This window comes from Paenibacillus sp. N3.4 (genome assembly GCF_008017805.1).
Taxonomy (GTDB): domain Bacteria; phylum Bacillota; class Bacilli; order Paenibacillales; family NBRC-103111; genus Paenibacillus_E.
In genome coordinates this window covers 1-43710 of the sequence record NZ_VRTT01000062.1, presented here as the reverse complement: position 1 = coordinate 43710, position 43710 = coordinate 1, and the positions used below count along the sequence as shown (strand labels likewise).

50 protein-coding genes, 1 pseudogene, 1 riboswitch and 1 other annotated feature are annotated in these 43710 nt (G+C 44.3%); of the genes and pseudogenes, 4 read left to right on the top strand and 47 right to left on the bottom strand.

Features of this window, described 5'->3' with window-relative positions:
• From FU659_RS25515 to FU659_RS25420, 22 genes are all read right to left on the bottom strand, one after another.
• Positions 1-483, bottom strand: a 483-nt coding sequence (locus FU659_RS25515) for a nucleotidyltransferase family protein (protein ID WP_147950141.1), incomplete at its 3' end; no start/stop codon positions are given.
• A gap of 25 nt (positions 484-508) precedes the next feature.
• The gene (locus FU659_RS25510) at positions 509-802 is read right to left on the bottom strand and encodes a 2Fe-2S iron-sulfur cluster-binding protein (RefSeq protein WP_147950140.1); all 294 of its coding nucleotides are present in this window, start codon (positions 800-802) and stop codon (positions 509-511) included.
• Between the two features lie 23 nt (positions 803-825).
• A complete protein-coding gene (locus tag FU659_RS25505; RefSeq protein WP_147950139.1) occupies positions 826-1005 on the bottom strand; it encodes a DUF2768 family protein in 180 nt (59 codons plus the stop codon).
• Between the two features lie 103 nt (positions 1006-1108).
• Entirely contained in the window at positions 1109-1390 is a 282-nt protein-coding gene (locus FU659_RS25500) for a stage VI sporulation protein F (RefSeq protein ID WP_147950138.1), read from the bottom strand.
• 80 nt (positions 1391-1470) lie between these two features.
• Complete coding sequence (locus FU659_RS25495; RefSeq protein WP_147950137.1) at positions 1471-2514, bottom strand: NAD(P)H-dependent glycerol-3-phosphate dehydrogenase; 1044 nt, start codon at positions 2512-2514, stop codon at positions 1471-1473.
• 167 nt (positions 2515-2681) lie between these two features.
• Positions 2682-3272, bottom strand: a complete 591-nt coding sequence (gene plsY / locus FU659_RS25490) for a glycerol-3-phosphate 1-O-acyltransferase PlsY (protein WP_147950145.1) — start codon at positions 3270-3272, stop codon at positions 2682-2684.
• 22 nt (positions 3273-3294) lie between these two features.
• Positions 3295-4620 (bottom strand): ribosome biogenesis GTPase Der, encoded by a 1326-nt coding sequence (gene der, locus FU659_RS25485; RefSeq protein WP_147950136.1) that lies wholly within the window; start codon positions 4618-4620, stop codon positions 3295-3297.
• 129 nt (positions 4621-4749) lie between these two features.
• Positions 4750-4881: a capping complex subunit for YIEGIA gene (locus FU659_RS39005; protein ID WP_397356522.1), complete on the bottom strand. Its 132-nt coding sequence runs from the start codon at positions 4879-4881 to the stop codon at positions 4750-4752.
• Positions 4882-4934: 53 nt separating this feature from the next.
• Entirely contained in the window at positions 4935-5840 is a 906-nt protein-coding gene (locus FU659_RS25480) for a YIEGIA family protein (RefSeq protein WP_147950135.1), read from the bottom strand.
• Positions 5840-6466 (bottom strand): YphA family membrane protein, encoded by a 627-nt coding sequence (locus FU659_RS25475; RefSeq protein ID WP_147950134.1) that lies wholly within the window; start codon positions 6464-6466, stop codon positions 5840-5842. Before FU659_RS25475 ends, FU659_RS25480 begins: the two co-directional genes overlap by 1 nt.
• Before the next feature lie 124 nt (positions 6467-6590).
• Positions 6591-7649 carry a type 2 isopentenyl-diphosphate Delta-isomerase gene (gene fni, locus FU659_RS25470; RefSeq protein ID WP_147950133.1) on the bottom strand — a complete coding sequence of 353 codons (1059 nt, stop codon included), beginning with the start codon at positions 7647-7649 and terminating at the stop codon, positions 6591-6593.
• Between the two features lie 85 nt (positions 7650-7734).
• Positions 7735-9048, bottom strand: coding sequence for a 30S ribosomal protein S1 (gene rpsA, locus FU659_RS25465; protein ID WP_147950132.1), 1314 nt, complete (start codon positions 9046-9048; stop codon positions 7735-7737).
• A 144-nt stretch (positions 9049-9192) separates the two neighbouring features.
• Positions 9193-9774, bottom strand: coding sequence for a lysophospholipid acyltransferase family protein (locus FU659_RS25460; protein WP_147950131.1), 582 nt, complete (start codon positions 9772-9774; stop codon positions 9193-9195).
• Positions 9775-9776: 2 nt separating this feature from the next.
• Positions 9777-10460: a (d)CMP kinase gene (gene cmk / locus FU659_RS25455; RefSeq protein WP_147950130.1), complete on the bottom strand. Its 684-nt coding sequence runs from the start codon at positions 10458-10460 to the stop codon at positions 9777-9779.
• Between the two features lie 138 nt (positions 10461-10598).
• The gene (locus FU659_RS25450) at positions 10599-10823 is read right to left on the bottom strand and encodes a hypothetical protein (protein ID WP_147950129.1); all 225 of its coding nucleotides are present in this window, start codon (positions 10821-10823) and stop codon (positions 10599-10601) included.
• 68 nt (positions 10824-10891) lie between these two features.
• On the bottom strand, positions 10892-11575 hold the full coding sequence (locus FU659_RS25445; RefSeq protein WP_147950128.1) for a flagellar brake protein: 684 nt from the start codon (positions 11573-11575) through the stop codon (positions 10892-10894).
• A 72-nt stretch (positions 11576-11647) separates the two neighbouring features.
• Positions 11648-13012, bottom strand: a complete 1365-nt coding sequence (gene ypeB / locus FU659_RS25440; RefSeq protein WP_147950127.1) for a germination protein YpeB — start codon at positions 13010-13012, stop codon at positions 11648-11650.
• 202 nt (positions 13013-13214) lie between these two features.
• Complete coding sequence (locus FU659_RS35800; RefSeq protein WP_187274390.1) at positions 13215-13370, bottom strand: hypothetical protein; 156 nt, start codon at positions 13368-13370, stop codon at positions 13215-13217.
• Positions 13371-13439: 69 nt separating this feature from the next.
• Positions 13440-14135, bottom strand: a complete 696-nt coding sequence (prsW, locus tag FU659_RS25435; RefSeq protein WP_147950126.1) for a glutamic-type intramembrane protease PrsW — start codon at positions 14133-14135, stop codon at positions 13440-13442.
• Between the two features lie 102 nt (positions 14136-14237).
• Positions 14238-15740: a DnaB-like helicase C-terminal domain-containing protein gene (locus tag FU659_RS25430; RefSeq protein WP_147950125.1), complete on the bottom strand. Its 1503-nt coding sequence runs from the start codon at positions 15738-15740 to the stop codon at positions 14238-14240.
• A 98-nt stretch (positions 15741-15838) separates the two neighbouring features.
• Positions 15839-16444, bottom strand: a complete 606-nt coding sequence (locus FU659_RS25425; protein WP_147950124.1) for a genetic competence negative regulator — start codon at positions 16442-16444, stop codon at positions 15839-15841.
• Between the two features lie 246 nt (positions 16445-16690).
• Positions 16691-17002 carry a hypothetical protein gene (locus FU659_RS25420; RefSeq protein ID WP_147950123.1) on the bottom strand — a complete coding sequence of 104 codons (312 nt, stop codon included), beginning with the start codon at positions 17000-17002 and terminating at the stop codon, positions 16691-16693.
• Between the two features lie 164 nt (positions 17003-17166).
• On the opposite strand from FU659_RS25420, the gene FU659_RS25415 reads away from it, so the two are divergent.
• Positions 17167-18012 carry a polysaccharide deacetylase family protein gene (locus FU659_RS25415; RefSeq protein ID WP_147950122.1) on the top strand — a complete coding sequence of 282 codons (846 nt, stop codon included), beginning with the start codon at positions 17167-17169 and terminating at the stop codon, positions 18010-18012.
• 143 nt (positions 18013-18155) lie between these two features.
• Here FU659_RS25415 and FU659_RS39000 read toward each other — a convergent pair whose 3' ends face one another.
• The 5 genes from FU659_RS39000 to FU659_RS25390 form a co-directional block, all read right to left on the bottom strand.
• On the bottom strand, positions 18156-18242 hold the full coding sequence (locus tag FU659_RS39000) for a stalk domain-containing protein (protein WP_147950144.1): 87 nt from the start codon (positions 18240-18242) through the stop codon (positions 18156-18158).
• Positions 18243-18256: 14 nt separating this feature from the next.
• Positions 18257-18865 carry a stalk domain-containing protein gene (locus tag FU659_RS25405; RefSeq protein ID WP_147950121.1) on the bottom strand — a complete coding sequence of 203 codons (609 nt, stop codon included), beginning with the start codon at positions 18863-18865 and terminating at the stop codon, positions 18257-18259.
• A gap of 11 nt (positions 18866-18876) precedes the next feature.
• The gene (locus FU659_RS25400; protein ID WP_147950120.1) at positions 18877-19803 is read right to left on the bottom strand and encodes a CAP domain-containing protein; all 927 of its coding nucleotides are present in this window, start codon (positions 19801-19803) and stop codon (positions 18877-18879) included.
• A gap of 67 nt (positions 19804-19870) precedes the next feature.
• Complete coding sequence (locus tag FU659_RS25395) at positions 19871-20077, bottom strand: hypothetical protein (RefSeq protein WP_147950119.1); 207 nt, start codon at positions 20075-20077, stop codon at positions 19871-19873.
• Positions 20074-20682 carry a type II CAAX endopeptidase family protein gene (locus FU659_RS25390; RefSeq protein WP_147950118.1) on the bottom strand — a complete coding sequence of 203 codons (609 nt, stop codon included), beginning with the start codon at positions 20680-20682 and terminating at the stop codon, positions 20074-20076. The genes FU659_RS25395 and FU659_RS25390 overlap by 4 nt, the downstream gene beginning before the upstream one ends.
• Before the next feature lie 90 nt (positions 20683-20772).
• On the opposite strand from FU659_RS25390, the gene FU659_RS25385 reads away from it, so the two are divergent.
• Positions 20773-21693 carry a hypothetical protein gene (locus FU659_RS25385; protein ID WP_147950117.1) on the top strand — a complete coding sequence of 307 codons (921 nt, stop codon included), beginning with the start codon at positions 20773-20775 and terminating at the stop codon, positions 21691-21693.
• 35 nt (positions 21694-21728) lie between these two features.
• On the opposite strand, the gene FU659_RS25380 is transcribed toward FU659_RS25385, so the two are convergent.
• Positions 21729-22052 carry a rhodanese-like domain-containing protein gene (locus tag FU659_RS25380; RefSeq protein WP_147950116.1) on the bottom strand — a complete coding sequence of 108 codons (324 nt, stop codon included), beginning with the start codon at positions 22050-22052 and terminating at the stop codon, positions 21729-21731.
• Between the two features lie 238 nt (positions 22053-22290).
• Positions 22291-22522: a binding site (T-box leader), on the top strand.
• A gap of 73 nt (positions 22523-22595) precedes the next feature.
• Between FU659_RS25380 and serA the strand changes: the two genes are divergently transcribed.
• Entirely contained in the window at positions 22596-24176 is a 1581-nt protein-coding gene (serA, locus tag FU659_RS25375; protein ID WP_147950115.1) for a phosphoglycerate dehydrogenase, read from the top strand.
• 121 nt (positions 24177-24297) lie between these two features.
• Here serA and FU659_RS38410 read toward each other — a convergent pair whose 3' ends face one another.
• The 10 genes from FU659_RS38410 to FU659_RS25325 form a co-directional block, all read right to left on the bottom strand.
• Complete coding sequence (locus FU659_RS38410; RefSeq protein ID WP_315971355.1) at positions 24298-25200, bottom strand: sensor histidine kinase; 903 nt, start codon at positions 25198-25200, stop codon at positions 24298-24300.
• 14 nt (positions 25201-25214) lie between these two features.
• On the bottom strand, positions 25215-26186 hold the full coding sequence (locus FU659_RS38405; RefSeq protein ID WP_147950114.1) for a HAMP domain-containing protein: 972 nt from the start codon (positions 26184-26186) through the stop codon (positions 25215-25217).
• Position 26187: 1 nt separating this feature from the next.
• The gene (locus FU659_RS25360) at positions 26188-26901 is read right to left on the bottom strand and encodes a response regulator transcription factor (protein WP_147950113.1); all 714 of its coding nucleotides are present in this window, start codon (positions 26899-26901) and stop codon (positions 26188-26190) included.
• A gap of 39 nt (positions 26902-26940) precedes the next feature.
• Positions 26941-28200 carry a cytochrome c biogenesis protein CcsA gene (gene ccsA / locus FU659_RS25355; RefSeq protein ID WP_147950112.1) on the bottom strand — a complete coding sequence of 420 codons (1260 nt, stop codon included), beginning with the start codon at positions 28198-28200 and terminating at the stop codon, positions 26941-26943.
• Positions 28197-29858, bottom strand: coding sequence for a cytochrome c biogenesis protein ResB (gene resB, locus FU659_RS25350; RefSeq protein ID WP_147950111.1), 1662 nt, complete (start codon positions 29856-29858; stop codon positions 28197-28199). Before resB ends, ccsA begins: the two co-directional genes overlap by 4 nt.
• 23 nt (positions 29859-29881) lie before the next feature.
• Positions 29882-30412 (bottom strand): thiol-disulfide oxidoreductase ResA, encoded by a 531-nt coding sequence (gene resA / locus FU659_RS25345; RefSeq protein ID WP_147950110.1) that lies wholly within the window; start codon positions 30410-30412, stop codon positions 29882-29884.
• Between the two features lie 84 nt (positions 30413-30496).
• A complete protein-coding gene (locus FU659_RS25340; protein ID WP_147950109.1) occupies positions 30497-31243 on the bottom strand; it encodes a pseudouridine synthase in 747 nt (248 codons plus the stop codon).
• A 61-nt stretch (positions 31244-31304) separates the two neighbouring features.
• Positions 31305-31838: a spore maturation protein gene (locus FU659_RS25335; RefSeq protein WP_147950108.1), complete on the bottom strand. Its 534-nt coding sequence runs from the start codon at positions 31836-31838 to the stop codon at positions 31305-31307.
• Between the two features lie 6 nt (positions 31839-31844).
• Entirely contained in the window at positions 31845-32444 is a 600-nt protein-coding gene (locus FU659_RS25330; protein WP_147950107.1) for a nucleoside recognition domain-containing protein, read from the bottom strand.
• 12 nt (positions 32445-32456) lie between these two features.
• Complete coding sequence (locus tag FU659_RS25325) at positions 32457-33653, bottom strand: D-alanyl-D-alanine carboxypeptidase family protein (RefSeq protein ID WP_147950106.1); 1197 nt, start codon at positions 33651-33653, stop codon at positions 32457-32459.
• 245 nt (positions 33654-33898) lie between these two features.
• Between FU659_RS25325 and FU659_RS25320 the strand changes: the two genes are divergently transcribed.
• The gene (locus tag FU659_RS25320) at positions 33899-35194 is read left to right on the top strand and encodes an ArsB/NhaD family transporter (RefSeq protein ID WP_147950105.1); all 1296 of its coding nucleotides are present in this window, start codon (positions 33899-33901) and stop codon (positions 35192-35194) included.
• A gap of 449 nt (positions 35195-35643) precedes the next feature.
• Here FU659_RS25320 and ytfJ read toward each other — a convergent pair whose 3' ends face one another.
• The 9 genes and pseudogenes from ytfJ to ribD all read right to left on the bottom strand — a co-directional run bounded on the left by ytfJ (position 35644) and on the right by ribD (position 42701).
• Positions 35644-36141: a GerW family sporulation protein gene (gene ytfJ / locus FU659_RS25315; protein ID WP_147950104.1), complete on the bottom strand. Its 498-nt coding sequence runs from the start codon at positions 36139-36141 to the stop codon at positions 35644-35646.
• A gap of 116 nt (positions 36142-36257) precedes the next feature.
• Positions 36258-36956 (bottom strand): DUF2953 domain-containing protein, encoded by a 699-nt coding sequence (locus FU659_RS25310; protein WP_147950103.1) that lies wholly within the window; start codon positions 36954-36956, stop codon positions 36258-36260.
• Between the two features lie 116 nt (positions 36957-37072).
• Entirely contained in the window at positions 37073-37681 is a 609-nt protein-coding gene (scpB, locus tag FU659_RS25305; protein WP_147950142.1) for an SMC-Scp complex subunit ScpB, read from the bottom strand.
• Entirely contained in the window at positions 37665-38456 is a 792-nt protein-coding gene (locus tag FU659_RS25300) for a segregation and condensation protein A (protein ID WP_147950102.1), read from the bottom strand. The genes scpB and FU659_RS25300 overlap by 17 nt, the downstream gene beginning before the upstream one ends.
• Positions 38457-38471: 15 nt before the next feature.
• Positions 38472-39113: a site-2 protease family protein gene (locus tag FU659_RS25295; protein ID WP_187274388.1), complete on the bottom strand. Its 642-nt coding sequence runs from the start codon at positions 39111-39113 to the stop codon at positions 38472-38474.
• Positions 39113-39583, bottom strand: coding sequence for a 6,7-dimethyl-8-ribityllumazine synthase (gene ribH / locus FU659_RS25290; protein ID WP_147950100.1), 471 nt, complete (start codon positions 39581-39583; stop codon positions 39113-39115). Before ribH ends, FU659_RS25295 begins: the two co-directional genes overlap by 1 nt.
• A gap of 54 nt (positions 39584-39637) precedes the next feature.
• Positions 39638-40864: a bifunctional 3,4-dihydroxy-2-butanone-4-phosphate synthase/GTP cyclohydrolase II gene (locus FU659_RS25285; RefSeq protein WP_147950099.1), complete on the bottom strand. Its 1227-nt coding sequence runs from the start codon at positions 40862-40864 to the stop codon at positions 39638-39640.
• A 40-nt stretch (positions 40865-40904) separates the two neighbouring features.
• A complete protein-coding gene (gene ribE / locus FU659_RS25280; protein WP_147950098.1) occupies positions 40905-41576 on the bottom strand; it encodes a riboflavin synthase in 672 nt (223 codons plus the stop codon).
• 16 nt (positions 41577-41592) lie between these two features.
• Positions 41593-42701 (bottom strand): annotated as a pseudogene (gene ribD, locus FU659_RS25275) (bifunctional diaminohydroxyphosphoribosylaminopyrimidine deaminase/5-amino-6-(5-phosphoribosylamino)uracil reductase RibD).
• Positions 42702-42936: 235 nt separating this feature from the next.
• Positions 42937-43118: riboswitch (FMN riboswitch) on the bottom strand.
• Positions 43119-43710 lie beyond the last annotated feature (592 nt).

Genomic DNA, 43710 nt, shown 5'->3' with positions numbered 1-43710 from the left:
GGAAAGCATTGTAAACGCAATGGCTTCGTAGCGATCTGAGCGGCCCCGGAGCAGATTAAAAATGAGTTCATGAGCAAGTGGCATCACTTTAACTTCGTGCTTTCCAATCTTATACGTATGGCAATGACTTTCCCACAAATAGGCAATTTCAACCTGATAGTTCGAGCTAATCGCTTCAATATGAAAATCCCCAACGAGTTCAATCGGTATCCCATTCAACAGATAATGACTCAGAATAGAAGAATAAATCGGTGTTTGACTAAAAACCGGTGAATCCACGGCATATTCCTGCAATGCGGTATGTACGGGAGCGACATCATTATTATCCACATAGATATCAAGATCCCTTGGACTACGTCCAATTTCTACGTGGTGCATCAGTAGTCCACAGCTTCCGCCGATCAGCCATCGCGCTCCCGGAGCCTTTAATAAATGTGTATGTAGGGATGTAATCGCTGGCAGTAACGGCTGGAGCCATATCATGATGCACACACCTTTCGCCTTTATTTCAGAAATAAGGTTTATGGATGACGGAGATGTCACCTACTTGCTTGATCATACATTGACAAGCCAATCGATAGCCTTGCTCAAGCTCTTCAGGCTCCAAACGATTCTCTTCTTCGTCGGAGGGCATGGACAAAAACTCCCTGCCTGACGCTACGTAACAGCGGCATCTGGCGCAAGAACCGCGCGCGCACGAAAATCCCCAATCCAAATCTTCTTTAAGCGCATGATCCAAAATGGATAATCCCGTTTGCGGCTCTATTGATTTTTGTGTTTTGCGTGTTTTTAATTCTAACATAGGTTTTTTTTACCTCCATGTTGTTAAAACAATGATAGCAGCATGTACAATAAAATAGGAATAAATAAAATGAAAGCAATAAAGGAAAGCACGATGCGAAGCGCACCTTGTGTTCGTGTTCTGGCATAAGAAATCAATAGTGACGCTACGACCATAAGGCCTATGGCAACGAAGGAAGCCCACATTTTGTCCAAACCTGACATATTCATAACCCCTTAATCTATTCAGCAATTAAAATTAAGACAGAATAAAGTATAGCATAGGACAAGAAAAAAAGCATAAAGGGGAGTAATCCCCTTCATGCTTTTATTTCTTGCCGAGCATCATGCTCATTAATTGCTGCATGTTGTTTGTATCCAAATTACTGCTTTTTACCGCTTGGATAATGTCATTAATGGTCTCTTCAGACACTTTCACGTTCACCAAACCAGACACTTGCTTGATGAGTTGCCGAAGCTGAGTTTCGCTCTGCATCGTTGAAGGTTTTACACCGCTGGCAATCTTTTGTATATCTTTTGGTGTTACGGATTTACCTGTTTTCTTCTTTACAATGCTTAATACATCCTTCGACATATCTTTACCTGGCATATGTGCCGCCTCCCTATACCTCTTAGTTACTACTAGAGCTTATAAGGTATAGTATGAAAGCATGAAGGATGTGGTGTAGGCTATGCCAACCAATTTGTAGCTGAGCCATTGGCTATTTCTTCAATCTCATGGGTCCTAACTCTTCCCATCAAATCCTGTGCGGCTAACTGAGGCGATTTACCCTCAAAGAGAACATTGTGAAGCTCGTCTGTAATAGGCATGACAACGTCATAGGTGCGAGACAGCTCATAAGCAGCTTTGGTTGTCTTCACGCCTTCTACGACCATCCCCATCTCTTTGAGCACTGCGTCTAGCGGTATTCCCTTAGCCAGCTTGTTGCCAGCCCGCCAATTCCTGCTATGCTGGCTCGTACAAGTCACAATTAAATCACCAATCCCCGCTAAACCGGCAAACGTCAACGGATTAGCCCCCATTGCTGCACCTAACCGAGCTATCTCGGCTAAGCCCCGCGTAAGAAGGGCCGCCTTTGCATTATCTCCAAAGCCCAAGCCATCCGTTAAGCCTGCGCCAAGGGCAATAATATTTTTGAGCGCCCCTCCCACTTCAACACCGGCAACATCAGGGTTGGTATAGACGCGGAAATAAGAATTGATCAGAAGATCCTGTGCCGCTTCAGCTGCATCCAGCTCTTGCGCGGCGACTACGACGGTCGTCGGACACTTGCGAATAACTTCTTCGGCATGGCTTGGCCCCGACAGCACAACAAGTCTTTTGGGGTCTACCTCTGGCAATTCATCAGACAGAACTTCTGTCATACGCTTCAGTGAGCCCGTTTCGAACCCTTTGGTAGCATGAATCAACAAGACATTTTTTTTCAAAAAAGGACGTATATACGAAGCGACCTCTCGCATACCGGAAGAAGGGACAACCAAGATAATGGCATCAGTCTCCTCCACAGCTTCCTGCAGTGAGTTCGTGGCCACAATCAAAGGAGACAGTTCGATATCCGGAAGAAACCGACTATTTATGTGGCTCTCATTAATCTCTTTAACCTGATCCTCATTGCGAGACCATAATAAGACTTCTTTACCGTTATCAGCCAAAACCGAGGCAAGTGCCGTTCCCCAACTTCCAGCTACAAGAACCGATACTTTATTCGACAAGATCGCATTCCTCCTAAAAGTTTTCCATTGGAAAATTTTCTTCGTAGATAAGAAAGTATAAATTGTATACTTTTGCTCCGCATCTACCTTGACAAACGCGGTCGTCCTAGAAGGACGAAGGAGTCATTTATCCTTGGTATGCAATAGCTATTCACACGGATAAACAACTAGGCTCTCTTTTGTCCTAGCTTGTTTTCTTTGCCTTGAATCAGCTTCACAATATTGGTGCGATGTCGGATAAAGGCGAATATACAGAGCACAATGCTAATCCACAGAATCGGTAAAGGTCGGTCCATTCCCCATAGAAGAAAAGGTAAAAGTGCAGTAAGAATGAGGGAACCCAGCGATACGAATCTGGTAATCGCAATGATGACGATTGCTGTCAAGCCTGCAATTAATGTGGGAATAAAGCAAAGAGTAGCCATAACCCCGATGGTAGTGGCAATCCCTTTCCCTCCGCGAAAGCCAAAATATATGGGCCAATTATGTCCAACGATAGCCGCTAAACCGCATAATACACGAACCCATATTTCATCGGTTCCGGGAGCGACCCAGCTGCCGATCCAGACAGCAGCAACACCTTTAAAGCCATCGAGCAGCAAGACAAGGATGGCTGGGCCTTTGCCTAGTACGCGAAGTGTATTCGTTGCTCCGGCATTGCCACTGCCGTGTTTGCGAATATCGATGCCTTTGAACCATTTTCCAAATAAATAACTAAAGCTTATGGAACCCAATAAATAACCAACGACAATCGTCACCCATGACAATCTGCAACAACTCCTATTCTTTATCCGATGACTTTCTACGGCTTAAGATACGAATCGGTGTTCCTTCAAAGCCGAAAGCAGCCCGAATTTTGTTATCCAGATACCGTTCATATGAAAAGTGCATGAGTTCAGGCTCATTCACAAAGAGTACGAACACAGGAGGTTTAACAGCAACTTGCGTCACATAATTGATACGCAAGCGTTTCCCCTTGTCAGTTGGAGGCGGATTATAAGCTACCGCATCGGAAACTACATCGTTCAACGTATGTGTTTGCACACGAAGAGCATGATTCTCGGCAACTTGGACGATAACAGGAAGCAGCTTGTGCAGACGCTGTGTTGTTTTGGCAGATACGAAAACAATAGGCGCATAGCTTAGAAACAAGAAATGATCGCGAATGGTTTGGGTAAAATGCTGCATCGTCTTATCGTCTTTTTCGACAATATCCCATTTGTTGACAACGATGACGATCGCTTTGCCTGCTTCATGGGCATAACCGGCGATATGCTTGTCTTGATCGATAATGCCTTCTTGCCCATCGATGACAACGAGCACAACATCGGCGCGCTCAATCGCTTTCATCGCGCGCATAACACTGTATTTCTCGGTATTCTCGTACACTTTGCCTCTTTTGCGCATGCCGGCCGTGTCGATGATGACGTACTTCTGATCATCCCGTTCAAACGGAGTATCAATCGCATCGCGCGTAGTGCCTGCAACGTCACTAACAATGACTCGTTCTTCACCGAGGATCGCGTTCGTCAAGGACGATTTGCCGACATTTGGGCGGCCGATCAAGGCGAATTTAATGACCTCTTCGCCATATTCGTCGTCTTTCTTATCTGGGAACAAGTTGCATACGACTTCAAGCAAGTCACCGATCCCGATCCCATGGGAGCCTGAAATGCCGACAGGATCGCCAAAGCCTAAAGAATAAAATTCATAGATATCATCTTGGCGCGCCAAGTTATCTACTTTGTTAACCGCAAGCACGATTGGCTTCTTGGAACGGAACAACAACTGCGCGACTTCTTCATCGGAAGAGGTTACGCCCGCTTTGGCATCTACCATGAAAACGATAACGTCTGCTTCCTCAATCGCCAGCTCCGCTTGAATCCGCACCGATTTGAGAATCGCATCTTCGCCGTCAATCTCAATACCACCTGTGTCAATGACGCTGAACGACGTATTCAGCCATTCCCCTATCCCATATAAGCGATCACGCGTTACACCCGGTTTATCTTCTACAATCGCAAGGCGATCGCCTACGATTCGATTGAAAATGGTGGACTTGCCGACATTCGGTCGGCCAACAATTGCAAGAACAGGTCTAGCCACTTCTCATTCACTCCTTCGAATTCCATGATCAGCCATGGAAAAATACGCAACTTACATCATATCAAAAAAGACACGGCTTGGCTAATCCCTTTTGAGATTCCGCTCCTTAAAGCGTGCTCACTGACAAGTTCAGTGATGCTTAACCAAGATCAGTGTGCCATTTTTCAAATCATGAGCGTTCGCGTCCAAAATTTTTTCCAGGGAGAAAGCTACTTTCTGCAGCTCATCCGGTCGGTCAACAATAAATATCGGGCCCCCCACCTACCCGTTCCTTGTCCAAAGTAACAACTGCAAGGATTTGCGACATCTTAGATTCATGCCTCCTTCCGTTTATTTACGCCGGCCTCGGATGGCTTCCGTACTGCGCTTTCAAGAATAGGTACGCGATGCAAGGCAATAAACGTTTTCTCCGCATTCTTTTCTTGTGGAAGCAGCAGTAACCCCAATGTGCCTGTATTCATATCCAGTTTTGCCATAGGCAGGAGAGATGGCTCTCCTTCATCCCTGTACACGCCGAACAGTGTAGATATATCGTGAAGAATCGCCTGTCTTTGACCCAGATTAGCTAAAGTGACACGGTCATTCCGACTTTTCGGCTTAACGAGAAACCCAAGCCCATGCTCTTGAATTTTTTGACGGCTATCCTCTAACCCGACGTTCATAATAAAGATAGAACCGACGAATAAATCGGGACCGTCCAAGCGAATGGGCACTTGCTCAATATCGGCAATCGTTTCCAAGTTTTTTCCTGACTTGAAATAATTCGCGATCCAGATTGAAAATAAAGCTGCAACGATTCCCCAGTACCAAGCAAACCAAATGCTGAATAAGGAGGCTAAGAACGAGGTGAAAATAACGAGATAATTACGTCCTTCGAACACCATTGCGATGCCTTCAATGTAGGCAGCACCTCTGGGGACTAGTTCAAGTTCATCAATCTTTGATAAGCTTTGTCTTTCCATGTTGCGAACATCACGAAACTGTTGGGCTGCGAGCGACAAAAAGGTAACAGCCGTATAATTCTTGTCGAGCAATGCAGGAACAACAACTGCGCCTAATCCTGCTGCGATAACGCCAAGTGAAATATGAATAATTTTACCATGAGGATAGGTTGGATATTGTCTGTAATCCGTTCGCAGCATGTTCATACGAGCTAATACGCCAAAAGTGACACCAACTACAATGCCTATGGTATAGCGATGTGTATCGAACCAATCCATTACTTCCTCCAGCCTCCCCTTCGATCTAACCAGCTTCTTATAACCACTCTGAAACTGTTGAACACAGCAAGGAGAATAATTGTCAAAGTTCTAGCGGCAAAGACGGATAACCACCATTGATCCTGAAAGTAAGCACTCCCTAGAAAATGATAGCCATTCGTACGATGTATCCCTTCCTGATACAGATCACCAATTAAGTAACCAATTGAAAGAGCTGCAATTTGCGCCAATTCATTACGCTGCAGCACGACCATAACAACTGCTAGCACCAGCGCTGTATCCATTTTGGCATCGCCGACAATCAGGATCGGGTCCATGGCGAGCAGCTGCTGTAATAATAAGTGAAGAGAACCTAGTAAAAGACCGATAGACAGGAGATGAAGCTTTTGGATAAACCCATTGGTCACATGCAGAATCCATAAGCTGATTAACACAACTAATAAGTAGACAAGTTGAATACGCACGTGAAATACGGTGATGGTAAATGGAGAAAAAACGAGCCACGAGACAAAAAAAAGAAGCATGCCCTTATGCGATATACTTCTGACATACAACTCCTTCCACCCGCTAGCGAACAAAATAAGCGTAATCGAAAGAAGAATGATAGACAAATAACCCGAGTTCATAATCAGACCACCCTAGAAGGTTAGGCGCTCAGGTGACATTGTCACTGACCAGCCTGTGAATCATCAGGCTCCCCGATTCAATCATGGGCAGCACTGTATGATCCTTAGTATGGCAATTTTTTGATTATTTACTCCGGTTACCTCTATCTGCATATGAAGTTAGTACGATTCCTCTGGTTTGGCACCATTCTGCTGTTTCACCCGTAATGACGACCGAGTGGCGCCACAGCTGTTCAATCGTATTTGTCCCTAGGGCTGTCATAATAAGAATAAGTCCTTGATGAAGTTCATCCGCAAAACGGTGTAGAGCATCAACACCTTCATTACGAAGCACCTTCAGGAACGCCCCTGCCATTCCTACTGCAGATGCGCCTACTGTCAACGCTTTTACGGCTTCCAAAGCGTTTGTAATACCGCCTGAAGCGATAACAGCACCTTGAGGGTAAACAGACAAGGCTTCCAATAAAGAGATGCTTGTCGGGGTTCCCCAATCGTTAAGCCATTCTATTGCTGCAGGGCGTCTTGCATTCTCAATAGCAGCGAAATTAGTACCTCCGGAACCGCCAACGTCAAGAAAACGCACACCGATATCCTGCAGGGCTCTGGCATTGTCCTTCAGGATGCCAAATCCGACTTCCTTCACAATGATCGGCACCTTTACATACCGGACAATATCCTCGATACGCCGAAGCATACCGACAAAGCTGCGATCCCCTTCTGGCATAATGAGTTCCTGCATCACATTCAAATGAATTTGCAGCGCATTAGCTTCGATCATATCAACAGCTCGTTCAGCTTGATCAACCGTCGCTTCGCTACCTAAATTTGCAAATACGATGCCATTCGGATTTTCACGGCGTACGACTTGATAGCTGGCAGCTACCTCGCTATTTTTGATGGCCGACATCTGAGAACCTACCGCCATGACAAATCCCTTTTCCCTTGCCAAAATCGCAAATTCACGATTGATGCTTTCTGTCTCCTGAGCTCCGCCTGTCATCGCATTAATTAAAATCGGCGAACTCATAATGAGATCGCCGATTTGGGTTTTTAATACGATTTGATCGGTCGAAGTTTCAGGAAGACAGTTATGCACAAGCTTGAAATCAGACAGCCCTTGCTGCCGTGATTGTCCAAGCTCCAGCGCGTAATGGACATGCTCCATTTTGCGTGAGATGCGCATCCTTATAGTCCTCCTAAACACAACCTGCAAGCGGTCTTAGACCAATTGCAGGTTGGTATCTTCTGAAATTAAACCGATATTTAACTTATTTTAATTTGGAAAGTTTATCGCCAAAGCGCTCTGCGAGCGTAAAGGAAAGACCTTGATTGCTAAGTGACACGTTTTCATTGCCAGCAATCTCTTTTTGGTGACTTGCGCTGTTTCCGCGGTCACGGTCGCCTCTTGGTTGTCTTTCTCTGTCTGGTTTTGCAGAAGCCGCAGCCGCACCTGCCGGAGCTTCAGGAGCATCCTCGGTGTCTTTAATGCTTAAGCTAACGCGTTTTTCATTCGTGTTGATTTCCAAGATTTTCACTTGAACTTCTTGTCCTTCTTTCAACACTTCATGCGGAGTACCGATGTGACGGTGTGCAATTTGGGAAATGTGCACAAGACCTTCAACACCAGCTGCGATTTCAACGAAAGCGCCGAATGCTGCAAGACGTTTAACCGTACCTGTAACGATATCGCCTGCTTTGAATTCACTCTCTACTTTGGACCAAGGACCATCTTGCGTTGCTTTAATGCTTAGGCTGATTTTGTCGTTAGAAGGATCAAGTTTCAAGATTTGAACTTTCACTTGATCGCCTTCTTTGACAACATCAGAAGCTTGTTCTACATGGTGCCAAGCCAGTTCGGAAATATGAACCAAACCATCAATACCACCGATATCAACGAATGCGCCAAATTGTGTTAAGCGTTGAACCGTACCGTCCAGCACTTGACCAACTTGAAGACCTTCAACGATTTTCTTTTTGCCCGCTTCGAACTCTTCGTCCAGAACATCTTTCTGGGACAGAATGACTTTGTTTTTCTCGCGATCGATTTCTTTCACGCGAAGACGCAAAGTGCGGCCTTTGTAAGATGAGAAATCTTCAACAAATTGACGCTCAACCATGGATGCCGGAACGAATCCGCGCACACCAATATCAACAACAAGACCGCCTTTTACAACTTCAGCTACAGTTGCTTCAAGAATCTCTTTGCTGTCTAGTTGCGCTTGAAGTGTTTCCCAAGCTTTTTCGCTGTCGATAACACGTTTGGACAGAACTAGCGTTTCTTTTGCATCGTTAATCGAAACGATTTTCAGTTCAACTTCTTGGCCCAATTGTACAGCTTGACCCGCATCTTCCAAAGTAACGGAAGAAAGCTCGCGTACCGGAATAACACCATCGTATTTGTAACCGATATCCACGAAGGCTTGATCTGCGTCTACCTTAACGATTTTGCCTTTAACGGTAGCGCCTTTCTTTAGCACAGCAACGTTGTTAAGAGCGTGCTCAGCTTCTGCTTGCGATACGGCTGTTTCTTGTGCTTCTTGAATTTCTTGGGTTTGATCTTCAACTTTTACTTCATCTGACATGGGGTTATCCTCCTCTAATTACAAACAACAATAAATAATTTATAAGTCACAAAGCAGTGATGTAGCTTCTACTCTGTTTCAAACAATAACTTCCATTCGCTATAAGGATAGTATAATTCCAAGCTTTCGATTCCATACATTTCTTTAGCCTTTACTATTAACCGTATGTAATCTGCGAATTTCTTTCATAATCATTTCAGTAGCCTGCTCTAAATCGTCGGAACTTGAACCCGCATATGCGCTTAGATCAACCGGCTTACCATAAACGATTGTCATGCGGCGAAACAGCGAATAGGTCCCGATAATTGCGACAGGCACGACAGCCGCACCTGATTTCAGTGCAAGACTGGCTGCGCCCTTTTTACCCATGCCTCCCGCGTTGCTGCGCGATCCCTCAGGGAATATCCCCATCATATTGCCGTCTTTCAACAAATGGATGGCCAGCCGGATCGATTCTTTGCTGACGCCTCCGCGTTTCACGGGAAAAGCGCCTACTTTAGATAAAATCGAACCAAATACAGGAATATCAAACAACTCTGCTTTGGCCATGAAATGAACTTTGCGTTTAAGCGGTGTCCCTAACAATGGTGGATCCAAAAGGCTGGTATGATTCCCGCATAACACAACGGCACCTTGGGTGGGCACATTCTCTGTCCCCATCGCTCGCAGACCGAAAAATACGGTGAAGAAAAAACGAAATAGCGCCCTACCGATGCGATACAGCATCTTTACTTGCCACCTCCGACTTTGTCTTTGCAAAGCCCAAGTATTTCGTCTACGACTTCCGCAATGGTCATCGAGGTACTGTCCATGAGTACAGCATCATGAGCGCGTCTTAGTGGTGAAATCTCTCTTTCCTGGTCAAATTGATCGCGACGAGCGATGTCTTGTTCCAATTCAGAGAGTGTCATCGTCCCTATTCCGCTGCTCTGCAATTCTTTGAAGCGGCGTTCTGCTCGTTCCGATACGCTGGCCGTAAGGAAAATTTTAATTTCAGCGTCTGGCATCACATGGGTTCCGATATCACGGCCATCCATGACAACACCTTTGGTAGAAGCCATTTGTTGCTGAAGCGATACTAATAAATGACGAATAGCGCCAAAGCTCGCTATCTGGGAAACATCATCCGTAATTGCTTTCGAACGAATTTCTTTAGTTACATCCACGCCATCTACGAAAACCTGTTGACCTTCGGCTCGCGGGATCAGCTCAATCTGCATACGATTAGCCAAGGCAGCTACTTCTGTTTCTTGCTGAGGAAGCAGCCCTTCTTGATGAACTTTCCAGGTTACTGCACGATACATGGCTCCTGTATCCACATAAATAAAACCAAGTGCTCCGGCAACATGGCGGGCAATGGTGCTTTTACCGGCTCCAGCAGGACCATCTATGGCAATATTGAACTTATCCAAGCTGTTGTTCCTCCCTACAATACCTTGCAGTACCTTACGAACAAAAAAGCAGGCACTGCCTGCTGATTAACGAAATTATATCACATTAAAAGGGTTTATGCAAAACTTGGACGCAGGAGCAGTCATTAAAAGCCAACCTCACGAGCGCTCTCCCATTTGATTAGGAGGCTGTATGTAAGGCTTTCCCTCCAATGGTTCAACTCGTGTAAAATGTTTTCGTATGTAAGGAATTTGAAGCAGCGCCTGCACACAGATAAGTAAAATGAAAAAGACGAGCGTCATCCGTATAATCACCTTTTCTACCTTAGCAGAGAAGAGAATAAACAACTGCTCGTAAGATTTACGCTCTTGATCCGTTGACACGAAGAATCCCCCTGTCCACTAAGACATTGTGGGTTCTAGTATGTCCATGGAGGGCAAATCCTATCCGTTTATCTTTTGCGGAAATCCATCTGCCTTTCAAAGCAGAATCGAATGAGCTTTTGCCGCTCGCGGTCTGCAATTTCAATGAATCTGATCATTGCCAATTGCTTCCCAGATTCTAATTTTTTGATCCTGACAATCTCTCCGGTAAAAGGGATGTGTTCAATAGACCCATTTTTATAAGGAACTAGCACCCAACAAGAAATATTGGCATTCAAACCCAGTGGGATATGTCCGTCACAAATAAAAGAAATCCCGCCACCGCCGACATCATCGGTTACCCCAATGAACTGAATTTGATCCGATATTTTCACGGCAATCTCAAGTTCGGCAAGCACACGCAGAAAACTTCTGCGCTGCACTTGTGTAATCGCTTCAAGCTCGGGTTTGCGCAGCTCTACTAAGCGAATGACATCTTCTTTGAATCCTGTAACTGATGTTGTGAAATAGTGCTTTACTCCGCCTTGCGATAAAAAGAAAGTGCTGAGCTCATCCCCGACATACAATTTTTTTAGCTTGCCTGTCTTCTCGTTAAGTGGAATCTCAACAACAATCGATGTATCCGTGACATCCGCAATTCTCGACTTGTATTCGATTCTGGATTCCTCGTCGTCAATCGTATTGAGTTGAATATGCAAAATCTGGTTGACCTTAGGAAGCAATTTCTGCACCTCCGAGACATAATGTGACATTATTATACCATGCCCCATCAATTTAGAAAGAAAAAAAAGAAGCAGGATGCTGAGTCCGGCTTCTCTTCTTGATTACTTGGCTGGTGCAGTTATTTGTTGCGGACGAATGGTTTCGATTTTTTCTTCTGTTCCCAGTTCACCATTCATATATATGCGATACACGTTATTGTTTAGTTTCCCTATAAATTCGTGGCATAGCACTTCCTGATCCAGCTCATTTTTGATAATAGCCAAAGATTGACCCGTCACTTCCATCTTTGGATTGAGCTGCTTGCGCGCTTCCTCCATCGTTATTTTAGGCTGGCCAATCGTTCGCTGCTTTTGCCCATAAATATAATCGGTTGCTTGAAGACCGATTACTTCCAACGTATCGAGCGCAACTTTAACACTAATTTGTTGTGGATAGATGGTGACATCATTTTCCCGCTTTGCGAAGATAAGATTAGCGATATTTTGGAATTGGTCGTAGCTGACTGCACTCATATTTTTATATTCATGCTGGTCCAAAAACTCATTTGCGGTATCTCTAGCTTGTCTCAAGTCAAACTTAGCCGCTTGTACGTTTCTCGGTTTCATAAAATAAACGAGATGGCCGCCTTTTTTGGTAAAATCCATTTGGGTTTCGTTTTCGCTGCCGCCGGTACCTGGCAAGAGTACACTATAGCTTTGATACTCTGGCGCACTGCCGCCATTCTCGATAACTTTTAGTCCGGATGGATCTTTAAGTCCAAGAAATTGGGATGCTTTTTGTTTGATTTCATCGGGTGTCATCTCATTGCCGGACAACATTTTTACATCATTTTTAGAAAAGATATTCATATTCCCAGGGCCCCAATTTAGCTCTTCATAGGCGCCTACTTTTTTATCTACAGATGAAAAGCCATCTATGATCGCATTATCCTGCGCTTCATTTTGAGAGGCTAAAGCTAATTCAACATCCATCCAACGCAAATTGTTCGCGATTACTTTATCCTGAACACCCCGCAGTTCAGAAGTTATTTCTTTGGAATGGTCATAAAGCGCATTCAGCGTCTTCATTTCTTGCTCATTCAACGGGTTTTTCGTCATATCGCGAACGGACATCCGGTAGGAGAAATTGGCCATGTTCGCCAAGAAATCTCCCGTCTTGTTAAACGGCAGCAACGTTAAAGGCAATTGATTAATGTCGCTCTGAGCCTGACTGGTCAATCGCCAAACATTCACTAACCCTTTACGATAAGAAGGTTCAGAGGTTGTATTCACAGCGAGTGTATTTCCCAGTTCTGTGTGCAACGTATCCATGTGATAAGAGAGATCGTGAAACGCCCGCTGATACTGGTTCTCTGCTTTAATCAGAATCGTATTCTTCTGTTGATGCTCTAAATACCCCCAAACTGAAGCCCCGATCAAGGCTAACATTAGAAATGGAAACATGACAATACTTAGTCTTTTGTACACAAAGTTGCTCCTTTCATTTCCAAACTTGCCGTTAGTTTTTACTTGCCAAGATAGGTTTATACATACAAATTGAATGCAAGGATAAACGAATTCGTCATCCTTCAAGGGACTAGCGAGTTTGTCAAGGCAGATGAGAAGCAAACGTATAGACATATACTTATCAACAGAAAAAAGAAGCCTATCCATGAAGGATGGCTTCTCGTTAATCATCTGTCTCAATTTCAAAATCATGTTCATTACTGCATATGCATTGACGGAAGCCCGTCTCGATTTTCCCTTTTTCTTTTTTGCCTTTCAGCACAAATTTCTCACCGCAATGCTTACAGCGAATCTTTACTTTCACTCGCAACATGGACATATACACCCTCCCGGTCGTTCCCAGCAAATGGCTAAGAATTGCCTTGTATATGGTCCATTATGACCCGAATCAGCTAATTTTAATCTCATCATCCAATGAAGCCATGCGTAATGGAGAGCGTGAATTCGCTTGATCTACTTTCCATATCGTACGAATCCAGAGAAATGCCATAACAGGAATCATAATCCACATCCATGCAGATCTAAACACCAATAAAATGTAATCGAATAATCCGTGCCAAAAAATAGGCAGCAACAGCGAAATCAACAAGTACCTTTTCATTTTATGAGGATTGAATTTTGCTTTTCCTACGTAGTAACCCATCATGACACCGAATAAAGCATGCCCCGAAACAGGCAGCAAAGCACGAATCATCAACGCTGAAAAGGAGGACGCGTTCATAAATGCATAAATAATATTTTCCAATGTAGCAAAGCCTAAGCTTACAGCCACCGCATAAACGATTCCGTCATAGGGCTCATCAAATGCAGGATGTCGAAATATAAAATAATACAGAACAAGCCACTTCAGAAATTCTTCTATGCCTCCAGATAAGAAAAAGGCCGATATAAACGTACCTTCTCCAAACTGTTGGATACATGCTTGCTGCAGCACCATGGTCGGATATACGAGCAAAACTCCGAATACAAACATACGGATCACTAAGTGTATGGGCTCTGTTTCGTATTTATCCTTCAAATAAAAGTACACCAACAAGGAGAGACCTGGAGCTACTGCTGCCATGATGATCGGCAGTATATGCATGTTCAGTTCCCCCTTCAATAAGCTATCTCATTTAATAGTTTCATTATAGTTAAATTGCAGCGTATTTTCCAAGCCAATTTACAGATTAGAATGAACTTCACTTTATTCCGTAAAGATGGCCCGATCATTATGAAAATGTATAGGGATGCTTCCTACCGAGCCATTACGATTTTTGGTTAATACAAGGGACAACGCTTGCCGCTCGTCCTCTTCTTGCTGGTCTGGCTGCATAATCAACACGACATCCGCTGATGCCTGTACACTCTCAGGCACCCGCTCCTGCCCCAACTCTAATGCCGTTGCTGCAATAATGGGACAATTCCATTCCCTTGCCCACTGTTTTAACGTATACGCAATCGCTGCTTGCTGCTGCTCCCAGGTTAACGAAGACGCCCCGTTGGCAGCGGGTATTCGCTGTAAATGATCGATAAAGATCACCGGCTCTTTTCCCACAATGGCGGCGATCCGTTCAATCGAAGCCGCCACTTGATCTAATGAAGTCTCCATTGTGCATTCGAGCATCCAGAGCATTTTACTTAATTTCGCATACTGCTTATTAGCTTCAGCGACTTGTTCAGGAGCAACCTTACCCGCAAGCACTTTCTGAGGTGCAATGCCAATTATCCTAGCAATCGAACGTGCCCACAACTCAAAATTCGTCATATCCCAAGAAACGAAAATGACAGGCGTCTGCTCTAGGGCAAGCTGATCTGCAATTTGCTTCAGCAGCATGCTTTTCCCGATGGAGCCTGACCCCGCTATTAAATATAAGCCATTCCCAAACCCTCCGAACAGCAGTTTATCCAGTTTAGGAAATCCAGTGCTAATGCTAGCCACTTGTCCGCGAAATCGTTTCATATATTCTTCTAAATAGACCGTGCTATTCTTGTTGTCAGGAGCTACGGGCGCCAGCATCGTTTCTTCCACAGACTGATTCACTAAGCGAATAAACGTATCCACAGGATTTTGTGCCCTCACGAACAAATCGTTGATGTCCCTTATTGTTTCGGGCAAATTGACAATAAATGACTCCTTGACACATTCCCTTAACAAAGATTCGATCCGTGTAGCATCTCTTCTACCTAATTCATCATTGCCCATGCAGATATATATTCGTTTGTTTGCAAACAATGAAATATGATGCTCTTTAAGCATTCCAGGGTTTGGTACACAAACGGCAGGCATTTTTGCCTGAGCTAAAGTCAGCGTGTCAAATATCCCATTACATAGCACAACTTCATCCGATTCAGCCAGGGCAGAATAATTGAATATAAACTGTTCTACGCCATACAAGGCTTTATATTTCGGCTCTCTATTATCTATGGAACGTCCGATAAGATCGACAATTTCTCCGTTGTAATCCTTGATGGGTACAATAACTCGGTTTTCAAAATAATCACCGATTTGATTCTGATCTACATAAAATCCAATTTTTCCAATCTCAAACCCAATCCGATACTGCAACGCAGTTTCTTCTGTGATTCCCCTTTTTTGCAAATACAAATAAGCCTCTTCGCGCAGCTGCTTCTGGTAATAGGTTACTAGCCTATCCAAATCAACAGCAGCCAAAGCAGGCGCTAATCGTTGGCGTTCTATACTTGTCATTTATGTCTCCCCCATATGGTTACGCTGTTGATCATTACCTACGAAAATAAGCATTCTCAAAAATGCAAATTTGAGAATGCTTGTTCCATAAACAAAGCTTATTTGAAGTGGTGGCAAAGCACCTTTACCGCATCATCCGCTATAATTGTATTCCCGTATTCTTCCAGCACCGCCTGAGTCACAGAAGCAGCCTCACCGAATTCAGATAAGAAGGCAATTAAAGCTTGATATTTGGCTTCTTCAAGTTCAACAGGCTCAAGCTGTAAAATATATTTCCCTTTGTAGGAATAAAGAGTACCACCTTCCATAAGAAGGGGATTAATTACTTTGGCTACACGCAGCAGATCTTCAAAATCACGGAAAGCATAAGAGATGAGATCGCTTTGTTCAAGCGTCACTTCCATTTCGTACACTTCTTCAGCTTCATGATCGTCATACGCATCCGAATTTGCATATAAATCAAGCTTGCCTCTGGTCACAATAACAACCATTCCTTGCGCGGGAAGTGCAAATACTTCAACAGCAAGGGGACCGGATGGGTCAAATCCGAGTTCCGAATAGGCTTGATCCATCATTTCACTGAATAATTCATGTACTTTAGGAATTTCTCTCCACATGTCATCCTTTTGAATTCCGCGTTCAGTTAAGTCATCGAATGTTAGGAAAATCCGTATCTTATCCTGACTTAAGCGTTCTATTTTCATGATAGGATCCTCCTTTGAGCCTTCCGATCGGAAAGCTTGCATCGAAAGCATGGTCATCTTATTAAAACAGAATATGATAAAAAAAGAAAAAGGTGAGCCATTACGATGAAATGGACATGCGTCATTCTCACGTTTTCAAGTTTCATGTTAACATTAATTGAATGTAATTGCACGTGCAAGTTATGTATAAAATAAAAAAGCACAGCCGGCCCCGTGGGTATGCCTGACTGTGCCCACCTTATTCGATTATTGAATTGTTGTCGTATTTTCTTTATTATCCTGCAATATTTCATTAACCGTTGCTTTCAATTGCGGATCCTCTTTAACAATTTTCTCAACTTGATTTAAATTGTTCGAGCTTGTTTGAGAGGTATTTTTGGCCGTTGATTCCTTAAAAGATTTGCTAACCAACGAGTCTCTAGCTTTATCGACGACTTTTCCCATCGATTCGCTTGATGAACTAAATGCAGAGAACAACATCGATTTACTTTTACGGTTGAGATATACGACTGCCGCAGCACCTGCAATACCGCCGAGCAAAAAAGTACCAATTTTCATTGGATCTCCCTCCATGTTGAGTAGTTTGAATCATTCATAGCTTGTGCGAGTTATTGAACAGGCATACACCGAACGAACAAGGAAAACAAAGGAGATTCGAGATACTGAAAATGTGGTACTATAAGAAGAGACCAACAAGCTAAGAGCCTAAGGAGAAAAAAGCGATGAAGAAAGAAGCAAGCATCCTCATACTCACCGTCATGATTTTATTGAGCGCATGTACAGGCAATCCAAAAATTTCAGGGACTGCTTCCACATCGGATTCAGCATCACCTATTGCTGTTACGGTTACGCCTAGCCCTTCACCTTCGGCTACGCCCGTTCCAACACCCACACCTGAACCAACTAAGCCTGCTCAACAAGCAGTCAAGAAAGAGTATCATATGAATAAAAACTATGATATTGTACCCAATGACCCGAATGGCAACAAAAAAGTTATTCTACTGACATTCGATGATGGACCTAAAGATCAAGCTATGAATGAAGCGCTCATTCAAATCTTAAAAAAACATAATGCCAAAGCGATCTTCTTCTTTAATGGCTATCGCATCAAACAGAAGCCTGAGCTTGTCAAACTGGTGCATGATAGCGGCCAAATAGTTGGCAACCATTCCTGGGATCATGATAATTTGAAAGATATGACCAATGCCAAAATTGATCAACAGGTAGACGATGTACAAAAAATAGTGAAGGATCTGATTGGTGAAGAACCTCAATTTTTCCGTCCTCCATTCGGCTCCGGCAATGACTATTTAAAAGAAAAAATAAAAAATAAAAAAATGCTCTATATGACATGGTCCAACGGCTCCTTAGATTGGGAAATGACAAATACTAAAAATGATTCCGGCAAGGTTATTGAAAATGTCATGAAACAGCTGCACGGCGGCAGCAACATTCTCATGCATGAACTCCCATGGACAATAAAAGCATTGGATACACTGCTTACACAGCTGGAGGAAAAAGGCTATTCCTTTGTAGACCCTAATGCCATTGAACTGGAAATGAGATAAGGATAAACGGCTTCGTTGTACTTCAGGGATGAGCGAGTTTGTCAAGGTAGATGCGAAGTAAAGCCTAGACATATACTTTGCTTCGCATCTACTAGAATAAGAGCTTTGTATCCCTACAATTGACGAGGGAAACAAAGCTCTTTTTAATATTTAATGGTAACCGTTCGAGTAGCATCCTCATAATTAACCGTCGCTCCAAGCGCTTCTGATAACAAGCGAACCGGTATCATCGTGCTATTATTTATTAATTTGCTCCTGAATCCGTCGAATAGTTTTCACCATTCAACGAATAAGCATTTTGATTGTTGTAAAAAACAATTTCTTTGTCTTTCTTTTTATAAACAGCAGCTTTTTGACTGTCATCCCACGAGACTGACGCCCCTAGTGCAGCAGCTAAATCCCTGATATATAAAAATGAGGTTCCAACAACGATTAAAGGCTCCTGCTTCATTAAAAAAGGGATCGTATCGACATAGTAAATATGATCCGTTAAGCCGAACCGCACACTATGTTGTCGATTTAAATCGAGATTCCCCATCTGAAGGGCATATGCGGCGGCATCTTTATGAAGCTTCGTCACACCTATTCCTTGAATCGGTTCTGTTCGGAAAGTCCAATCTTTGGAGAATGCCCTTCTGGTGCCATCTGACATCGTCGCCGTCAGCTTGATTTGGGCACGATAGGTCATATCTTGTTCCAAAGGCTTTACTGGCATCATTATGACTTGCTTATCCAAATGATCGTCCTTACTAGGCTCATTCTTAAGGAGCGCTACCTGACGCCCACTCTCATCTTCTAACGACGCTTCATCCAAACTCACCTTTTCCACACCAGGTCCACTTACCGTAGCCATAATCGGATAGCCTACAGGATACTTATTACCAGAGTGTATCCGAATCGGGTCTGGGCTTTCGTGACCATCAAAGTCGTAGGCACATAACTATCATTACTCGTTGGTGAGACAACAAGTTCAGGCGCATAACCGTCCGAATATCCAAACTCAATAACATGATAGTCCCCTTCTTTGTAAATGCCAATTTCCACCAGACTCGGAACCATGAAAGGCGACCGATGATAGGGAGCATCGAACAAGCTGTCAATAGCTTCTACTAATGACACATGATTGTAAGCAACATCCTCACTGCTGTCTCTTGGGTATGCTGCAAATTGTTGGATGCGCTGCTGCAGCGTTTGGCCGATATAACCGGGAAGTGAAGCATCCTCATCATGTAAAGAGACTGATGTATGAATGGCATCGATTTTATTTAAGGCTAGATACTCCGCATGCTTCTTAGCCGCCGTATTCAGGGCTTCATTGAATACGACTTTGGATAATCCCAATTTGACCCGATAATCATTGATGGCCTTAAGACCTTCCTGCTGCTCCTTAGAAGTCTCGATAGCTAATGCAACTGCAGTTCCGGAAACCGTAAACTTCCACTCTATTTGCAATGGCTCATAGCCACTAAAGGATAACTCTATTCGGGCCGTATAATTTCCAGGAGCAAGGTCAGCGGTTGGTTGATACACATATTTAACTGACACAGGGTCATAAACAGCGTTCACTTCCTTGTTGTTAAGAAAAAATCGATAGCTGGCTGGCATCTTGCCCTCGCTGAGTTCAAGTGTAGCACCAATAGCGGGACGCAAAAGTCCAACTTCACCCTGAGGATATGCCAAATAACCGTAAGAAAAAGCGTATGATTTCTGTGCAGAGCCCATTACACTCGACAAAAGCATAAAAACTAACAAACCTATCTTCCAAAAAGAGCTCCATTTGGTTCTCCTCATTGATGCACCTCCAAAAAAAAGAAACTATGAATCTATCATAGCCTCTCACCTTCGCCTATAAAATAGTTCATTGGGACGAATATTTGATTCCCCAAATCGTTAAACTGACAACAAGAATAACGAACAACCAAAGCAATGTTAAATAAAAAATCCGAGTCCACTTGCCTTGCTCTGAAGGATGAATAACACCGCGCGGCGGTAAGTATGTATCGTCCTCATGATTTTCGTCTGGCTGTCGACTGGACCGCAAAGGGGTTCTTTCATCCGTGCTCATGAACTCTGTTGTTCCTCCTTATTAAAACGAAGTAAGCAGCCCATGACGAAGTCAATAATAAAATGGGCAATAATTGGCGTCCAAAGACTGCCTGTTTGCACATAGATCCAACCAAGACCATAACTGATACCAAAAACCATGCCTGTCATCAGCCAGTGCTGCAAATAGCGAATATGAATGGCCGCAAACAATATGCTTGTCCAGTAGGGCCCCCAAGCATATTGAATCGCTCCTCGAAAAAGAACTTCCTCGCAAACAGCCACAATGAAGGAGATTAACGCGATATGCCACAGTGCTCGATTACCGAATAGCATTTCATTAATGCCACCGTCGTCCGAGACTTCTTTTGGTACCCATCGAGAGATGAAAACATCGAACCCAAGAACAATTACTGCAAATGAACAACCCCAAATGACGATTGACCACCCACCCTGAATCGTAAACATGGAAAGAATCTTGTGATTGCTCTGAAAAAACAAGATCACAATTCCGATAATAAGCGTAAGTAGCTGGGTTATGTATAAATTGAGCAATAAAGTCCGATCATTCAACTCACTCAGATCGACTTTGCCGAAGCGAATATTTTTAAAATCAAATTTTTTCACGATGCTTCCTCTTTTCCTCACCATATTCCCTTTTATAGCTATTTCACCTATACTAAGTTAAAAGAAAAAGAGAGAATAAGGAGCTTGATTATGAATAAGCGTCTGACCCGCACGGATTATTTATTCGCCCTCATGTTTATTTTTATGCTTGTTTGTATACTTGGCGCCTTTTTCTACGGGCTGCGAATCGGTCAAGACAAAGCCGATCAAAAATACGATAAAATCTTGCATGCAGACAAGGCTGTTACACAGGAAATTGGCGCCTACGATCAGCAAGTCCTTGTTTCCTATTACCATACCATCTTTTTACCCTTTAGGGAATTTCAGAATAAATGGTTTGATTTAATGAGTCAAATCGAACTTGGGAATTCGAGCGTTGATGCTTCGGCGGTGTTGAAAGAGCTCTACAAGCTCGCTGATGAGAAATACAATGTTCTTCAAAGCAAGAATATGCCAGCTTCTTCTCCACTGCTTGTACAGTCCCATCAAGGTTACTTGAAGAGCTTGAAGCTATTCGCAGATACATTGAAAAGTTATCAAAGCAAAGCCAATGGATTAAGCGGGGCTCAGCTGATTGACGCTATACAGAAAGACGCTTTTTTCCAAGAAGCCAAAACACAAGCACTTACTGCACAGAAAAATTATTTTGACTCTATTGTTGCATGGAACCAAACGATGGACCATGACATGGAGGCGTTTGATCCGAACAACAATGCGAATCTGGACCAATGGCGGGCTATGAATATCAATGTCAAAAACCAATACATAACAGCCAAGTTGTTGAAAAACAAAGCATTTCAACCTTTTTATCCGCAAGACATGACGATCCGCATCGATGAATTTATTGCCTCCGGACAAACGAAGAAAATGAATGTCAATGACGTCAATCAAACGATGGATTTATTGCTGAATACGAATGCCGTCCGATCCGGTGATTTCGTAAAAGGAAAGGCTCGTTGGTATCCTAAGGAGCTATTGCCACAGCTTCCTTTCTTCTCAGATGTGAACTAAATGAAAAGCCGGGCGCTGCTGCGCTCGGCTTTTCATCAGTCATACTGGAAGCCACGCAGCATAGCAATTGCCGCCATTCCTCCCTCAACATTTACAACATGGTCGAAACCATGGTCCAACAAATACTCTGCAACATGATAACTGCGTACACCATGTGCGCAAACAAGATAAATAGGCTGACTATCGGGCAACTCCCCTAGTCGGTGTGGAATTTGCTGCATCGGAATCAGTTTAGCTTCTTCCATATGGTAATATTCCCATTCATGAAGCTCCCTAACATCGATGATGACACTCTCTTCTAATAAACGATTTTCCAACGCTTCAAGAAACACTTGAGGTTGAATGTTAGTTAATCCCATGGTGTACTCCCTTTCTAAACCCATAGATGTAAGTTGAATTGATTATTCAAAACAATAGCGAAAATCCGCATAAAATTCAAGCTTAAAGCATTGCTTTATCATCTTGATTACTATAAAATAAAATCGAAAAGCTTGTAAGATCGGCTTAAAATTGAAATATGGCTTTCATGTGAAATTGAATCTACATGTATTGACACCGTTTCAAACCCATGGTAATCTAATGAAAATTCTATATTACAGTAAAGCGTTGACGGAGCCAAGCAACTATAATAGCTTTCAGAGAGCCGATGACAGGTGCGAATCGGTAGCGAAATATTGCGGAGCACTCCAGAGTTATTGCATTGAATTCAAGTAGATGCAGTCGGTTTAGGAACACGTTACAGTTCCAGGTCGCAAGACCAATTGAGGCTTTCCGTGCGAACGGACAGCGAACTAGGGTGGTACCACGAAAGCAATCTCTCGTCCCTTTGGTCACAGACACCAGTGTCTGTGCCTGAGGGCTGGGAGTTTTTTTATGTTCATATTCTAAGGAGGAACCGAATTATGTACAAAGTTCTAGTATCCGATCCAATTAGCGACATGGGAATTCAAATGCTTTATGATGCAGCCGATGTAGAAGTTGTTAAGCAATCTGGCCTTTCCGAAGATGAACTTATAGCTATCATTGGCGAGTACGATGCCCTTCTCGTTCGCAGTCAAACGAAAGTCACTGAGAAAATCATGCAAGCAGGAACGAAGCTCAAAGTAATCGGACGCGCTGGTGTTGGCGTTGATAATATTGATTTGGAAGCTGCAACAAAACGAGGCATTATCGTAATCAATGCCCCTGACGGCAACACGATTGCAACATGCGAGCTTACTTTTGCTATGATTATGGCTACAGCACGTATGATTCCACAAGCTTACAAGAAAACGGTTGGCGGCGAATGGGATCGCAAATTTATCGGAGTCGAGCTGCGCAACAAAACACTCGGTATTCTGGGAATGGGACGCATCGGCAGTGAAGTAGCCAAGCGTGCTAAAGTTTTCGGCATGGAAGTTATCGGGTATGACCCTTTCTTAACCGAAGAGCGTGCGGAGAAAATTGGTGTTAAGCTGGGAACTGTCAATGAGATTGCGGCTCAAGCCGATTTTATTACCGTTCATACACCACTTACGCCAGAGACTCGTCACCTCATTAGCAAACCGCAGTTCGATATCATGAAAAAAGGTGCTCGCATTGTCAACTGTGCGCGCGGCGGTATTATTGATGAGCTTGCTCTCGTTGAAGCTATTGATCAAGGTATTGTAGCCGGAGCCGCATTCGACGTATTCGAAGTCGAGCCTCCGCAAAAAGATCACCCATTCTTAACCAACCCTAAAGTCATTGTAACCCCTCACCTTGGCGCTTCCACCATTGAAGCTCAAGAAAACGTAGCGATTGACGTTTCCGAGGAAGTCCTGCACATTCTGCGCAATGAACCGTTCAAAAATGCTGTAAATATGCCGCCTGTACCAGCGGACGTGCTTAATAAATTGCAACCATACTTCAATCTTGGTTATAAAATCGGTTCGATTCTCGGCCAAATTGCACAAGGTGCTGTCAGTGAAATTGTTATTAACTATTCCGGCGATTTGATAGATGTCGATACCAATCAATTAACACGTTATATCGTAAAAGGTCTATTCCAAAATCAATTAGAATCAATCAATATCATTAATGCGATGCATGTTGCTAAATCACGCGATGTAAATATCGTGATTCAGAAATCGAACACATCCAACAGCTTCACGAATTTAGTTACCGTAACTGTAAAGACAAAGCAAGAAGAAAAAACACTTGCCGGTACGTTACTTGCCGGTTTCGGTGAACGTATCGTGCGTATTGATCAATACCCGGTTGACTTCGCTGCTGAAGGCAATCTGTTATTAATCTCCCACAACGATAAACCAGGTATTATTGGTCGCGTTGGTACTTTGTTAGGCGGCAACGATGTGAACATCGCTACTATGCAAGTTGGCCGTAAAGTGATCGGCGGATCGGCGATCATGGTGTTGACGGTTGACAAATCGGCTCCTGCAGAGGTCATTGCAGAATTGACAAAACAACCAGAAATCGTGAATGTTCGTGCTCTTAAAGTGTAATTCGAGCGTACGATGCAACAAAGTGTTTCACGAACAACAAGATTTTTTCTGAATATTCTACAAAATAAAGGCGTTTGCTGAAGGATTCCTCAGCAAACGCCTTTTCTTTTTGTCGAAATGATTACTCGGGTGGCGAGCATGGCAGCATCAGTGTGAACGTTGTTCCCTGACCTAACGTGCTCTGTGCCGCAATGCTGCCATGGTGCGCTTCTACGATATTTTTGACAATGGCCAGGCCAAGCCCTGTTCCACCGGAAGAACCGCGTGTACGAGCCTTGTCCGCCTTATAGAACCGTTCAAATATGAACGGGAGGTCGCCTGGAGGTATCCCTTGTCCTTCATCGGATACCTCAATGCGGATTGCCGGATGATCCTTGAAGACGGCAGGCTCTGCCTTTATGGCAATACGCGCTCCTTCTCCCGTATGTCGGAAAGCATTATCGAGCAGGTTCGTCATTACTTGCTCCAGACGGTCCTCATCCGCGTGTTCGAGAATGAGCGGCTGCTCGGGAATCACGGCGCTCAGCGTGATGCCTCGTTCTTTGGCTAGCACCGTAAATTTGCGGTGCATCCGCTTGATCAGGGAGTCAACTTCAACCTCCCTGAAGTAGAGCTCGAGATGACCGGCTTCCATCCGTGCCAAATCGAGCAGATCACGGACGAGACGTCCCATACGGAGGGATTCGTCGTGAATGACCTGCACCAGCTCGACCCGTTCTTCCGGCGTGGACGGAATGTCATCGAGCAGGGCTTCACTATAACCTTGAAGCATGGATAGCGGTGTACGAAGCTCATGTGAAACGTTGGCCACGAAATCCTTGCGCAGCTTGTCAAGAAGTACCTCCTCCGTCACATCACGGAGAACGGCTACCGCTCCACGGACTTGATCGCGGGAATAAAGCGGCGTCATTGCGACCGACCACACGCCATTTTGCACATGCAGCTTCGTCGCCGCTTCCGATGATTCATCCACGACCGCTTCAAAAAGAGGAATTAACGGAACCGGAATCGGGCTCGAGTTCAAGTTGCTGTAACTCGTTAATCCCCAATCACCGAGTGCTGTATCCGGTTTTCGAAACGTTGGGTCTCTTCATCATCCTCCGACCACTCGATCGTACTCCACTCTTTAACAATCTTCTCCCCTTGCGGATTCGTGAGCATCACCGAACCATTCGCGTCCAAGGTGATCACGGCATCGGTCATACTTCGCAATATGCTTGATAAGTGTTCTTTTTCTTGGCTGAGAGCATGAATGCTCTCCTGCATTTTCTCTCCCATATGATTGAAGGTTTTGGCCAGCTCCCCTATTTCATCCTTCGATTGAATAGGAACGCGTGTGCCGTATTCACCCATTGTTATGAGATCTGCCGCCTTCTTTAATTGCTGGAGCGGCCGCGTTATCCGAGAGAATAGGAAGAAAGCGAAGAAAGTCGTCATAAGAAAGCCAACAAACGAAACAGAGACGAACAATTTTAACATATAGGACTGTGTGGTTTCCAAGGATTGCAGCGACTGGTAGATCAGCGTAGCGCCAACAATTACACCTTGCACACTCTTTAGAGGGACAGCGACAACGAGGTACTCAGCACCCGCATAAAAACGTCCTGGGTTGGATTTCGTAATCTGGTTCGTCACCGTTTGACCTGCAAATACAAGCTTAAGTTCATCTACCGTGAAGAAATCAGTCGCTCTGAAGTTAATTAAATTGCTATCTTCCGTTACAGGCAAGGCAACTTCCTTCATATCGGTCGAGATGACCAGCATTCGGGCATCCTGAATATTAAGAAGTTCATTGCTTAACTGATAAAATTGTTCGTCATACATATGGCGCGTGGCTTCATCCGAAAATCGATTAGCCAGCTTTTCCACTTTTACCCTTTGATCCTTTGCCTCGGAAAAATAATTTTCCATGTAATTGACGAGAAAAAAGCCTAGTATAAGCAGTACTACCGCAACTAGGCCAATAATGGTTAACCAGAGTTTCCCTACGATACTTCTGAAAATAATCACGTTATTTGGGTACCTCTAGCTTATAGCCTACTCCCCAGACAGTCGTAATCATTGCCGCAGCATCCGGGGATACTTTGTTTAATTTTTCACGCAATCTCTTTACATGGGTATCTACCGTACGTAAATCACCAAAAAATTCGTAATTCCAAACATCCTTCAACAGTTCTTCCCGTGAAAACACTTTATCCGGTGAAACAGCCAAATAATGCAGCAGTTCGTATTCTTTAGGCGTTAAAGCCACTTCTTGACCCCCGGCCGTTACCCGATGCGCATCATGCTCAATAATCAAATTAGGGAACACAATGTTATTGCTTGAACTTGCATCCTTGGACAAGTAAGCCGTTGCCGAAGAGCGGCGAAGAATGGCTTTCACTCTGTAAATCACTTCTCGCGGAGAGAAGGGCTTGACAACATAGTCGTCTGCTCCTACTTCGAACCCGCTAACACGGTTCGTCTCTTCCCCTTTGGCTGTCAGCATGATCACCGGTGTTGACTTCACTTGGCGCAGACGCGCGCATACTTCGATCCCGTCAATGCCAGGCAGCATCACGTCCAAGAGCACAAGATCGAAGTCCGTTTCCGTAGCCATGCGAAGCGCAGTCTCGCCATCTTCTGCTTCTTCGATGATATAGCCCTCTTTCTCCAAATACATTCTAAGCAACCTACGAATACGTTCTTCGTCATCAACAACGAGTATGCTAGCTTTCATTTCCATTGAGCTTCACATCCTTCTATTTTAGTAAGTTCGAATCATTTATACACCTGCATAAGAATGGAGACCAGCAATAACAAGGTTTACTCCAACTAGCGTAAACATCACAACGATAAATCCAACTACAGTTAACCATGCTGATTTCTTACCTTGCCAGCCTTTGGAAAGACGTAAGTGTAAAAATACAGCGTAAAATAACCAGGTTATCAATGCCCACACTTCTTTGGGATCCCAGCCCCAGAAACGACCCCAGGCCTCCTGGGCCCAAATCATCGCGAAAATTAATGCGCCCAGCGTAAAAATAGGATAACCAATAGCAATCGCTCGGTAACTGATTTCATCCAGATCCTCGGGATCCATTCCTTTAACGATCGGGCCAATGGCTTCACCTATCGGTTTGCGCGCTACGAGACGCGCTAGTCTATAAAGAATCAAACCGCCGAGGATAGACCAAATGACCGTATTCAGTTTACGTCCAGCACTTGCCCCTTCCATCCAGGATGGAGCCGTGAATAAGGGTTCCGTCATGCCCAAGAACGATTTCATTTCCACAAGCTGCGTATCATACGGCTTAACAATTGGAGGCAGCACATAGGTTTCATTTTGAATGTTGGTTTGCTGCTGTCCTTGCAAATCGATTGTCACCACTTGCTTGGAGAATACCGCTTTATACCCAGAACCGTTAAAAGTAAAAATACTAGCAATGAATGCAACAAGCATAAAAATAAAGAATAGGGTAAGTTCAATGCCTCTTTGCTCACGTTTGTCTATTTTGGAAGTTCCTTTATAATTCACGGAACGAAGCAAGTACATGAGTCCACCCGCAAAACCTACTCCGAAGAATGCTTCCCCAGTTGCGGCGGTCGTTACATGAATTTTGAGCCAGTAGCTTTGCAAAGCTGGAATTAAAGGCTGTACTTCGCTTGGAAATACAGAGGCATAAGCGATAATAATAAAACCAATCGGCAGAGCGAATACGCCAAGTACAGGCGTACGGTAAATCAGATAGACAATTAAGAAGGCAAACATAATCATCATGCCTAAAAAGGTCATAAACTCATACATATTCGATGTTGGAATGTGACTTCCTTCTGCCCATCGCGTAAAGAAGAAGGTCACATGGCAGGCAAAGCCGACGACGGAAGTCATGAAAGCGAAAAAGCCCCACCGCTTCGTATGCTGTTCAGGATCGCGATTACTCCATTTCCTTCCTGTTATTGAAAGGACAAAAAGTAAAAACGCTAGCAAATATACAAAAAATGCAATAAGTAAAAAGGTGCTGCTGACCGAGTTTACATTCACTGCGGATTGTCTCCTTTATCTAATGACTTTGGTGAAACTTCTATGTTGTTCTTCGCAAGGGCTGCAGCCACTTCATTCCGCAAGCCAAACCAGTTCTTATTCGTATGACCGCCAAGTGTGAGCTTGCCGTTATCAATTCGCAACCAGATACGCCGATGCTGCCAATAAAAGCCCATGATCACACCAATCATAAAGATCGCAGAACCTATCCAAATATATGGCATCGCTTTATCTACACGAATGTTCAAATAGGTCGTATAGTTTGCGAATTGCACACCTTCCATAGAACCTACTGCAAGCTTGATTTTCTGACTGATTGCTCCATTAATCACATCTTGTGAAAATGATTCCTTATCGATTTGTCTCGGGAAGTACAAATAGGGTTCTCCGCTTGTCGCCAGACCAGGCCCTGTGATATTAAAAATAAAAGCTGGCGCTTTTGGCTCATTCGACTTGCTTATCGGCTGCCCTTTTTCTAGTCCAAATTCCGGAAAATAACCTTTGAGCGTTAACTTGTAAGGTCCAACCTGGTACTCATCCTTCGGATTATTCATCGGCAAATCAAAACTTCCGAATGATTCTCCGGTGACAGGATTACTTAATGTCGGTTTCACCGAAATGAGTAGTGGCGTCGACTTATAATCGAATTGATAAGCCTGCAGCCCTTTGTAATCAAGCGGATGATTGACAGTAATATCTGCCTTATGGACCTCTTCTAGCACAGGCGCGTTGGTTGCATCATCGCAATTCGCTGAACAGTGGTACAGAACAGCTTGCGTTTGATACGTCTTGGGAACAACTTGTCCTTTTTCCTTAATGCTGGCCGGAAGATCCTTCTCATCATAAAGATCTAGGGTAAATTTCTCATTCTTTATAAAATAGGAAGTATGAGGAATTTGCTTCGTTTCCCCTTCCAGGATGCCCATATATTGATCCATATGCCAACCCGGAATACTTCTCATGAGTACACCGATGAGAAAAATAATAAGTCCTATGTGATTAATATACGGACCCCAACGGCTAAATCGATATTTTTCAGCGAGTAGCGCTGAGCCCTCTGTATGTACACGGTAATGTTTTTTTCGAAATAATGTGCCTAGTTTGTTAACCCACGCCACCTCATCGGTATTTTCAGGCAGGTCGATTGAAAGCGTTACTTTTTGTCGGGTCAGAAAATTCGCATGCTTGCGGATCTGCTGCTTGGACAGCGCTCTATATAACGGCAAAACACGATCCAAGCTGCAGATGACCAGCGATGTGCCAATCATGAATAGCAAAGTAATGAACCACCATGAATTAAACGTATGGGAGAATCCTAAGAAATGATAAATGGTTCCTAAGGTACCATAGTTTTGAGCGTAATACTGGGCAGGGTCCATATCCAAAAATGTGTTTTCTTGCGGGAAAATGGTTCCGACAGCTGAAGCAACCAGCGTCCAAAAAATAATCCATACCGCTATTTTAACCGAGGAGAAGAAATTCCAGACTTTATCCAGTAAAGAAGGATTAGATTTCTGCGAACGACGAGCTATTCCGTCATAACGCATTTCCAATATATCTCTGCCATCGATGTCGATCAGTGGGTTTCCACAAGATTCACAAAGCGTTGTTCCTGTTGGATTCTGATGCCCGCAATCGCATTTGGTGTTGTAAAACATGATGACCTCCTAAGTGTTCTTCGTCACTTGCCAGCCAGTTTCGTAAGTGTTTCATCGATAAAAGACTCAGTCATTTGGCCGATTTTTTTTACTGCCACTTTACCGTCCGCGCCAATAAAGAAGGTCGTTGGATAATCCATAACACCGTATTGCTTTCGCACCACTTCTTTTGCATCCAGCAAAACGGGCATATTCAGCTTATATTGATCCATGAAACCCTGGACCGTTACTTTGTTTTTATCAACGTTCACTTCAAGAAAGACGACCCCTTGCTGACTCCATTTATCATATTGCTTTTGAAGGGCAGGCATTTCCTCTTTGCAGGGAGGACAAAAAGTTCCCCAAAAGTTGATTAGTACGGGTTTCCCTTTATATTCGGATAATTTATGTGTTTGGCCATCTAATCCGATTAATGAGAAATCCGTCGCTTTATCCCCAACCTGAGGATATTTCTTGGTATCAGAGGCAGACAAATTCGTAATAATGGTAAACACGCCAATAATAAGCACGATGGCAAAAATCGCAATCTGTACCCATTTCTTGTTCTTACCCACGCATAATCACCTTCGCTTTTTTGGTCAATAGTCGTTGTTTTACATACGGTTCTATGATCATTATAACGAAAAGAAGGCCAATTCCTATTGGCCTTTTTGAACGTTATGTGTCTGGAGAGCCTCATTCCTGAGTTCCTCAACTTCTTTCGGCGTTAGATGCCGATATTTAGCTCTTGGCAAACCGGTTAAGAAAATAGGTCCGAACTTAATCCGTTTTAATTTAATGACAGGGAAAGCAATCGCCTCGAACATCCGTCTTACTTGCCGATTTCGACCTTCATAGATGGTTATTTGAATAATGGACTCTTTCTTCTCTAAATTCACGTCCGCATACTCGACTTCAGCAGGAGCCGTCATTCCATCTTCTAATTGAATCCCCGATCTAAGCTTGTCCAATAAGGTGCCATGAGGAACCCCTTTAACGGTTGCCTGATACGTTTTGGGAACGTGATGCTTCGGATGCGTTAATAAATGTGCAAATTCACCATCATTTGTCAGAAGGAGCAAGCCTTCCGTATCATAATCCAGCCGACCGACCGGATAAACGCGTTCTCTAATCCCAGGTAAGAAATCTGTGACTACTTTACGACCTTCTGGATCTGTCGCACTCGTAATAACACCTTTGGGTTTGTTCAGAATCACATAGATTTTCTTTTGTTGACCGATCGTACGTCCATCAACTTTGATTTCATCTTCTTCGGTATTCACTTTCACACCAAGCGTAGTGACGACTTCCCCGTTCACTTGTACACGTCCGGCTGTAATAATTTCTTCACATTTCCGACGGGATGCAATGCCCGCTTCGGCTAATACTTTTTGCAGTCTTTCCATTTTCCGCTTTCACCTCATGATAATGATAACGGAGTTGTATCCAAAGCACAAGAGTGCGCCCTTAAGCGAACACGAGGAAACAGATGATGATCGATGCAATGAAACCAACCAAATCGGAAATAAGTCCCACTTTTAGGGCATAACCGGCTTTTCGGATACCGATAGAACCAAAATATACCGTAATGACATACAAGGTTGTGTCCGTACTTCCTTGTACGGTGGAAGCGATGCGGCCAATCATGGAGTCGGGTCCGAATTGTTCAATAAGATCGGTGGTGAAAGCAAGTGAACCCGCTCCTGTAATGGGTCTGAGGATGGCTAGCGGCAAAATCTCTGTCGGTACGCCAAGGCTATGGAAGAAAGGCCGCAACCAGCCAGTCATCATCTCCATGGCTCCAGATGCTCGAAAAACAGAAATGGCGACCATCATCCCAACTAAATGCGGAATAATTTTGATTGCCGTATCAAAACCTTCTTTGGCACCATCCACAAACGATTCATAAACCGGAACCTTTCGATAAGCAGCGTATAAAGGAATGAAGACGATCATGATGGGAATAGCCCATGAAGAAATCAGGGAAACGAAGGCATACATGTGAGATCATCCTTTCAACGGCGGGATGGGCGAACGCGATCGTCGGTACCATCGATCTACTAAGATAGCGGCAGCCGTCGACACCGCAGTGGCAATTAATGTTGTGCCTACGATTTCCGCTGGATTGACGGAATTGTAGTTCATCCTAATCGCGATTAGGGTTGTAGGAATTAGCGTAATGCTTGACGTATTCAGTGCCAATAACGTGCACATCGCTGTACTTGCCGTATCTTTATTGGGATTCAACTTCTGCAGTTCTTGCATCGCTTTAATGCCCATAGGCGTCGCGGCATTTCCGAGACCTAGAATGTTAGCACTCATATTCGAAATAATGTAGCCAATCGCGGGGTGGTTTTTGGGAATACTCGGAAACAAGAAACGAACTGCAGGTTGAATAATGACTGCCAGTTTACTCAGAATGCCTGCATCCTCTGCGATACGCATCATACCCAGCCAAAAAACAAGGACACTAATTAGACCAAAACATACGGTCACACCGCTTTTCGCACCATCAAAAGCAGCTTGCGTAACCATTTCCACATTCCCGTTACATATTGCCACAATAAACCCAGCAACAATAAAAAAGAGCCAAATCCAATTCACCATATGCCAAGCCTCCTAATCCGCCCACTCTGACTCTGATAGCGTAAACAGCTTTTGGATTAGCATTCTACAAATTAATCCATAGCGAGAAAGCAACGTTTCTTGATAAACCTTTCCTTGTTGAAAGGAAAATGTCGTTTGACTCACGGGCTGCTGCATAAGTTTACTCGTCTTGTCATAAATCGGAATCGTTTGAATCCGTTTCTCTTTCAGCATAACTTGGAGGGTCCCCCGCTCTCCCAACCGATAGGCCGTGGAAGCCGGATCGGTAAGTTCCACCTTCTTGCTTAAAAGTGCGGCTTCACCTTCCGCCAGAGGATACGAAAAGGCTCTACCTGCTACCCAAGGGGAACTTTCCACTTCATCACCTTTTTTCACCACAGTTTGCAGAGGATAGTACTTGAAGCCGTATTGCAGCAATCGGGCATGATCAGCCCAATCGTTGCCATCATTTAATGTCACAACGGCTAGCTGATGGCCATCCTTCGTTGCGGAAGAAACGAGACAGCGTTTAGCAAGCTTCGTATAGCCGGTCTTGACCCCATCGGCTCCTTCGAAGAGAGAAAGCATTTTATTTTTATTAAGCCACGAATAGTCCCATGTCTCGTTCGGATTGGGGACTTTTTTCAGTTTCGTGGAAACAATATCTTGAAAGACGGCATTTTTAAGTGCATAAGCTGTCAACTTCGCCATGTCATTCGGGCTCGAACGATGACCATCACCTTCATCCAACCCTGATGGATTTGTGAAGTGTGAATGCTCCATCCCTAGCATCTTCGCTTTCTCATTCATCAGGTAGACGAAGCCTTCCACACTCCCACCGATATGCTCGGCGATGGCCGTTGCCGCATCATTTCCGGACCTCATCATCAGACCATACAACATATCATGCAAACGCATTTCTTCGCCTAGTTTTAAATAAAGCGATGACCCTTCTTTGCCAAACGCATTTTTGCTTACCTTGACCTTATCTGTCAGCTTCCCATTCTCAATGGCAATAATGGCTGTCATAATCTTCGTCAAGCTAGCTATTCGCATCGGCACGTCGCCTTTTTCATTGTAAAGGATACGTCCCGATTCCACATCAATGAGGGAAGCACCTACCGCATTCGTTTGGATGGCCGGCGGTGCTGCCTGCACGTGGGCAAATGGGATGAAAATAACACTTACCAACGCACACCACCATATGGTTATCCGGATTCTCTTCTTCATCTTAGTCCCCCTGTCCAACAGAACTTGTACTATTTTAACGCACAAACAAGCGAAACTTTGTACAAGTATATGCTTGTATACATGGGATATGTCCAAGTCTTCTTTATTTACATACGGGATATTCTAAGCTATACTAAGATAGATTTTTCATATGGAGATCACCGGAGGAGCCTGCCAACGCAGGCTTCTTTTTGCATTTTTCCGGGTATTCAGGGGAAAATAATCCCTACACAAGGAGGAAAAACATGCTTACAACCGTTGCATTAATCATTTTTTTAGTCACCTATGCCCTTATCATTTGGGAAAAAGGGAACCGCGCAGTCATCGCTATACTGGGTGCTGCCCTTATGGTCTTTAGCGGAATTCTGGATATTCACAGGGTTTTCCAACATTATATCGAGTGGGAGACCCTTACGCTGCTAATCGGGATGATGCTATTGGTGGGGATTACGAACCAAACAGGCGTGTTTCAATATGTGGCTATTCGCGCGGCGAAGCTTGTGAAAGGAGATCCTCTTCGGATCTTACTCACCATCTCGATCTTAACTGCCGTTGGTTCCGCCTTATTGGATAATGTGACAACCGTTCTCTTGGTCGTACCTGTCACCTTTGCCATTACAAAAATTTTAAAAGTAAATCCAGTGCCCTTCTTGATGTCTGTCATCGTTGCTTCCAACATAGGTGGAACAGCCACGCTTATTGGTGATCCGCCTAACATCATGATTGGATCTGCCAACCCCCATCTGACCTTTAATGCCTTTCTGCTGAATCTGGCTCCCATTGCCATTATTATCATGGGCGTCACCCTTTTCATCTTATATGCCATGTACAAGAAACAACTCAAACCGAATGCAGAACTGCAAGCCAAACTTATGGCCATGAAAGAAAGTGACTTTATTAAGGATCCTCTGTTAATGAGGAAATCGCTAATTATTTTATCACTGACCATTATTGGTTTCATGCTTCATGCGGTTATTCATGTGGAAGCTTCTGTCATAGCGATAACCGGAGCTATCTTGCTTATGCTGTTTGGACTCAAAGAACACGATGTCGAAAAAGCATTTGGCGCCGTCGAATGGGTAACTATATTCTTCTTTGCCGGATTGTTTAGTTTGGTAGGAGGATTGCAGGAAGTTGGTTTAATTAAAGCTTTGGCCCTGAAAGCGCTCGAAATAACTGGAGGAAACATACCAACCGCATCTGTGCTGATATTATGGGGATCGGGCATAGCTTCTGCGACGATCGACAATATTCCGTTCGTGGCAACCATGATTCCCCTGATCAAAGAAATGGCGGATGGGCTTGGGCTTGCCGTTGATTCTGCTCCGATCAATACACTTTGGTGGTCTCTGGCGTTAGGCGCATGTCTGGGAGGAAACGGTACGGTTATCGGAGCTTCCGCCAATGTCATTGTAGCGGGGCTTGCTGCCAAAGAAGGGCGTGGATTCAGTTATTGGGAGTTTCTAAAAGTGGGTGCTCCCATTGCTTTAGTATCATTAGTGATTGCACAAATTTATATCTATGTCCGTTACTTAATGTGAAAAGCAAACAAACAAAAAAATCTAGCCTGAAGCCTAAAGCTAGGTTCTCTACCATTTTGTGCTAGGAAATACTGTAGGTTAGATGTCCCAACTCCTTACTTGCGTTGTTGACGCTAACAAATCGTAGAGTTGTTAGCGTCGAGAAATGAGCCTGTCCATTCTTCTAACGAACTGAAACGGTGTTATGGGGTCGATTTTTATTGAATGGATGAGCTTTTACTTGCAATAATGCGTCTGGAGTTCGTTAGAACGATAACTTTTTGTCATTTGATCAAATAAGGCTTACTGAGTTCGTTAGGCGTCCCCGTCAAAAAAAGTAGAGGCTTACAACATGTTATATCCGATCCCCAATGCCAAACGACCTTTCGGAATTGGATAACACGCTACTTTCTTCTACTAAAGAAAAAAGCTGTCCACAAAGGACAGCTTCACAATAGGCCTACTAGCAGCTAAACGATGAAATTTTGATTTTCGATATTCGTCACATTGCCAGCGCCGGAGCCAGCATTACTGGCTTGCGGCTTCGCTGATAGTCCCTTGATCATACTTTGGATACGGTCCACGACTTGTGGCGCAGAATCGATTAGACGTTCCAGAATATGCGTTTGGTTATCCAGCGGAACGACCTTAACGCCATTTTTCCCGACAACCAAGAAAGCAATTGGGGTAATGGATACCCCGCCGCCGCTGCCTCCACCAAAAGGAAGAGAAACTTTGGCACTGAGCGCTTCACTTTTACTACCTGATCCACCTTCGATTTCAATTTCCGAGTCTGAAACAAACTCGCTGCCGCCAGCGGCAAAACCGAAACCAACTTTAGAAATAGGCATAATGACACTGCCGTCCGGCGTTTCTACCGGGTCACCGACAATGGTATTCACGTCGACCATTTCTTTAATATTTTCCATGGCGACTTTCATGAGACCTTGAATCGGATGTTCAGACATGTTCTATTCCTCCTAAGAGTTTTTCGCCAGAAAAGCTGGCATCGGAAGCACAAGCGCCAAAGAGCATTAATGGTTCTCTTGTAGAATGCCCTACCTCGAATACCGTTATGTACACATTAAGAAGCCGTTTTGGACCTAGACAGCAACTTCATGGCAATTTGAATCCACGTACGAATACCGCCTTTTATCTTTGCAGCCCGCATTAACAACCGAAACCCGGCGAAAATAACAAACCAAACCTTAATTCTGCCTGCCATTCGAAACTCAGTGGAAAATTGTTTCTCATTATACTGTGGAATGACATCCACTTGTGGCTTTGCCTGAAGCTTAACGAACGGGATCGCAAAACCAAGCAGAGATGATTTAATTCCCCAAATCGCTCCGGTCGTAATCGCAGTTTCAGGCGCATCACCCAAACCTACCCGTGTGATCCATTTTAATTCCGTACATTGAACTTTAGCTAAAGTCTGTTTCATCCAAGCATATAAATCAACGGTATGAGCCATCATGATTTTCAGCTGTTTAAAATAGGCAATGACTTTCTCTTTCGTAATATGATCCTTTCTCACGTCCCTGAGCTTGATATTATCTTTGTTCACGGTTTCGGATTTAATCATTATTCCCGCAGCAAATCCTTTGAATTGTATGATGGGTATCACGTATCGGTAGCGGATAAGTCCAAACAATGCACGTAGTTCAATAGCAAACATGTCATTATCCTTCACCCTCGAAAAATAAAATTCGCCACGGATATAGCTGCCCATAATAATGAACAACCCACATATAAAAACGAGTAATATGATTCCTATCCACACAATGCGTTAATCCCCCCTTAACAAAAAAACACCATCTGCAAGAATGAGTCTTCTCGCCAATGGAGTTAGTATGACCTTGAAAAGGAAATGAAATGCATAGCAAAAACGTCGAACAATTACTCAGAATCGGTTCCTTTATTTAGATCTTCCAGCGTAATCTGTTTCTGATCACCGCCAAGACGGTCGAACAGCATTCGTGTCTCTTGCTCCAAATCAAAGCTCCCTTGGAAGCTTGTGGAGTCCGGAAGTTCTTGAATCGAACTAAGGCCAAAATATTCGAGAAATTGTTTGGATGTTCCGTACAAAATAGGTCTCCCTACGGCATCAGCACGGCCTACTTCCGTAATTAGATCTTTTCCTGTGAGTGTTGCCAAGGCACGATCGCATTTTACACCGCGAATTTCTTCAATTTCGACTCTAGTAATCGGCTGCTTATAGGCTACTATGGATAACGTCTCAAGTGCGGCTTGAGAGAGAGATGAGCGAGATGGGGAATACGCTAATTTCTCAAAGTAAGGCGCATGCTCAGCCAATGTCGTTAGCTGGTAGGCCCCAGCTACTTCTTGGATTTGGATCCCACGTCCCTTGCGCTTGAATTCTGTCTTCATATCTTTAAGCAGATCTTTGACTAAATGCAAATCCAGCTCCAAAACCTCTGCTAGTTGCTTGGCATCTAAGCCTTCGTCGCCGGAAGCAAAAAGCAATCCTTCAATAATTGATTTCATCTGTGGAAAACTGAGTGTCAATGTCGGATACCTCCTCTTTCGCTTGAATCACGATATCTTCAAATAACTGATATTGGTAACAAACCACTTTCTTCATTTTCATTAATTCAAGAATAGCCAAGAAGGTGACAACAATCTCTTCACGTGTCATTTCATAATCAAACAATTTCGAGAAAAGCAGCTTGCCGCCTTTAAATTTGAGTAAATCCAATACCTCGCGAATGCGGTCTTTAACCGAAATTTCATCTCTACGGATTCGGGCAATCACATTCCGATTAGCCAATTTACGCAATGTCCGTTGAAAAGCAAACAACAAGTCAGCGATATCAAGTCCTTCTACTGGATTCTCTTGCACAACAGGCAGGAAAGGGGTCAGGTCCTCTGGTTCTCTCGTGTATACCAGACTGCGCTCTACTTCTTTATCTCTCAGCATATCCGCTATCGACTTGTACTTGCGGTATTCAATCAACTTTGCAACCAGCTCCGCACGAGGGTCTAAATCATCGTCCATATCTTCAAAATATTCGTCAAATTCAATTACAGGAGGCTTAGGTAATAGCATTTTGCTCTTGATCGAGAGCAGTGTAGCAGCCATGACTAGAAATTCGCTGGTAATATCCAGTTCTAATTCCTGCATAGCTTGTACATAGCCTAAGTATTGATCCGTAATGTCCTTAATCGGAATATTATAAATGTCGAGTTCATTTTTGTCGATTAAATGCAATAATAGATCAAGGGGGCCTTCAAATACTTCTAGCTTATATGTGACTTTCATGCGTGTTCCCCCTTGTCATAGTGAAAATAAATTCATGATCAACTGCGCGGCGAACGGATATATATGCGCAAGCGCCCATTGTCCTACCGGTGTAATAAGCAAAACAATAACAAGAATAAGTGCATAGCGTTCATTCTTACCCAACCACCGTTGGCTATGAGAAGGAACAAGTCCTTTCAATATATACCAACCGTCTAGAGGATACAAAGGAATCATATGAATAAAACAAATCATTAAATTAACGATCACGCAGTACTGCAAATAGACTCGCCATTCTTCAACGGTAATCGACTCCGTCCCTCCTCCAAACCAAGCCGGAAGAAAGAAATAAAGCCACCAGAAGAACAATACGAGTAATAAATTTGTAAAAGGACCCGCTGCATAGACCAATGTATGCGAGAGCTTGGGTCTCTTTCGAAATTGCGTTATCTCTATCGGCATCTTCTTGGACCAGCCATAAGGCCCGAATACGATCATAGCCAACCCCAAGGCGTCTAAATGGGCCAAGGGGTTAAGCGATAACCGTTTGCTCTGCTTCGCTGTTCGATCTCCCAGCAGCCAAGCTACTCCCGCATGCGCTGCGTCATGCAGCGTCATAGCGATTAAGAAAGCGAACAGTCTGGGAAGCAAAGTTTCCAGATGATAATACGAAAGCATTAAGAAGTGAATTGTTTCGTCAAATTCGCCATTTCGATCGCGGTAACTGCTGCTTCCCAGCCTTTATTTCCGGCTTTGGTTCCTGCACGTTCAACAGCCTGCTCAATGGAATCCGTTGTCAGCACGCCGAAGATCGTAGGTACGCCCGTTTTAAGATTAATAGCGGACACCCCTTTGGCTACTTCACTGCACACATAGTCAAAGTGAGGCGTTGATCCACGTATTACTGCACCTAACGTGATTACAGCATCGTACTTGCCGCTCTCCGCCATTTTTTGAGCGATTAACGGAAGCTCGAATGCGCCAGGTACCCAGGCAATATCGATTTCGTTTTCTTCGACGCCGTGACGTTTCAAAGCATCCTGTGCCCCACCCAACAATTTGGATGTAATAAATTCATTGAAACGACCAACAACGATACCATATTTAAGGTTTTGTGATATTAAATGTCCTTCAAAAATAGTTGCCATGATGGATTCTCCCTTTCTGTATACCGCTTGTTTATTTATTGGATAGCTTGAATCTTATATGCCGCTGCCGGAATCATGGAAAATCAACATATGACCCAGCTTTTGTTTTTTCGTTTGCAGATAAGAAAGATTATCTTCCTTACTTTCCATTTGAATCGGAACTCGTTCCACAACCTCAAGGCCGTAGCCTTCCAAACCTTTAATTTTGCGTGGATTGTTCGTTAAAAGACGAAGCTGGCTAATGCCCAAATCTTTCAAAATTTGTGCGCCAATCCCGTAATCCCGAAGATCCGGAGCAAATCCAAGCTTAATATTCGCTTCCACCGTGTCGAATCCCTGCTCTTGCAGCGCATAGGCCTTCAATTTATTTATAAGACCAATGCCGCGACCTTCCTGTCGCATATATAATAATACACCATTGCCCTCTTCATCAATCTGTTTTAATGCGGCATCCAGTTGCGGACCGCAATCACAGCGGTGAGAATGAAACACATCGCCCGTCAAACATTCGGAATGAACGCGTACCAATGTGGGTTTCGATGGGTCGAGCGTCCCTTTTACGAGCGCGACATGTTCTTTGTTATCTAATTGATTCGTGTAGGCAATTGCTTTGAATGTACCGAAGTCCGTAGGTAGATTGATTTCTACTTCTCGCACAACTAATTTCTCTTGTTGATTACGATAATGAATCAATTCTTTGATCGTGATGATGGAAAGCTGATGCTCCTTAGCAATTTCCATCAAATCAGGTACACGAGCCATTGTACCGTCTTCCTTAATCACTTCGCAAATGGATGCTGCAGGATAGGAACCGCACATCGTGGCTAAATCAACTGCCGCTTCCGTATGTCCCGCTCTGCGGAGCACGCCACCTTTTTTTGCGATCAACGGGAAAATATGACCCGGTCTGCGGAAATCCTGCGGTTTTGTTTTCGGATCAATCAAACCCAAAACCGTTCTGGAACGTTCGTGCGCGGAAATTCCCGTGCTTGTGTCGCTATGATCAACGGAAACAGTAAAGGCGGTACCATGGTAATCTGTGTTACGCGCGACCATCGGAGGCAGATCAAGTTCTTGTGCGCGTTCTTCCGTAATCGGAACACAAACCAGTCCACGCCCAACTTTAATCATGAAATTGATCACTTCAGGCGTCGTTTTATCTGCTAGCGCAATAAAGTCCCCTTCATTCTCGCGATCTTCATCGTCGACAACAATAATAACTTTGCCTAGTTTCAAATCCTCAAGCGCTTCTTCAATGGTGTTGAACTTTATTTCTCCCATATTCACCCCTCCTACCAACTTCTAAGTTGATGATGTTTGGTTACATAAACCCGTTATCCGCTAGAAAGCTCTCTGTAAGTTTGCTCTGTTTCTTCGCGCTTCCGCCTGCAGGTTCCGATGATCCGAACGTTAGCAAGCGTTCCATATATTTGCCGAGTACATCACACTCAATGTTGACCGTATCCCCGGCTTTCTTATCGTAGAGAACCGTTTGAGCAAGGGTGTGAGGAATAATCGAAACGGCTGCTTCATGATGATTTACATCCACAACCGTAAGACTAATACCGTCAATGGTAATGGATCCACCTGCAATGATATATTTGAAAATTTGTTTATTCTCCGGCTCGAACCGGTAAACAACCGCATTTTCTTCAGGTACGCGGGAGAGGATAGTCGCCGTTGCATCCACGTGCCCTTGCACGATATGACCGCCGAAACGACCGTTGGCCGCCATGGCCCGTTCCAAATTGACACGTGTACCGCTTTGCAGCTTGCGAAGATTCGTCTTTCGGTACGTTTCCGGCATGACATCAACGGAAAATGAATCCGTATCAAATGCGATAACGGTTAAACAAACGCCATTCACGGAAATACTATCGCCAAGATGAACGTCTTCTAGTACTTTTTTGGCGCCAATGGTTAAAACCATGGCTTGTCCTTGACTATGAATGCGGCGCATGTGGCCGATTTCTTCAATTATGCCGGTAAACATGACAGCCCTCCATTCGTTAGTTCTGATACATCGGATACCCGGTTAAGCAAATATCCGGACCGAATCGCTCGACATTGAGTCGGTCGAGCATAATGGCGTCATTCATCTTCGCGAAGCCTTCGAAGTTGAAATTGACAGGTGCTGCACTGCCGCCGCCGATAATTTTCGGCGCGATCATCAGCACCAATTTGTCCAGCAGGCGCTGCTCCAGCATAGCGCCGCTGAGTCTTCCTCCACCCTCGAGGAGGATGGAGCCGATCTCGCGCTCGCCAAGCTGCTGCATGGCGAGTGTCAGATCTACCTGCGGGCCGTCGCCGCAGGTGAGGATCGTGATGCCGCGCGCTTCCAGCGCGGCACGCCGCTCTGCGGGCGCTGTGCGCTCGCGAGCAGGATCGTCGGCTGACGATCCTGCTCCTGCAGCACGCGGGCGCCTAGCGGGACTCGCAAGCGCGAGTCTGCGACGATACGTACCGGCTGCACAGCCGGTACGTCGCCGCGCGCGCTCAGCAGCGGGTCGTCGGCGATGACGGTGTCCACGCCGACCATAATGCCCTGATGCCGATGCCGCAGGGTATGAACGAAGGCTCGCGACGCTGGCGATGTAATCCATCGGCTGTCGCCCGTCCTAGAGGCGATGCGCCCATCGAGCGTGTTCGCAGTCTTCAATGTCACGAATGGCATCCGTGTGACAATGAATTTATTAAAGGCCTCGTTCATTAGCGTGGCCTCTTCCGCCAGCAACCCGACCGTTACGTCGATGCCGTGAGCGCGAAGCTTGCTGACACCGGTGCCAGCAACAAGCGGATTCGGATCGGTTCCGGCAATAACGGCACGGACAACGCCTGCTTCAATCAGACGGTCGCTGCACGGCGGTGTCTTGCCGAAGTGACTGCAAGGCTCCAAAGTGACGTAAGCTGTGCTTCCCTTCGCATCATCGCCAGCCATCTGCAGAGCAAGAACCTCCGCGTGTCCATGTCCGCGCTGGAGATGGGCGCCCATGCCTACGATACGCCCTTCTTTCACGAGAACACATCCTACGACAGGATTAATTCCCGTCTGACCCCGAGCACTTTCAGCCATTTGCAGAGCCAGCCTCATGTAGGCTTCGTCATTAAGCAACTGCATACAGGTTCACCGCCTATCCCACTTTATCGAGAATTTGAATGCAAAAAGGCCCCTCCTTGTATCGGATAGGGGCCAGAGATTGTTTAGATAACACGAAAAAGCTTCCTCCATGCATGCTAGCCACATTTTTGATCAAATCAAACAAGACCGACATAGCTGCAAAAATACACAGACCTGCCGAATTTATGTTTATGTGAAAAAATGAACAAGCATGCATAGCGAATCAATCATTCGCGTTTTCCTTCTCCCATCCAGACTATACTGTCGGTTCCGGAATTGCACCGGATCAGCCGTAGCGAAGCTGTGTGTCAGGTACCGCTAGCTTCAAAACGGGTCGCGGACTTATCAATGTCTGAGATACGAACAGTCCATTGAATTACCGCCGGTGTGGAATTTCACCACGCCCCGAAGGTTTTGCATACACAGAAAGTAATCAACTACTTTTAGATGAGTAAGAAATTACTTTCGTAATGAAAAATTTATCACTCCAACATCGAAAAAGCAAGGGCTTTTTTACCTATTCCCATAATTTCTTACTTTTTCTATGAAATCACTCGGAATTGGAGTTTATTATTTAAGTATATCATTCATTCAGCATGCAAAAGATAAACCTAGCCTAAAGCTGCCTAAAGCGAGGTTCTCTACCATTTTGTTCTAAAGGATAAGTAAGCAAGTTAGGAGATCTTATTCCCGCCTCGCCTTCCCCCTTGAGACAAGACCATTGATCATGCTACTTTTCTGCATAACCTTCCCTCCCCACGCATCAACAAACAATAAGCAACTGCTTACTTAAGTATCCACAACAAGAGCCATTCGAACAGTGAAGCAACTCCATCCTTGTGTAGTCTATGCTAACGAACCGTAGGTGGCTGTCGATTCAACGTGGATAAAATGAGTGCCCACTCACCTCTTTCATCATTTTCGTGGTTTTTGAGTCTCGAATGACCTAATTTTCTGGGGAGTTCGGGCTCCTTCTCTAGGTAACATAGGTGGTGGGAGTACGGCGAAT

Coding starts and splice junctions, on each gene's coding strand:
- FU659_RS25510 (WP_147950140.1), bottom strand. CDS start 802: ATGTTAGAATTAAAAACACGCAAAACACAAAAATCAATAGAGCCGCAA.
- FU659_RS25505 (WP_147950139.1), bottom strand. CDS start 1,005: ATGTCAGGTTTGGACAAAATGTGGGCTTCCTTCGTTGCCATAGGCCTT.
- FU659_RS25500 (WP_147950138.1), bottom strand. CDS start 1,390: ATGCCAGGTAAAGATATGTCGAAGGATGTATTAAGCATTGTAAAGAAG.
- FU659_RS25480 (WP_147950135.1), bottom strand. CDS start 5,840: ATGGATTGGTTCGATACACATCGCTATACCATAGGCATTGTAGTTGGT.
- FU659_RS25475 (WP_147950134.1), bottom strand. CDS start 6,466: ATGAACTCGGGTTATTTGTCTATCATTCTTCTTTCGATTACGCTTATT.
- fni (WP_147950133.1), bottom strand. CDS start 7,649: ATGCGCATCTCACGCAAAATGGAGCATGTCCATTACGCGCTGGAGCTT.
- rpsA (WP_147950132.1), bottom strand. CDS start 9,048: ATGTCAGATGAAGTAAAAGTTGAAGATCAAACCCAAGAAATTCAAGAA.
- FU659_RS25460 (WP_147950131.1), bottom strand. CDS start 9,774: ATGCTGTATCGCATCGGTAGGGCGCTATTTCGTTTTTTCTTCACCGTA.
- FU659_RS25445 (WP_147950128.1), bottom strand. CDS start 11,575: ATGTCACATTATGTCTCGGAGGTGCAGAAATTGCTTCCTAAGGTCAAC.
- FU659_RS35800 (WP_187274390.1), bottom strand. CDS start 13,370: ATGTCCATGTTGCGAGTGAAAGTAAAGATTCGCTGTAAGCATTGCGGT.
- prsW (WP_147950126.1), bottom strand. CDS start 14,135: ATGCATATACTGCCGATCATCATGGCAGCAGTAGCTCCAGGTCTCTCC.
- FU659_RS25430 (WP_147950125.1), bottom strand. CDS start 15,740: ATGACAAGTATAGAACGCCAACGATTAGCGCCTGCTTTGGCTGCTGTT.
- FU659_RS25425 (WP_147950124.1), bottom strand. CDS start 16,444: ATGAAAATAGAACGCTTAAGTCAGGATAAGATACGGATTTTCCTAACA.
- FU659_RS25420 (WP_147950123.1), bottom strand. CDS start 17,002: ATGAAAATTGGTACTTTTTTGCTCGGCGGTATTGCAGGTGCTGCGGCA.
- FU659_RS25415 (WP_147950122.1), top strand. CDS start 17,167: ATGAAGAAAGAAGCAAGCATCCTCATACTCACCGTCATGATTTTATTG.
- FU659_RS39000 (WP_147950144.1), bottom strand. CDS start 18,242: ATGATACCGGTTCGCTTGTTATCAGAAGCGCTTGGAGCGACGGTTAAT.
- FU659_RS25405 (WP_147950121.1), bottom strand. CDS start 18,865: ATGGCTACGGTAAGTGGACCTGGTGTGGAAAAGGTGAGTTTGGATGAA.
- FU659_RS25400 (WP_147950120.1), bottom strand. CDS start 19,803: ATGAGGAGAACCAAATGGAGCTCTTTTTGGAAGATAGGTTTGTTAGTT.
- FU659_RS25395 (WP_147950119.1), bottom strand. CDS start 20,077: ATGAGCACGGATGAAAGAACCCCTTTGCGGTCCAGTCGACAGCCAGAC.
- FU659_RS25385 (WP_147950117.1), top strand. CDS start 20,773: ATGAATAAGCGTCTGACCCGCACGGATTATTTATTCGCCCTCATGTTT.
- FU659_RS25380 (WP_147950116.1), bottom strand. CDS start 22,052: ATGGGATTAACTAACATTCAACCTCAAGTGTTTCTTGAAGCGTTGGAA.
- serA (WP_147950115.1), top strand. CDS start 22,596: ATGTACAAAGTTCTAGTATCCGATCCAATTAGCGACATGGGAATTCAA.
- FU659_RS25360 (WP_147950113.1), bottom strand. CDS start 26,901: ATGGAAATGAAAGCTAGCATACTCGTTGTTGATGACGAAGAACGTATT.
- resB (WP_147950111.1), bottom strand. CDS start 29,858: ATGTTTTACAACACCAAATGCGATTGCGGGCATCAGAATCCAACAGGA.
- FU659_RS25340 (WP_147950109.1), bottom strand. CDS start 31,243: ATGGAAAGACTGCAAAAAGTATTAGCCGAAGCGGGCATTGCATCCCGT.
- FU659_RS25335 (WP_147950108.1), bottom strand. CDS start 31,838: ATGTATGCCTTCGTTTCCCTGATTTCTTCATGGGCTATTCCCATCATG.
- FU659_RS25330 (WP_147950107.1), bottom strand. CDS start 32,444: ATGGTGAATTGGATTTGGCTCTTTTTTATTGTTGCTGGGTTTATTGTG.
- FU659_RS25325 (WP_147950106.1), bottom strand. CDS start 33,653: ATGAAGAAGAGAATCCGGATAACCATATGGTGGTGTGCGTTGGTAAGT.
- FU659_RS25320 (WP_147950105.1), top strand. CDS start 33,899: ATGCTTACAACCGTTGCATTAATCATTTTTTTAGTCACCTATGCCCTT.
- ytfJ (WP_147950104.1), bottom strand. CDS start 36,141: ATGTCTGAACATCCGATTCAAGGTCTCATGAAAGTCGCCATGGAAAAT.
- scpB (WP_147950142.1), bottom strand. CDS start 37,681: ATGAAATCAATTATTGAAGGATTGCTTTTTGCTTCCGGCGACGAAGGC.
- FU659_RS25300 (WP_147950102.1), bottom strand. CDS start 38,456: ATGAAAGTCACATATAAGCTAGAAGTATTTGAAGGCCCCCTTGATCTA.
- FU659_RS25295 (WP_187274388.1), bottom strand. CDS start 39,113: ATGCTTTCGTATTATCATCTGGAAACTTTGCTTCCCAGACTGTTCGCT.
- ribH (WP_147950100.1), bottom strand. CDS start 39,583: ATGGCAACTATTTTTGAAGGACATTTAATATCACAAAACCTTAAATAT.
- FU659_RS25285 (WP_147950099.1), bottom strand. CDS start 40,864: ATGGGAGAAATAAAGTTCAACACCATTGAAGAAGCGCTTGAGGATTTG.
- ribE (WP_147950098.1), bottom strand. CDS start 41,576: ATGTTTACCGGCATAATTGAAGAAATCGGCCACATGCGCCGCATTCAT.